At 62.7% G+C, this 55,917-nt stretch carries 63 protein-coding genes (1 of these 63 only partly in view); 48 read left to right on the forward strand and 15 right to left on the reverse strand.

Going from position 1 to position 55,917, the window contains the following annotated elements; all coding sequences use genetic code 11:
- On the forward strand, positions 1-300 hold a 300-nt coding region (locus tag CV103_RS00945; protein WP_146163353.1), incomplete at its 5' end, for a cation efflux transmembrane domain-containing protein.
- Between the two features lie 18 nt (positions 301-318).
- Positions 319-2,262 (forward strand): cytochrome c/FTR1 family iron permease, encoded by a 1,944-nt coding sequence (locus CV103_RS00950; protein ID WP_107393657.1) that lies wholly within the window; start codon positions 319-321, stop codon positions 2,260-2,262.
- A gap of 27 nt (positions 2,263-2,289) precedes the next feature.
- Here the strand turns inward: CV103_RS00950 and CV103_RS00955 are convergent, their stop codons facing one another.
- Positions 2,290-2,700 (reverse strand): MerR family transcriptional regulator, encoded by a 411-nt coding sequence (locus CV103_RS00955; protein ID WP_107393658.1) that lies wholly within the window; start codon positions 2,698-2,700, stop codon positions 2,290-2,292.
- Positions 2,701-2,782: 82 nt separating this feature from the next.
- Here CV103_RS00955 and CV103_RS00960 point away from each other — a divergent pair, with 82 nt between their 5' ends.
- Positions 2,783-3,154: a mercuric reductase gene (locus CV103_RS00960; protein ID WP_107393659.1), complete on the forward strand. Its 372-nt coding sequence runs from the start codon at positions 2,783-2,785 to the stop codon at positions 3,152-3,154.
- Positions 3,147-3,380, forward strand: coding sequence for a GDCCVxC domain-containing (seleno)protein (locus tag CV103_RS23030; RefSeq protein ID WP_107393660.1), 234 nt, complete (start codon positions 3,147-3,149; stop codon positions 3,378-3,380). The genes CV103_RS00960 and CV103_RS23030 overlap by 8 nt, the downstream gene beginning before the upstream one ends.
- 13 nt (positions 3,381-3,393) lie before the next feature.
- On the opposite strand, the gene CV103_RS00970 is transcribed toward CV103_RS23030, so the two are convergent.
- Positions 3,394-4,092, reverse strand: a complete 699-nt coding sequence (locus tag CV103_RS00970; RefSeq protein WP_245896594.1) for a cation efflux transmembrane domain-containing protein — start codon at positions 4,090-4,092, stop codon at positions 3,394-3,396.
- A gap of 89 nt (positions 4,093-4,181) precedes the next feature.
- Between CV103_RS00970 and CV103_RS00975 the strand changes: the two genes are divergently transcribed.
- The 14 genes from CV103_RS00975 (at position 4,182) to CV103_RS01035 (ending at position 21,161) form a co-directional block, all read left to right on the forward strand.
- Positions 4,182-4,631, forward strand: a complete 450-nt coding sequence (locus CV103_RS00975) for a MerR family transcriptional regulator (RefSeq protein ID WP_107393662.1) — start codon at positions 4,182-4,184, stop codon at positions 4,629-4,631.
- A 618-nt stretch (positions 4,632-5,249) separates the two neighbouring features.
- Positions 5,250-5,666: a hypothetical protein gene (locus tag CV103_RS00980; RefSeq protein WP_146163354.1), complete on the forward strand. Its 417-nt coding sequence runs from the start codon at positions 5,250-5,252 to the stop codon at positions 5,664-5,666.
- A 67-nt stretch (positions 5,667-5,733) separates the two neighbouring features.
- On the forward strand, positions 5,734-7,044 hold the full coding sequence (locus CV103_RS00985) for a TolC family protein (protein ID WP_107393664.1): 1,311 nt from the start codon (positions 5,734-5,736) through the stop codon (positions 7,042-7,044).
- Between the two features lie 226 nt (positions 7,045-7,270).
- Positions 7,271-8,434 (forward strand): efflux RND transporter periplasmic adaptor subunit, encoded by a 1,164-nt coding sequence (locus CV103_RS00990; protein WP_107393665.1) that lies wholly within the window; start codon positions 7,271-7,273, stop codon positions 8,432-8,434.
- Positions 8,435-8,437: 3 nt separating this feature from the next.
- A complete protein-coding gene (locus CV103_RS00995) occupies positions 8,438-11,683 on the forward strand; it encodes an efflux RND transporter permease subunit (RefSeq protein WP_146163355.1) in 3,246 nt (1,081 codons plus the stop codon).
- Between the two features lie 11 nt (positions 11,684-11,694).
- The gene (locus tag CV103_RS01000; protein WP_107393666.1) at positions 11,695-12,039 is read left to right on the forward strand and encodes a DUF190 domain-containing protein; all 345 of its coding nucleotides are present in this window, start codon (positions 11,695-11,697) and stop codon (positions 12,037-12,039) included.
- A gap of 129 nt (positions 12,040-12,168) precedes the next feature.
- The gene (locus tag CV103_RS01005) at positions 12,169-12,639 is read left to right on the forward strand and encodes an SRPBCC family protein (protein WP_107393667.1); all 471 of its coding nucleotides are present in this window, start codon (positions 12,169-12,171) and stop codon (positions 12,637-12,639) included.
- Between the two features lie 219 nt (positions 12,640-12,858).
- A complete protein-coding gene (locus CV103_RS01010; protein WP_107393668.1) occupies positions 12,859-15,363 on the forward strand; it encodes a heavy metal translocating P-type ATPase in 2,505 nt (834 codons plus the stop codon).
- Positions 15,363-16,859, forward strand: a complete 1,497-nt coding sequence (locus tag CV103_RS01015) for a TolC family outer membrane protein (protein ID WP_107393721.1) — start codon at positions 15,363-15,365, stop codon at positions 16,857-16,859. The genes CV103_RS01010 and CV103_RS01015 overlap by 1 nt, the downstream gene beginning before the upstream one ends.
- Positions 16,860-16,932: 73 nt before the next feature.
- On the forward strand, positions 16,933-17,871 hold the full coding sequence (locus CV103_RS01020) for a cation diffusion facilitator family transporter (protein WP_245896596.1): 939 nt from the start codon (positions 16,933-16,935) through the stop codon (positions 17,869-17,871).
- A 38-nt stretch (positions 17,872-17,909) separates the two neighbouring features.
- A complete protein-coding gene (locus tag CV103_RS01025; protein WP_424538714.1) occupies positions 17,910-18,209 on the forward strand; it encodes a TFIIB-type zinc ribbon-containing protein in 300 nt (99 codons plus the stop codon).
- 811 nt (positions 18,210-19,020) lie between these two features.
- Entirely contained in the window at positions 19,021-19,428 is a 408-nt protein-coding gene (locus CV103_RS22015; RefSeq protein WP_146163356.1) for a hypothetical protein, read from the forward strand.
- 52 nt (positions 19,429-19,480) lie between these two features.
- Positions 19,481-20,446 (forward strand): helix-turn-helix domain-containing protein, encoded by a 966-nt coding sequence (locus tag CV103_RS01030; protein ID WP_107393670.1) that lies wholly within the window; start codon positions 19,481-19,483, stop codon positions 20,444-20,446.
- A 64-nt stretch (positions 20,447-20,510) separates the two neighbouring features.
- A complete protein-coding gene (locus tag CV103_RS01035) occupies positions 20,511-21,161 on the forward strand; it encodes a hypothetical protein (RefSeq protein ID WP_146163357.1) in 651 nt (216 codons plus the stop codon).
- A gap of 346 nt (positions 21,162-21,507) precedes the next feature.
- On the opposite strand, the gene CV103_RS01040 is transcribed toward CV103_RS01035, so the two are convergent.
- Positions 21,508-21,858, reverse strand: coding sequence for a hypothetical protein (locus tag CV103_RS01040; protein ID WP_107393672.1), 351 nt, complete (start codon positions 21,856-21,858; stop codon positions 21,508-21,510).
- 55 nt (positions 21,859-21,913) lie between these two features.
- Between CV103_RS01040 and CV103_RS23035 the strand changes: the two genes are divergently transcribed.
- The gene (locus tag CV103_RS23035) at positions 21,914-22,234 is read left to right on the forward strand and encodes a DNA -binding domain-containing protein (RefSeq protein ID WP_107393673.1); all 321 of its coding nucleotides are present in this window, start codon (positions 21,914-21,916) and stop codon (positions 22,232-22,234) included.
- Between the two features lie 296 nt (positions 22,235-22,530).
- Here the strand turns inward: CV103_RS23035 and CV103_RS01050 are convergent, their stop codons facing one another.
- On the reverse strand, positions 22,531-22,944 hold the full coding sequence (locus CV103_RS01050; protein ID WP_107393674.1) for a MerR family transcriptional regulator: 414 nt from the start codon (positions 22,942-22,944) through the stop codon (positions 22,531-22,533).
- A gap of 82 nt (positions 22,945-23,026) precedes the next feature.
- Between CV103_RS01050 and CV103_RS01055 the strand changes: the two genes are divergently transcribed.
- The 11 genes from CV103_RS01055 to rlxS all read left to right on the forward strand — a co-directional run bounded on the left by CV103_RS01055 (position 23,027) and on the right by rlxS (position 32,821).
- On the forward strand, positions 23,027-23,386 hold the full coding sequence (locus CV103_RS01055) for a mercuric reductase (RefSeq protein WP_107393723.1): 360 nt from the start codon (positions 23,027-23,029) through the stop codon (positions 23,384-23,386).
- Positions 23,379-23,603: a GDCCVxC domain-containing (seleno)protein gene (locus tag CV103_RS23040; protein ID WP_107393675.1), complete on the forward strand. Its 225-nt coding sequence runs from the start codon at positions 23,379-23,381 to the stop codon at positions 23,601-23,603. Before CV103_RS01055 ends, CV103_RS23040 begins: the two co-directional genes overlap by 8 nt.
- 570 nt (positions 23,604-24,173) lie before the next feature.
- A complete protein-coding gene (locus CV103_RS01065; RefSeq protein ID WP_107393676.1) occupies positions 24,174-25,124 on the forward strand; it encodes an ArdC family protein in 951 nt (316 codons plus the stop codon).
- On the forward strand, positions 25,121-25,555 hold the full coding sequence (locus CV103_RS01070) for a DUF2958 domain-containing protein (RefSeq protein ID WP_107393677.1): 435 nt from the start codon (positions 25,121-25,123) through the stop codon (positions 25,553-25,555). Before CV103_RS01065 ends, CV103_RS01070 begins: the two co-directional genes overlap by 4 nt.
- A gap of 94 nt (positions 25,556-25,649) precedes the next feature.
- Positions 25,650-27,449, forward strand: coding sequence for a ParB/RepB/Spo0J family partition protein (locus CV103_RS01075; protein ID WP_107393678.1), 1,800 nt, complete (start codon positions 25,650-25,652; stop codon positions 27,447-27,449).
- Positions 27,450-28,109: 660 nt separating this feature from the next.
- The gene (locus tag CV103_RS01080; RefSeq protein WP_107393679.1) at positions 28,110-28,439 is read left to right on the forward strand and encodes a DUF736 family protein; all 330 of its coding nucleotides are present in this window, start codon (positions 28,110-28,112) and stop codon (positions 28,437-28,439) included.
- A 178-nt stretch (positions 28,440-28,617) separates the two neighbouring features.
- Entirely contained in the window at positions 28,618-28,857 is a 240-nt protein-coding gene (locus CV103_RS01085) for a helix-turn-helix domain-containing protein (protein ID WP_107393680.1), read from the forward strand.
- A complete protein-coding gene (locus CV103_RS01090; RefSeq protein ID WP_107393681.1) occupies positions 28,850-29,449 on the forward strand; it encodes a S26 family signal peptidase in 600 nt (199 codons plus the stop codon). The genes CV103_RS01085 and CV103_RS01090 overlap by 8 nt, the downstream gene beginning before the upstream one ends.
- Positions 29,437-30,126: a lytic transglycosylase domain-containing protein gene (locus CV103_RS01095; protein WP_107393682.1), complete on the forward strand. Its 690-nt coding sequence runs from the start codon at positions 29,437-29,439 to the stop codon at positions 30,124-30,126. Before CV103_RS01090 ends, CV103_RS01095 begins: the two co-directional genes overlap by 13 nt.
- A 256-nt stretch (positions 30,127-30,382) precedes the next feature.
- The gene (locus CV103_RS22295; protein ID WP_170112521.1) at positions 30,383-30,520 is read left to right on the forward strand and encodes a hypothetical protein; all 138 of its coding nucleotides are present in this window, start codon (positions 30,383-30,385) and stop codon (positions 30,518-30,520) included.
- A 321-nt stretch (positions 30,521-30,841) separates the two neighbouring features.
- Positions 30,842-32,821, forward strand: coding sequence for a relaxase/mobilization nuclease RlxS (rlxS, locus tag CV103_RS01100; RefSeq protein WP_107393683.1), 1,980 nt, complete (start codon positions 30,842-30,844; stop codon positions 32,819-32,821).
- Between the two features lie 20 nt (positions 32,822-32,841).
- Here the strand turns inward: rlxS and CV103_RS01105 are convergent, their stop codons facing one another.
- Positions 32,842-34,128 carry a competence protein CoiA family protein gene (locus tag CV103_RS01105; RefSeq protein ID WP_107393684.1) on the reverse strand — a complete coding sequence of 429 codons (1,287 nt, stop codon included), beginning with the start codon at positions 34,126-34,128 and terminating at the stop codon, positions 32,842-32,844.
- Between the two features lie 124 nt (positions 34,129-34,252).
- Here CV103_RS01105 and CV103_RS01110 point away from each other — a divergent pair, with 124 nt between their 5' ends.
- Genes CV103_RS01110 through CV103_RS01120 form a run of 3 tightly spaced genes read left to right on the forward strand, consistent with a single transcriptional unit; the run spans position 34,253 to position 35,522 of the window.
- Positions 34,253-34,546, forward strand: coding sequence for a CopG family ribbon-helix-helix protein (locus tag CV103_RS01110; RefSeq protein WP_107393724.1), 294 nt, complete (start codon positions 34,253-34,255; stop codon positions 34,544-34,546).
- Complete coding sequence (locus CV103_RS01115) at positions 34,543-34,836, forward strand: type II toxin-antitoxin system RelE/ParE family toxin (protein ID WP_107393685.1); 294 nt, start codon at positions 34,543-34,545, stop codon at positions 34,834-34,836. The genes CV103_RS01110 and CV103_RS01115 overlap by 4 nt, the downstream gene beginning before the upstream one ends.
- Positions 34,833-35,522, forward strand: coding sequence for a DUF4145 domain-containing protein (locus CV103_RS01120; protein ID WP_170112522.1), 690 nt, complete (start codon positions 34,833-34,835; stop codon positions 35,520-35,522). The genes CV103_RS01115 and CV103_RS01120 overlap by 4 nt, the downstream gene beginning before the upstream one ends.
- Positions 35,523-35,546: 24 nt before the next feature.
- On the opposite strand, the gene CV103_RS01125 is transcribed toward CV103_RS01120, so the two are convergent.
- Entirely contained in the window at positions 35,547-36,206 is a 660-nt protein-coding gene (locus CV103_RS01125; RefSeq protein WP_245896597.1) for a type IV toxin-antitoxin system AbiEi family antitoxin domain-containing protein, read from the reverse strand.
- Positions 36,207-36,574: 368 nt separating this feature from the next.
- Here CV103_RS01125 and CV103_RS01130 point away from each other — a divergent pair, with 368 nt between their 5' ends.
- The 15 genes from CV103_RS01130 (at position 36,575) to CV103_RS01200 (ending at position 49,701) form a co-directional block, all read left to right on the forward strand.
- Positions 36,575-37,006, forward strand: a complete 432-nt coding sequence (locus CV103_RS01130) for a hypothetical protein (protein ID WP_107393688.1) — start codon at positions 36,575-36,577, stop codon at positions 37,004-37,006.
- Positions 37,007-37,149: 143 nt separating this feature from the next.
- A complete protein-coding gene (locus CV103_RS01135) occupies positions 37,150-39,255 on the forward strand; it encodes a conjugal transfer protein TraG (RefSeq protein ID WP_107393689.1) in 2,106 nt (701 codons plus the stop codon).
- Positions 39,252-39,665 carry a CopG family transcriptional regulator gene (locus tag CV103_RS01140; protein WP_342749142.1) on the forward strand — a complete coding sequence of 138 codons (414 nt, stop codon included), beginning with the start codon at positions 39,252-39,254 and terminating at the stop codon, positions 39,663-39,665. The genes CV103_RS01135 and CV103_RS01140 overlap by 4 nt, the downstream gene beginning before the upstream one ends.
- Before the next feature lie 41 nt (positions 39,666-39,706).
- The gene (trbB, locus tag CV103_RS01145; protein ID WP_107393726.1) at positions 39,707-40,639 is read left to right on the forward strand and encodes a P-type conjugative transfer ATPase TrbB; all 933 of its coding nucleotides are present in this window, start codon (positions 39,707-39,709) and stop codon (positions 40,637-40,639) included.
- Between the two features lies 1 nt (position 40,640).
- A complete protein-coding gene (locus CV103_RS01150) occupies positions 40,641-40,976 on the forward strand; it encodes a TrbC/VirB2 family type IV secretion system protein (RefSeq protein WP_107393690.1) in 336 nt (111 codons plus the stop codon).
- Entirely contained in the window at positions 40,976-41,263 is a 288-nt protein-coding gene (locus tag CV103_RS01155) for a VirB3 family type IV secretion system protein (protein WP_107393691.1), read from the forward strand. The genes CV103_RS01150 and CV103_RS01155 overlap by 1 nt, the downstream gene beginning before the upstream one ends.
- A complete protein-coding gene (gene trbE / locus CV103_RS01160; RefSeq protein ID WP_107393692.1) occupies positions 41,257-43,725 on the forward strand; it encodes a conjugal transfer protein TrbE in 2,469 nt (822 codons plus the stop codon). Before CV103_RS01155 ends, trbE begins: the two co-directional genes overlap by 7 nt.
- The gene (gene trbJ / locus CV103_RS01165; protein WP_107393693.1) at positions 43,722-44,453 is read left to right on the forward strand and encodes a P-type conjugative transfer protein TrbJ; all 732 of its coding nucleotides are present in this window, start codon (positions 43,722-43,724) and stop codon (positions 44,451-44,453) included. Before trbE ends, trbJ begins: the two co-directional genes overlap by 4 nt.
- 27 nt (positions 44,454-44,480) lie before the next feature.
- A complete protein-coding gene (gene trbL / locus CV103_RS01170) occupies positions 44,481-45,818 on the forward strand; it encodes a P-type conjugative transfer protein TrbL (protein ID WP_107393694.1) in 1,338 nt (445 codons plus the stop codon).
- A 6-nt stretch (positions 45,819-45,824) separates the two neighbouring features.
- Positions 45,825-46,652: a conjugal transfer protein TrbF gene (gene trbF / locus CV103_RS01175; RefSeq protein WP_107393695.1), complete on the forward strand. Its 828-nt coding sequence runs from the start codon at positions 45,825-45,827 to the stop codon at positions 46,650-46,652.
- The gene (trbG, locus tag CV103_RS01180; protein ID WP_107393696.1) at positions 46,649-47,626 is read left to right on the forward strand and encodes a P-type conjugative transfer protein TrbG; all 978 of its coding nucleotides are present in this window, start codon (positions 46,649-46,651) and stop codon (positions 47,624-47,626) included. Before trbF ends, trbG begins: the two co-directional genes overlap by 4 nt.
- Entirely contained in the window at positions 47,623-48,897 is a 1,275-nt protein-coding gene (locus CV103_RS01185) for a TraB/TrbI/VirB10 family type IV secretion system protein (RefSeq protein WP_107393697.1), read from the forward strand. The genes trbG and CV103_RS01185 overlap by 4 nt, the downstream gene beginning before the upstream one ends.
- Positions 48,898-48,911: 14 nt before the next feature.
- Positions 48,912-49,133, forward strand: a complete 222-nt coding sequence (locus tag CV103_RS01190) for a DUF2274 domain-containing protein (protein ID WP_107393698.1) — start codon at positions 48,912-48,914, stop codon at positions 49,131-49,133.
- Positions 49,130-49,474, forward strand: a complete 345-nt coding sequence (locus CV103_RS01195) for a DUF736 domain-containing protein (RefSeq protein ID WP_107393699.1) — start codon at positions 49,130-49,132, stop codon at positions 49,472-49,474. Before CV103_RS01190 ends, CV103_RS01195 begins: the two co-directional genes overlap by 4 nt.
- 2 nt (positions 49,475-49,476) lie before the next feature.
- Positions 49,477-49,701, forward strand: coding sequence for a helix-turn-helix transcriptional regulator (locus CV103_RS01200; protein WP_107393700.1), 225 nt, complete (start codon positions 49,477-49,479; stop codon positions 49,699-49,701).
- Between the two features lie 14 nt (positions 49,702-49,715).
- On the opposite strand, the gene arsH is transcribed toward CV103_RS01200, so the two are convergent.
- The 9 genes from arsH to CV103_RS01245 form a co-directional block, all read right to left on the reverse strand.
- Positions 49,716-50,462 (reverse strand): arsenical resistance protein ArsH, encoded by a 747-nt coding sequence (gene arsH, locus CV103_RS01205; RefSeq protein ID WP_107393701.1) that lies wholly within the window; start codon positions 50,460-50,462, stop codon positions 49,716-49,718.
- Complete coding sequence (arsB, locus tag CV103_RS01210; RefSeq protein ID WP_107393702.1) at positions 50,459-51,535, reverse strand: ACR3 family arsenite efflux transporter; 1,077 nt, start codon at positions 51,533-51,535, stop codon at positions 50,459-50,461. The genes arsH and arsB overlap by 4 nt, the downstream gene beginning before the upstream one ends.
- Before the next feature lie 7 nt (positions 51,536-51,542).
- The gene (arsC, locus tag CV103_RS01215; RefSeq protein ID WP_107393703.1) at positions 51,543-51,971 is read right to left on the reverse strand and encodes an arsenate reductase (glutaredoxin); all 429 of its coding nucleotides are present in this window, start codon (positions 51,969-51,971) and stop codon (positions 51,543-51,545) included.
- Positions 51,961-52,488: an arsenate reductase ArsC gene (locus CV103_RS01220; RefSeq protein ID WP_107393704.1), complete on the reverse strand. Its 528-nt coding sequence runs from the start codon at positions 52,486-52,488 to the stop codon at positions 51,961-51,963. The genes arsC and CV103_RS01220 overlap by 11 nt, the downstream gene beginning before the upstream one ends.
- The gene (locus CV103_RS01225; RefSeq protein WP_107393705.1) at positions 52,485-52,838 is read right to left on the reverse strand and encodes an ArsR/SmtB family transcription factor; all 354 of its coding nucleotides are present in this window, start codon (positions 52,836-52,838) and stop codon (positions 52,485-52,487) included. Before CV103_RS01225 ends, CV103_RS01220 begins: the two co-directional genes overlap by 4 nt.
- Positions 52,839-53,359: 521 nt before the next feature.
- Positions 53,360-53,683 (reverse strand): hypothetical protein, encoded by a 324-nt coding sequence (locus CV103_RS01230; protein WP_107393706.1) that lies wholly within the window; start codon positions 53,681-53,683, stop codon positions 53,360-53,362.
- A gap of 190 nt (positions 53,684-53,873) precedes the next feature.
- Entirely contained in the window at positions 53,874-54,701 is an 828-nt protein-coding gene (locus CV103_RS01235; RefSeq protein ID WP_107393707.1) for a hypothetical protein, read from the reverse strand.
- A 3-nt stretch (positions 54,702-54,704) separates the two neighbouring features.
- Positions 54,705-55,589 (reverse strand): CBASS oligonucleotide cyclase, encoded by an 885-nt coding sequence (locus CV103_RS01240; protein WP_107393708.1) that lies wholly within the window; start codon positions 55,587-55,589, stop codon positions 54,705-54,707.
- A protein-coding gene (locus CV103_RS01245; protein ID WP_107393709.1) for a hypothetical protein crosses the window boundary here: on the reverse strand, positions 55,586-55,917 show its 3' portion. It continues 172 nt past the right edge of the window; the window shows 332 of its 504 coding nt (coding positions 173-504); its start codon lies beyond the right edge, outside the window; its stop codon occupies positions 55,586-55,588. Before CV103_RS01245 ends, CV103_RS01240 begins: the two co-directional genes overlap by 4 nt.

The raw sequence follows: 55,917 nt of genomic DNA on the forward strand, positions 1-55,917 counted from the left end.
CTACGATCAGACCAGACAACCGATCCTACCGGCCATCATAGTCGCCGCTCAACCGGCCATCGTAGTTGTCGCCGCGCACGCGAGGGCGATGCCAACGTGCGGGCGGTCTGGCTGTTCAGCCGCAACGACGCCGTCGCCAATGTCGCGGTGATCGGGGCTGCTGGGCTAGTCGCCTGGACGGGCAGCGCTTGGCCCGATCTGGCAGTGGCGGCCGTTATCGCGCTCCTCTTCCTCCATTCCGCCTACGAGATCCTTCGTGGAGCACGCGCCGAGTTGCGCGAGCATTCACTGGCGGCCTGATTTTTGGAGTTTCCCTGCGTGGCCAGCCTTTTCCGTCTTCCTTTCCTCCTGATTCTATTCGTCGCCCTCAGCGGCTCCATTCCGTATCCCGCGTCTGCGCGCGCGGATACCGGAGAGGTCCAGACCGTTTGGCGGCTTCTCGACTATGTAGCTGTCGACTATGCCGGTGCAGTTTCGAATGGCCGGGTGACCAGCGCCGCGGAATATGCCGAGATGACCGAGTTCTCGGCTACGGTCCAGAGCAGCATCGCGGCCCTGCCGGCAAAGCCCGAGCGTGCCCGGCTGGTTGCCGAGGCGAAGGAACTCCAGGCGGCTATCGCATCCAAGGCAGCACCTGAAGCAGTGGCCCAGAAAGCGCGTGGACTCGCAGGCGACCTGCTCGCCGCTTATCCCGTGCCGCTCGCACCCGCGAAAGCCCCCGATCCGGTGCGCGGCGCCGCGCTCTATGCGGAAAATTGCGCGAGCTGCCACGGGATGAAGGGCGATGGTCACGGCCCTCAGGCAACGAGACTGAACCCGCCGCCGATCGCCTTCACTGATGTCGAGCGCGCGCGCAAGCGCAGCCTGTTCGCGCTCTATCAGGTGATCGGTCAGGGGCTAGATGGCACGGCGATGCAAAGCTTCGCTCAACTGCCTTCCGATGACCGCTGGGCGCTGGCGGCACATGTCGGCGGCTTCGCTTTCAAGGACGTTTCGGCCGGTGAGTGGATCTGGAAGGATGATCCGGCGCTACGTCAGCGCGTCCCTGACCTTCAGGCATTCACCAGCATGACACCCGAGACCCTCGGCCGTGCAATCGGGCAGGACAAGGCGGATGCCGTCTTCGCCTATCTACGTGCGAACCCGCAAGCGCTCGGCGCACCAAGGCCTGCGTCGCTGTCGGTCGCCCGCGAGAAGCTCGTGCAAAGTCTCGCGGCCTATCGCGCGGGAGACCAGCGTAACGCCGAACGGCTTGCGCTCTCGGCCTATCTCGACGGGTTCGAACCGTTAGAGCCGATCCTGACCGCCCGCGACGCGACGCTCATGGCGCGCATCGAGGGCGCGATGGGCGAATTCCGGACCGCCATCGGGCGCGGGGTGTCCGTGGAGGCGCTCGCCCAGAAGGCGGCCGTACTCGAAAGCCTGTTCTCAGATGCCGAAACGGCGCTCTCGCCCGATGCGGCAAGCGACGCCTCGACCTTCATCGGCGCGCTCACCATCCTGCTGCGCGAAGGACTTGAGGCATTGCTTATTGTCGTTGCGATGATCGCGTTTCTGCGCAAGGCGGACCGCCCCGAGGTTCTGCCTTATGTCCATGGCGGGTGGATCGCGGCGCTCATCGCTGGCGGCGCGACCTGGGCTGTCGCGACCTATGCAATCTCGATCAGCGGTGCCAGCCGCGAGCTGACCGAAGGGTTCGGTTCGCTTTTCGCCGCCGTGGTGCTGGTCTCGGTCGGCATCTGGATGCATGGCAAGTCGCATGCCGAAAGCTGGCAGCGCTATATCCGCGAAGCGCTGGGCAAGGCGTTGTCGCGCCGGTCAGCCTGGTTCCTATTCGGCCTCGCGTTTCTCGTCGTCTATCGGGAGGCGTTCGAAACGATCCTCTTCTTCGCCGCGCTCGCGGCACAAGGGAGCGGCAGCATCATCGCAGCAGGCGCCGGGACCGCGGTGGTACTGCTCGGGGTGATTGCCTGGACGATGCTGCGCTACAGCCGCTCGCTGCCGATCGGCAAATTCTTCGCCTATAGCTCAGTGCTCATCGCTGTTCTCGCGGTGGTGCTCGCCGGGAAAGGGACGGCAGCGCTTCAGGAAGCCGGTCTCATCGACATCACGCCGGTCGCGCATATACCAAGGCTTTCGATGCTGGGCATCTTCCCGTCGCTACAGCCTCTACTGCTCCAAATTCTTGCGCTGGCGGTCCTCTGGATCGGGTTCCGTTACAATGATCGGAAGCATGCGTCGAATACGGCTGCCGCCGAGTAAAGCGCGCTGCTATGGCAATCCCGAGGTTCAGCTACCATTTGCTGAAAGCGTCTCGATCAGGGGGCAGCCGGAGCTATCGCCCCCGTCACATGCCCGCACGGTTTCGTCGAGAACCCGCTCCATGCGCTGCAGATCGGCGAGGCGCGCACGGACGCTCTCCAGATGCGCAGCGGCAATCTCACGGGCTTCCGCACAGGACACTTGGCCTTCGGCGGCAATCCCGAGCAGCGCACGGATTTCGTCGAGCGTAAAGCCGAGTTCACGGGCACGACGAACGAAGCGAAGACGGTGGACATCCGTCACGCCGTAACAGCGATAGCAGCCGCGGCGGCCTGCCTTGGGCGTAAGGCCGATCCGCTCATAATAGCGGATCGTCTCGATGTTGCAGCCTGTCTGCCGTGACAGGTCGCCAATCGTGATCACCCCACTGGCCGTCATGCGTCACTCCACAAAAAAGAGCTTGAGTCTGTAGTTGCTACAGACGGTAAGACCGGGACATGACCGGTTCAAGGAGTCGCTGATGTCGATCGATCCGCGTGATGCTGCGCGTCTCGTGCGCGCGCGTGGCGCCGCTGCATTGACGCTGGGCGGTATCGCCGCCGCCTTCAGCGTGGCGTCTTGCTGTGCGTTGCCAGTCGTGCTCATGACGGCGGGTCTCAGCGCTGCATGGCTCGGCGGGATCGCGATGGTGGCCGCGCCATACCGGGTTCTTCTGTTGTGGTTAAGTACGCTCAGCCTCGCTGGCGGCGCGCTGTTGCTCTGGCGGACGCAGCGCTCGGCCATTGCCCGCGCCTCCGACAGAGTCTGCACACCTGGATGGCTGCGTCTCGTCTTGCTGATCGGGCTGATCTCAGGGGCGATCCTGCTGTGGCTGGGCTATTCCTATGTCTGAGCGCCCTCCTCAACTCCAATCGACGCTCACTTGCCCGCGTTGCGGGTTCGTGAAGACCGAAACCATGCCGACCGATGCGTGCCAATATTTCTACGACTGCACTGGCTGCGGCGCGATCCTGCGACCCAGGCGCGGTGATTGCTGCGTCTTCTGTTCCTATGGCAGCTTGCCGTGCCCGCCAATTCAGATCGAGGGCGAAGATGCGGGTTGCTGCGGCGACGGCTAGGCCAGCGTGCTTGTCAAACGTCCCTGGCGATCCCCGGGCGCTTGGGTGATGCCGACTGATGCCACACTGGCCAGGCGCTGCGCAGGACCTTGACGGCCGAGCGTAGGAAAATGGCGGCAATAGCCGCGCCCACGATGACGTCCGGCCAGGGCGACGCAAATAGGCCGACCAGCGCGGCGGCGACCAGTACTCCGACATTCGACGCGACGTCGTTGCGCGAGCATTCGAAAGTGCTGCTCATGTTCACATTGGCTGTGCGGAAACGCCATAGAAGCGCCAGACAGCTGAGATTCGCGACGAGTGCGACCGATCCCACCTCCAGCATCAGACTGCTCGAAGGCGGCACGCCATGGATGATCTTTATCGCCAGCTCGGCCAATACGGCGATCCCAAACCCGAGGATGATGAAGCCCTTCGCCAAGGCTGCTCCAGCCTCCCAGCGCGGCCCCCGCGAAAGCGCGAACAGGCTCAGCGCATAGACGAAGGCGTCGCCAAGCATATCGACGGAGTCCGCCATCAGCGCCGACGAGCCGGCAATGAGTCCGCCCCCAAACTCGAAAAGGAACATCATGGCGTTGATGATGAGAACGATGATGAGCACGCGCCGCTGATCGCGCCTGGCCGCAAGCCTCGCGAGTTCACTTCCCTTCTTTGAGCAGCAATCGTCCACTTGATGCGTCCTCGACTCGATCAGTGGATTGGGATTATCCACCCTGTATCCACTAGAGGGTCAAGCGGTCGTTGCTTCTCGGCGCGTATGTAACGTGTCGCGTCAACGGCCATAGTAGAGGCGGTTCGGTCATGTTGCTGATCGGTGAACTAGCCCGACGGACGGGAACGAAGGTGGAGACGGTTCGCTTTTACGAGCGTGAGGGGTTGCTGCCGCCCCCCAAGCGTACCGCTGGAAACTATCGGGCTTATTCCAATCGGCATCTCAACCGGCTTTCGTTCATCCGCCGTGCGCGCGATCTCGGTTTTACGCTGGACCAGGTGCGCGAGCTTCTTGACCTCGCCGATGATGCGAACCGATCTTGCGCGGCCGTGGATGCGATCGCGAGCACGCATGTGGCGGAAATCGACCGCAAGATTGCGGATCTGAATGCTCTTCGCGAGGAACTGGTTCGTCTGCTCGATCAATGCGAGCAGGGCACGATCGCCCACTGCCTTATCCTCGATGCGCTCGCGCCGGCTGGGCTTGAGGGGACAGCGCACCGACGCGACGTCTCAGCACCGGACCCCGGACGAGAGTAAATGACGATTCAATTGGACAAGGTTGGATGCACCGGCCCGGGGCTCCAATGCGCTGCTCTTAGCGACGCTTTTCGGCGCGAGGACTTCGCTTGCCAAGCTATTGCTCAGCGATGGCATCAAGCCTTGGATACTAAGCGGCTTGCTTTACCTTGAATCCGGCTTTGGTTTTTCAGCCATCATCTGATCCGGCGCTTCTTGCCGAGCGAATCGAAGCGCCGCTTCATCGCGGCGATTTGCCCTGGCTCATGCTCCCGACCCAGTTCGTCGTACATTTTTGCCCCTTTCTGGTCATGTTTGGACGTGCATCATCGACACGCTCACGCAGAAGCATCGATCCGGAAGGCAACCTCAAGGAGTACATTGTCTGTGCTGCCTCGGCATCACGCTCGATGATAAGAGTTCACAATTTTGAGACCCTTGCCATTTCTCTATAAATAACCAAGTTTTTGGTAGTTAATGATAGATGGCGATCTGCATGAGTAAAGAGATTACGAGAGTTCAAAGATAACTGCATGCATATTTACACATTTGTTTTGAAATATTCGGAGTGTTTTCGCCAAAATCGATCAATGATACACCATTACATCTATGATGCAAGATGACATACGGCGTCGCGGATTGATCGATATCGCAATTTTCTCTTTCCTTCCGGTAACAATGGCGATAGGGCCTGGAAATATGAAGGGGCTGTTCGCGCTCATTATAGGTCTTTTTGTCGCCACCGGCATGGTGGCGGGATCGATGGCGCATGCGGCGGAAATGGGTGGAGGCCGCGCTGCTATCGCTTCGGTGAGCAGCTGCTTCAATTCGCCCAACGAAGCCAAGGATGGCGCCGAGCAGGGTAAAAGCTCCCCATCGGAAGACGGCAAATCTCTGGTGAAATTCCATGCTTGCCATGGTCATCATATCAGTGTGCCGGTCGAGCCTGCGGGCGACGAGGTGATGTTGACGAAAGTCGAAATTCTGCCTGCGGAACCAAGCTCGGGCCTTGCGCCGCCAACATTCATCGGCACCTTCCGCCCTCCAATCGCCTGACAGCCCAATTGGCTGCGCCTGACTGCAAACAGGTGCGCACCTTTGGATTGTCAGGAGTTCCTTCTTCATGCATCGCAAAACTGCCGCCGCCACGGCCGCGGCGCTCGTGGCCGCATTTGCAGCCGCGCCCGCTGCCGCGCAGGCGACAACGTCCGAAATGGCCGGGCCGCCTGCGCCATCGATGGCACCATCGGTCCGAACGGGACCGCTTCCTGCAAAGCTGACGCTTAGCAAGGCACTGGAGGAGGCAGAAGCGCGCTCCCCTGCGCTTGCCGCCGCAAGAGCTGAGGTTGATGCCGCGCGCGGCCGGCTGCGCCAGGCGAAATTTCGCTTCAATCCGGTCCTGAACGTCGAGGTCGAGAACTTCGCCGGCACGGGTCCTTATTCGGGCTTTAACGGAACCGAGACGACGGTCTCAGTCAATCAGCGGCTCGATATCGGTGGGCGGCGCAAGGCGCGCATGACGCTTGCCGAAGCCGAACTCGCAGCCCAGGAATACCGCTTCGCGATCGCCCGCGCTGATCTCGGACAGCAGGTCCGTAATCTGTTTGCGTTGGGTGTATCGGCGCGTGACAATCTGGCGCTTGCGAGGGAAAATGAGGCACGGGCGCGTGAGTTGACGCGCATCGCACGCGAACTCGTCGATGCGGGAAAGGAGCCGCCACTTCGGGGGCTCAGAGCAGAGGCGGCACTGGCCCAGGCGACCGCGGCTCTGCGCACGGCCGAAGCCGATGAGGTCACCGCCCGGCGTTCGCTCGCGGCGATTTTCGGTGTCGATATTCCGCCGACAGAACTGGTTGGCGGTGACATGCTGCCGCCGCCCAGATCAGTTGATGCCATGGCCACGCTCGATGTGCGGCTTGCCGAAGCCGAACGCGTAATTGCTGAGGCACAATTGCGCCAGGCACGCGCCGAGGGCCGCCTTGATCCTTCGGTTGGAGTGGGCGTACGCCAGCTGCGCGAGACTGGTGATCGGGCACTGATCGCAAGTTTATCCGTCCCTCTCCCAGTGTTCGATCGCAACCAGGGCAATGTGGCGGCGGCACGGTCAGGTACGCAGGCGGCGGAAGCACGCCGAAACAACGTTCTCGCCAACACCCAAGCCCAAATCGCCAACGCCCGTTCCGTGCTTGCCGCTGCCGAAGCTCGTGTAACGGCCCTCGAAGGCAGCGGCATTGGCCAGGCACGCGAGGCGTTGCGGCTTGCCCAACTCTCCTATCGGGCCGGCAAGTCATCGTTGCTCGAGCTGCTCGACGCTCAGCAGGCCTATGCCTCGACACAAGCCGAACTCATCGCGGCACGACGTGCTCGCGCAGAAGCCCAGGCAACTCTGGAGCGTCAGGCAGCGACCGCCAACGATGTGGAGACCAGTCAATGAGCGAACTTGTCTCGATAGATACCAGCCCCTTGGTGTCACCTTTGGCCGTCGCTCGTGCAGCTGAGTCCATCGAAGGATTTGGTGCTGCATCCGATCGCAATAACGCAAAGCCCGTTGTGACCCTTGCGACGTATTCCGCAGCGCGCTCTTGCAATGTCCTTCCCTTACGGCTCGCGGCAACGCGCGACCCAGCGCAGCCGGCCCAGATGAAATTCGGAGATGCTAAATGATCACTCAGAATAGACGCCTCCTCGGCGGGGTGGGTGGCGCCGTCCTGCTTGCGGCCGTCGGCGGCTTCACGGTTGCTCGCTGCACCGCAGACCCGGCCGCAGAAGCGCAGAAGTCCAGTATCGGTGAGGACAGTGCGGAAGCCCCGCCGAGCAGCCTCGCGATGACGGACGAGGCGATCCGCGCCGCCGACATCGCCGTTGAGGCGGTCCGTTCGGGCGGCCTTGGCTCTGAAATTCCCGCCCAAGCTACCGTCACGGCCGCGCCAAACGGCGAGGCGATCGTCACGGCGCGCGCGGGCGGCGCGGTCACTCGCGTGTTCAAGCGGCTCGGCGATCCTGTAAAGGCCGGCGAGGGGCTCGCGGTCGTGCAGAGCCGGGATGCTGCCCAGATCGCGGCCGATCGGACGGCGGCAGACGCGCGTGCAGTCCTTGCCCAGCGCAATCTTGCCCGGGAACGCCAACTCTACGAGCAGAAGGTATCAGCTCGCGTCGATTATGAGCGGGCGCAGGCGGAAGCTGCGGCTGCCTCGGCCGAAGCCCGGCGCGCCCAGGTCGCAGCAAGCGCCGCGAACGTCACCCGCGACGGCAGCGGCGTGATTGTCGCCAGCCCGATCTCCGGCCGCGTCACGGCGGCAAGCATCAGCGTGGGAGCGTTCGTGCAACCCGAAACCGAGCTGTTCAGGGTGGCCGACCCGCGGCAAATCCAGGTTGAGGCGGCCGTTGGCCCGCTCGATGCGCAGCGCCTCGCTGCCGGCGACACGGCAATCGTCGAGCTTCCCGACGGCCGGACGATCGATGCGCGCGTGCGATCGATTACGCCCACGCTGAGTGGCGAGACTCGCGCCGCCACGGCGGTGCTCGATGTGCGTGACTCCGCCCTCGTGCCGGGCCTTGCGGTCCGGGTGCGGCTGAGGCCGAGCCGCGGCGATGTTTCCGGCGCGATCGTTGTGCCCGAGGAAGGTCTTCAGTCGCTGGAAGGCCGCGACGTGGTGTTCGTGCGAACCAAGCAGGGGTTTCGTGCACAGTCCGTCACGATCGGGCAGCGCAGCGCCGGCAGGGTTGAAGTCACGTCGGGCCTGAAGCCCGGCCAGATGATCGCAACCAGGAACGCATTCCTGCTCAAGGCCGAGCTCGGCAAGGGCGCGGGCGAGGAGGAATAAGCCGTGATTGCAAGTCTCATTGCGCTTGCCGTTCGCCAACGCTGGGCGGTTCTGTTTTTCTTCCTCATCGTCGCCGGGCTCGGCGTCTGGCAGTTGACCAAGCTGCCGATTGATGCGGTGCCCGACATCACCAATAAACAGGTGCAGATCAACACCGTCGATCCGCGACTTTCGCCGGTCGAGATCGAGAAGCTCGTAACCTATCCCGTCGAGATCTCGCTCGCCGGTATTCCCGGGCTCGAAACGACACGCTCGATTTCGCGTAACGGGTTCAGTCAGGTCACGGCGATCTTCACCGACTCGACCGACCTCTATTTTGCCCGTCAACAGGTTGGCGAGCGTTTGCGCCAGGCAACCGAGAATCTTCCCGACGGTGTTCAGCCGCAGATTGGCCCCGTGACGACCGGACTTGGCGAAGTCGTCATGTATACCGTCGGTTACAAAAATCCCGATGGCAAGGGCGCCAAGAAAGTCGCCGGACAGCCTGGCTGGCAGCCGGACGGTAGCTACCTCACAGCCGAAGGCGACCTGCTTACCGACGAGATCGCCAAAGCCGGCTATCTGCGCACCGTGCAGGACTGGATCATCAGCCCGCAATTGAAGGCCGTGTCCGGCGTCGCGGGCGTGGACTCGATCGGCGGCTACGCAAAAACTTTCGTGGTCGAGCCCGATCCAACCAAGCTCACGAGCTTCGGTATCTCCTATAGCGAGCTTGGCGAAGCGCTGGAGAAGGCCAACCTCGCGGTCGGAGCAAATTACTATAATCGCGCAGGCGAGGCCTATCTCGTCCGCGTCGACGCCCGAGTGCGCTCGGTCGACGAAATCAGGAATGCCGTCGTGGCAACGCGCGGCGGTGTTCCAATCACCGTCGGGCAGATCGCCAATGTCAGGATTGGCGGCGACCTACGCACAGGCGCCGGCAGTATGAACGGTGAAGAAGCCGTGATCGGCACCGTGCTCATGCTCATCGGCGAGAACAGCCGAACCGTCGCGCAGGACGTCTCGGCCAAGCTGAACGAGGTATCGAAGACACTGCCCCCCGGCGTTGAGGTGAAGATCGTTCTCGACCGCGCCAGTTTGGTCAACGCGACGGTGGGAACGGTCGAGCGCAACCTGACCGAAGGCGCGTTGCTTGTTGCGGCTTCGCTGTTCCTGCTGCTCGGCAACTGGCGCGCGGCGATCATCGCCGCCCTCGTCATTCCTTTCTCCTTCCTGATGATGGCGATGGGGATGAATGTCTTTCGAGTGCCTGGGAACCTGATGAGTCTTGGCGCCCTGGACTTCGGCCTGATCGTCGATGGCGCGGTGATCATCATCGAGAACTGTCTGGCGCGCCTCGCGCACCGACAGGAGCATGAAGGGCGGCTGATGACACTTCGGGAGCGGCTCGAGGAAACGATGCATGCCGCGCAGGAGATGATCAAGCCGACCGTGTTCGGGCAGGCGATCATCCTTCTCGCCTTCTCGCCGCTGCTGATGTTCACGGGCGTCGAGGGCAAGACCTTCTCGCCGATGGCGATCACGATCATGCTGGCGCTGGTCGCCGCGTTCATCCTGACGCTTACGCTGGTGCCGGCACTCGTGGCGTTGCTCATCCGTGGACGGGTTGCCGAAAAGGAAGTGTGGCTGATCCGCAAGACCAAGGATCGCTATTTGCCGCTCCTCGACAAGGCGATCGCGCGTCCTTGGCCGTTCATCGTTGGCGGGCTGGCCTTCTTTCTCGCGGCGGTTCCGGCTTTCGGGCTGCTCGGCTCGGAGTTCATCCCGCAGCTCGATGAGAAGAATATGGCGCTTGCCTCCACGCGAGTTCCATCTGTCAGCCTTGAGCAGTCGCTGGTGATGCAGCGCAAAGTCGAAGAGGCGGTCAAGAAGCTGCCTGAGGTCGAGTTGATGTTCTCCAAGACCGGCACCGCCGAGGTCGCGACCGACCCGATGCCGCCCAATATTTCCGATGGCTTCGTCATCCTGAAGCCGCAGGATCAATGGCCGGCGGGCGTCGAGACGAAGGCCGACGTGATTGAGCGCGTCGAGAAGGCGGCAGGCGGCCAACTCGGCCAACTCTACGAAGTCAGTCAGCCGATCGAACTGCGCTTCAATGAACTGATCGCTGGCGTGCGCGGCGACGTGGCCGTCATGCTCTATGGTGACGATCTCGACAAGATGTCGCAGGTGGCCAACGAGATGGTCCGCGTGCTGCAATCGATCCCAGGTGCGGCCAGCGTGAAGGCGGACCAGGTCGGCGGTGCGCCAATGCTCGACGTGAAGCTCGATCGCGCGATGATCGCGCGCTATGGGCTGACCGTACAGGAGGTCGCCGATACTGTTGCGGCGGCGCTCGGCGGGCGAGAATCGGGACTGCTCTACGAAGGCGACCGGCGCTTCGACATCACGGTCCGCGTACCGGACGCGACGCGGGTCAATCTCGATGACATCCGTTCTCTTCCGGTACTGCTGCCGCAGGACGGCGCAGATGCGCGGAAGCAGGTGCCGCTCGCGCAGGTCGCGCGGATTCAACTCACCGAAGGTCTGAACGAAGTCAGACGGGAGAACGGCAAACGGAGGATTGCGGTGCAGGTCAACCTCGAAGGTCGTGATGCGGGATCGTTTGTCCAGGAGGCGCAAGCCAAGATCGCGCAGGTGAAGCTGCCCGCCGGTTACTACCTCACGTGGGGCGGCCAGTTCGAGAGCCTCCAAGCAGCGTCTCAGCGACTGTCGATTGTAGTGCCTCTGTGTTTCGCCGTGATCTTCGTGCTGCTCTACATGGCCTTGGGCGGTATCGGCCGGGCACTGGCGGTCTATCTGGCGATACCGCTCGGGCTTGCCGGCGGCGTGTTCACGCTCGCAATGACAGGCATCAACTTCTCAGTCTCGGCAGCCGTTGGCTTCATCGTCTTGGCCGGTGTGGCAGTGTTGAACGGCCTGGTTGTGATGACCGCGATCCGCGAACGGCTCGAAAGCGGTCGGCCGCTGGCGGAAGCAATCCGCGAGGGTATGGCCGAGAAGATGCGAGCGGTGGTGATGACCGGGTTCGTGCCGGCGATCGGCTTCGTGCCAATGGCGCTCGCGCACGGCACCGGCGCCGAAGTCCAAAAGCCCCTGGCGACGACCGTCATTGGCGGACTCATCGCCGCGACCGTCCTGACGCTGCTCGTGCTCCCAGCGATCACCAAGGTGGTGCTGGGCATCAAGTGGAACTGGCGCCGCAAGGACCGCCAGCCCGAAGGCCTTGACGTCCCAGCAACGGAATGAAGGAGAGGAATATGGGCAAGTCGATCAAATTGCTGCGAATATACACCGACGAAGCCGCCTATATGGGGGATCGCAACGTCTACGAGTATATCGCCTCGCTGGCGCGCGAAAAGCAGCTGGCAGGGGTGACCGTGCTCGAGGCACTGATCGGCTTTGGCCATTCGCCTCGCCTTCATCGAGGCCATGTTCTGGAAAGCCGCCGGGCCATCGTCATCGAGATCGTCGACGAGGAAGCCAAGCTGAGAGACTTCGTCGCGGCGCTCGATGACGTTCCTGACGTCGGGCTCATGACGCTCGAAAAGGTCGAAATTTTGGGCGGGAAGGCCGAACAGGCCATCCCGAAAACAGACGAATGACCTACGCCGGGTCCCGAGGCGAAGCGCTTGGTTCGCCAAGGGCAGTTTGGGCGCGACATGCTTGCAGGCCGCCCCAAGCCTCCTCCCGACGGGCGCGAACACCCGGCGAGACGCTTGGGATAACGACACATGTTTACGGTCGAAAACTCGATTTTGTTACCCACACCCCTGGCGCGGGTCTGGCGGCTGATTGTCGATGTGGACCGCTATTGCGATTGGCATCCTTTCATAACGCTCCAGAGCGACCCGGTGGATCCCAGGAAGGTCACCTGTACCTATTGGAAGCCAGGCAACGCAGCCCCGCTTTTTTCGGCCACTGGAACAATTGTTCACCTCGACCGGCCGTCCGATTTTGCCTGGCGAACGGGGATCCGAGGCGTGATCGAGGTCGAGGAGGGCTATCATTTGGAAAAGTTAGCTCAGGGCACCCAACTCACCCATCGTCTGTCCTGTTCGGGACTGGGTTCGTGGCTCGGACTTGTGATCTTGAAGCGGGGCTTCCGACGCTCCCTCGTGAGGGCCGACGAATTGCTGACGACCCATCTGCGGCGGGGGACCACGATCTCCCGCTATTCGCATCGGGTCGGTCGACATCATTAAGACGCTGCTCCGCGAACAGCCGCCAGGTTACCGCAGGAGGCAAGTGCAGGCGTCCACCTTACTCCACAAGCTCTCCGGCTTGGCGACATCGGCATCGCCGATGCCGTCATCATGAGGTGCGGGCGTTCGATCTCGCCCGCACCTCACCAATGAACATGGGCTGAGCGGTCGTGGGGCGAGCACGCAACGAATGGCGCCAGCGGGCTTAGGGAAGGAAGCATGAAAGATCATCTGCGTCTCGATATTCCGCTCCTCCTTCCGGATGTTCCGGACGAGGCTGATCAGTGTCTTGACCGGCTTACCTCCGACCTAAAAGGCCGGCAGGGGATCGATGAAGCGCACATCATTGCCGCTAACGCCGACAACCCCGCGCAACTCTGCATCCATTATGATCCGGACGTGCTGCCGCTGGAACGCGTGCGACAGGTCGCAAGATCTGCCGGAGCCTCGCTGACGGAGCAGTACCAGCACCTGCTTTGGTCGGTCGATGGCCTGGGCCATCCCCGGCGCGCGCGCACCGTAAGCGATCGCCTTCGGCAGCTACCCGGCGTCGTCGAATCCGAAGCCAGTGCCGCAGGGACAATCCGCGTCGAACTCAGCCGCGCCGAAATCACCGCCAATGATATCAGTAGTGCGCTCGCCGAAATGGGCGTCCGCCGGCGGACGGGCGCGTCCGCCGAGCGCGCACTGCCACGGGAACCGCACGATCATGCCGGCCATGATCATGGCAATCATGCGGCTGCGGAAAGTAACAGCGACGACCATGAGCATATCCATGGCGGCATCTTCGGCCCCAATACCGAACTGATCTTCGCACTTCTCTGCGGCGCTATCCTTGCTACCGGATTTGCGATCGAGAAACTGACGACCTTTCCCGCTTGGATTTCTCTCGTCTGTTACCTCGCTGCCTATGTGTTAGGCGGTTGGTTCACCCTGCGGGAAGCGATCGAGAACCTACGGCTTAAGCGGTTTGAGATCGACACACTGATGCTTGTCGCCGCGGCTGGAGCGGGTGCGCTCGGCGCCTGGGCAGAGGGCGCGCTTCTGCTCTTCCTGTTCAGTCTAGGCCATGCGCTTGAGCATTATGCCATGGGGCGGGCCAAGCGCGCCATTGAGGCGCTCGCCGAGCTGGCGCCACAAACCGCCATGGTGCGCCGTGACGGCAGCGTCAGCGAGGTGCCGGTAGAGGATCTGGTCGTCGGCGATACCGTGGTGGTAAAACCGAACGAGCGTTTGCCTGCGGACGGGTTCGTTGTTGTCGGCCGCTCCAGTGTCGATCAGTCACCCGTGACCGGCGAAAGCGTGCCGGTCGACAAGGAGCCTGTCCCGGACCGATCGCAAGCAGCTGCGCGACCGGACAAATTGCCCGCGCAGCACCGGGTGTTCGCCGGGACAATCAATGGGCCGGGCGCGATTGAGATCGCCGTGACTCGCCTTTCCACCGACACTACGCTTGCCAAAGTAGTGAAGATGGTGAGCGAGGCGGAAACGCAAAAATCGCCCACGCAACGCTTCACCGACCGGTTCGAGCGCGTGTTCGTACCGTCCGTTCTCGGCGGCGTCGTGGTTCTCCTGTTCGCCTGGGTGGTCATTGATGAACCAGTCCGGGACAGCTTCTATCGCGCAATGGCGGTGCTGGTGGCGGCGAGTCCCTGTGCGCTTGCCATCGCCACGCCGAGCGCGGTGTTGTCCGGCGTGGCGCGCGCTGCACGCGGCGGAGTTCTGATCAAAGGCGGCGGACCACTTGAAAGCCTTGGTTCGCTCACCGCGCTCGCGTTCGACAAAACGGGAACGCTCACCGAAGGCCGGCCGCGCATCACCGACATTGTTTCGGCCAAAGGCGTCGAGGATGACGAGCTCATGACGGTTGCCGTGGCGGTCGAGAATCTGAGCGACCATCCGCTCGCCGCTGCTATCGTACGCGACGGGCGCCAGTTTCTCGACGAGGAACCCATTCCTGCCGCCCATGATCTTAACAGTCTTACCGGCCGTGGCGTTCGGGCACGGGTCAATGGCGAAGCCGTCCTCATCGGCAAGGCTGAAATGTTCGGGAGCGACGGGATCGCTCCGCTCTCCAGCGAGATGGCGAAGGCAATCGAACGCCTGCGTGAGCAGGGACGAACCACGATGGTGGTGCGAATGGGCGACCGCGACCTGGGTGTGATCGGGCTGATGGATACGCCGCGGGTTGCGGCCAAAGCCGCCATCGATCGGCTGAAGTCTTTGGGGATCAGTCGAATGATTATGATCTCGGGCGACAACCAGCGCGTTGCCGCCGCTATCGCTGCAGATGTCGGGGTCAACGAGGCTTGGGGCGACCTGATGCCCGAGGACAAGGTCGATGCGATCGAAAAGCTTCGGAAGGAAATGCCCGTCGCGATGGTTGGAGATGGCGTTAACGACGCGCCTGCCATAGCCAATGCGACCGTCGGCATCGCCATGGGCGCCGCGGGCTCGGATGTCGCGCTGGAGACGGCAGATGTGGCGTTGATGGCGGACGATCTGGCGCATCTGCCGTTCGCAGTGGGACTGAGCCGCCAGACTCGCTGGATCATTCGGCAAAATCTCGTCGTCAGCTTGGGTGTGGTTGCGCTGCTAGTTCCGGCAACCATCCTCGGATTGGGCATTGGACCCGCGGTCATGGTTCACGAGGGATCGACGCTCCTGGTGGTCTTCAACGCGCTGCGTCTCCTCGCCTACCGCGACAACGCGGAGGCGGCATGATGGCTGGGCAAGCTCTTCGATTGACGATCGCGGCACTACCGCTGTTGTTCGCGACGGCGGCATCTGCTGAAACCCTCCGCCAGGCACTGATCACGGCCTATCGAACCAATCCCAGCCTGACCGGCGCGCGCGCCGGTCTTCGGGCAACCGATGAAGGTGTGCCGATCGCAAAGGCGGCCGGTCGGCCTAATCTCAGTGCCACCGCCGATTATCAGGAGTTCGTCGTTCGGTCTGCGAACAGCTTCTCTGCGCCCTTGCGAGCGGCGAATGCCAGCGCGAACCTGTCCTTTCCTCTCTACCAGGGCGGCCGTGTCAAGAATTCGATCCGCGCGGCCGATGCACGTGTCGAATCCGGCCGCGCGGGTCTGCGCGCGACGGAGGCGGACGTCTTCACCGCAGTCGTCTCGGTTTACATGGACGTTATGCGCGACAGTGCGATTGTGAAGCTGAACGCGCGCAATGTCGACGTGCTCGAGACCAATCTGCAAGCCTCGCGCGACCGCTTTGAGGTTGGCGACCTCACGAGGACTGATGTCGCCCAGTCGGAAGCGCGGCTGTCCGTCGCTCGGGGACAGTTGGAGCTGGCGCAAGCGCAGCTCGATGCAAGCCTCGAAAACTATCTTCGCTTTGTCGGCGTGCCGGCGCGGGACCTGGAACAACCACCCGTCCTGCCCGGCCTTCCCGCAACATCGAAGAGCGCAGTTAACATTGCCATCAAGAACAACCCCCAGCTCCTGGCCGCGAAGGCTGACGCCAGTGCGGCTCGCTATGACGTTCGCGTCGCGGCCTCTTCGCGGCTTCCCAGCCTATCTGTGGTGGCCAGCACCGGTTACAACAATTACCTCGGGTCATTGACCAGCACGTCGCCGGGTCGGGTCTTCCGGCAAGCGCAGACCACGGCGATGGTCGGCCTCTCCGCGACGATCCCGCTCTACCAGGGCGGCCTGCCTGCGGCCGAAGTCCGACGGGCAAACGCCCTTTCAGGTCAGGCACTCGAGCAGATCGTTTTCGTTGAGCGCCGCGTCGTCGCGGACACCCGCGCCGCCTTTTCGCGTTATCGGGCAACGCTGGTGGTGATCGAAGCCTCGAAATCCGCTGTCACCGCCAACGAGCTCGCTCTCGAAGGCGTTCGTGCGGAAAACACCGTGGGCACGCGCAATGTGCTCGACGTACTGAACGCCGAGCAGGAACTCCTAAACAGCCGCGTCCAACTCGTCACCGCAGAACGCGACGCCTACGTGGCCGGATTCACGCTTCTGGCTGCCATGGGGCGCGCCGAAGCCCGTGATCTCAATCTCTTCGGAGGAACATTGTTCGAACCTGGTTTCAGTCGCCCGGCGCTGCCGGGTCCGTTTGCTCCGTCCGGGTCAACGGGCTCCAGCGAAATACCGGGCACGCCTTTCGGAGAGACACCAGAAGGGGCCAGCCCCGGTTCGGTCAATCGCCCTATCGTTTCCGAGGCTCGTGTACTTGCGGTTCGGCAGGATCGGCCATGATGCACAGATCGGTGGTTCCTGGGCGTCGCAGCCTCGATCAGGACAATTCTGATCCGCGGGAAAGGAGCAAACCGTGCCGAAGCCCATGACTGAACAGGCGAACGTCAAACCGAATGTTGCCGCCAATCCCTCGCACGATCATGCCACGACCGCCAACAGCAGGATATTGCTGATCGCGCTTCTTCTAACCGGCACATTCTTGATTGCCGAAGTCGTCGGCTCCTTCGTCTTCAACAGCCTCGCTCTGCTGTCCGACGCCGGCCATATGCTGACGGACGTTGCAGCGTTGACCATTGCACTGCTGGCGATCCGGATTGGAGCCCGGCCCGCAGATGACCAGCGAACCTTCGGCTATCGCCGGTTCGAGATCCTCGCAGCTGCCTTCAATGCCCTCCTGTTGTTCGCCGTCGCCATCTATGTCCTGTTCGAAGCGGTAAACCGCTTCCGCGATCCTGAGCCCGTCCAGTCGACGGGGATGCTGGTCGTCGCCGTCATCGGCCTAGTCATAAACCTTGTGTCGATGCGCCTGCTCATGTCGGGCAAGGACCGGAGCCTCAACCTTAAAGGCGCCTATCTCGAAGTCTGGGCGGACATGCTCGGCTCCATCGGCGTGATCGCTGGTGCGCTCGTCATTCGCTTCACCGGCATCAGCTGGATCGATCCGATTGTGGCCGTAGGCATCGGCCTCTGGGTTCTGCCGAGAACCTGGATCCTGCTTCGCGACACCGCGAATGTCCTGCTCGAAGGCGTGCCGCGGGGCCTTTCGCTGGCTGACGTGCGGGCTACGATTCTTAGGGTGGATGGGGTTCGCGGCGCTCATGACCTCCATGTCTGGTCGATCACAAGCGACAGCATGAGCTGCTCGGTTCACATTATGGTGGATGGTGACGCAAACGCCGAGGCCATCAGAGGCCAGGTGGCGGCCAAGCTCGCGCAGGCGTTCGCCATCGAGCACGCCACGATCCAGACCGAAACCAGCCCCTGTTCCGAGGTCGAGCCTCTCCATCTCTAGCAGTGAAGCAAAATAACCAGCTGAAAAGGAGAATGATGATGAATGTCCCGACGTCTTCAACACCAAGCATGCTATGCCCAGTTTGTCGTGTGGCCCTTTCCATGTCCGAGCGACAGGGCGTTGAGATCGATTTCTGTCCGCAATGCCGCGGCGTGTGGCTCGACCGCGGCGAACTCGACAAGATCATAGAGCGATCGGAAAGCGCAGCACCCTCGCGATCCGATGTTGGTCCCAGGCCACGACATGAACAACCGGATTACGACTATGGCGGCCATGGGCGCTCGGGTCATCATGGCCACAAGCGCCGGCGCGGTTTCCTCTCCGACTTGTTCGACTAAGCCAGCTTAGGGGAGAGGCGCGTGTTCGAGCTAAGTAACGAAACGATACTCCTTGCGTCGCCACCAAGGGTCTGGACGGTGCTAACCAGATTTGAGGACTACAGATTCTGGCATCCCTATACGCGCCCGGCTGGGATGGCGGCAGCAGATAGCGTCATCCAATATTCGTTTAGAATAAATCCCCGAAAGGACCGATTTTGGGCCCTTGAGGCGCGGCTGACGGGCTGCACTGAAAATGTTCATCTGGCGTTCCAGGTTGAGCTCGGTTGGCTGTTGACGCTCGAGGAGCGCTTCATGATTGCCCATGAACCTGTCGGTTCGAAATTGATCCACAGCTACCGGTGTTCCGGACTCTTATCAGTTCTACGACCCAAGGGCTTGCGGCGAAATTTCGAGGGGATGCTTAAGGCTACAGACCGCCTCATACAAAGGCGGCTGACTCGCACGCAATCCAAGCCACCCGGACGGCCACGGGTTCGCAAGGGATTTCGTCCGGATCAATCATGAAACGTATCGCAATAATGGAGTGCCCGACTTTTACACGTCGAATGACTGGAGGTTGGCGGTCAAAAACCGGATCGGTTCCATCATTCCATTCCGAAATACCCGTCAGATTTATTTGGGGCTCGGTCCCCAAGACTCGACAGAGCCGAAATCCGGTTTGGTTCCGCGCAAGCATCCCCCCCTGGAGGAGAACCTCCCTCAAGATGAGGTTACTCCGCTTGCGACGGGACCACGCCGTGGGTGCGTGGGTTCACGCGCCCACGGCGGAACGGGGACAACCAAGCAGATTATCAAGAGGGTGGTTTATATGATCAGCTATTATGTCGGCGGGCAGGCCCGTTCGGGCAGACTGTCGATAAGGCATATCGTGCTTCCGTTGGCATTTGTCGGTCTTCTCCTCGGTTGCTCAGAAGAAAAGCCTAAAGATCGAAGCATGACGGGAAATATGTCTTCCTCAACCGTCGCGCCGCCGCCTGCAATTGTTGCAAGCCATTCCTATCGATGCAGCGATGATCAGGTGATCTACATCGATTTCTTGGCAAATGATTTGTCGATTATCATTCGCAAATCGCCGACTGGTCCGATGCTCCGGCTTTCCGCATACGCGCAGGGAGTTTCGTATGTTGGAGATGACGGGACGAACCTGACCCTCGATGGGAAAGACATAAAACTGGACGAGCCCACGCGAGAGCCCGTCACGTGCAAGCGCCTATGAGCGGCCATAGTCTCACAGGCGTTCATTCGAGGGGGCAATATGCTGCTCGTCTTTGGAGTTCGGTGTCGTTGACCGATTTCAGTTTTCACTCTTCCAACACATGGCCTCGGTGAATGTATTGCCAGAAGGGAAGGACAAGTCGCCTCCGACGCTCATAGATTTCGCGCACCCGGTCCACACGAACGAGTTTCGGTTGGATGCTCGCCTCAGCCACGGCGGCGTCCATTTGGTGCAGGGAACCTTGGCTCCACATGAAAGCGGGCTGATCGGCTCACCACGACTTACCATCGTCGTTCACAACGATAAGCCCTTCGATATGGAATGGAGATTGCCGGGAAGCGATCGTCTCCAGTCCGCCCGGATCGAATATGGTGCCGTTCATATCGATCCTGGAGATAATCCCTTTTTCCAGCGATGGATCGTATGCCCCAACATTGTCGGCATCGCACTCGACCGTAAGCTGGTCGATCGCGTTGGGCATGAGACGTTCGGGCGAGATGGAGCCAGTTTGCGTCCCGGTGTCGCGGTAACGGACAACTTCCTCGCGGACGCTGCAAAGATGCTGTCCCTTGAATTGCGCGAACAAAGCGCTGGCGGAAAGCTTTTTGCAGAGCATTTCGGTATCCTTATCGCAGTCCATATGTTTCGTCATTACAGCGATGGCGCATGGCATCCAGCGCCCGCCAGAGGCGGACTCGGAACACAGCGGCTCCGGCTGGTGATCGACTATATCGAGGCCAATCTCGGCGATGACTTGAGCATCGCCATGCTTGCCCGGATCGCGGATCGAAGCCTGCACCATTTCAGCGAGGCCTTCCGGCAGTCCACTGGCACGCCGCCGCACCGCTACATCATAATTCGTCGAATCGAGCGGGCGAAGATACTGCTGCTCTCGACAGATTTGCCTATCGCCCAAATCGCCTTGGCAGTTGGTTTCGCCAGCCAAAGCCATTTCGGCGCCACGTTTCGCGCAATGACCGGCGTGACGCCGCTTCGTTTTCGCCTCGATCGGCTCTGATAAACGGAGTGATATGCCTATCCTGACGCCACTGGTGGCGCAGTGACAAAAAAGGAGCGAGAGGATGACCGATTTACAGGTAACGCAGCACCGGGCTGCACGGATCAAGATCGCGCTTGCCGCCATAAGCGGCTTGTCGTTGACACTGATGGGATGCAGCGATCCCAAGGCGGCGAGCAAGGCGAATTTTCGCACGGCTTTACAGGGTTGGTTCGACGCGCATCCCGAGTGCGTCAATATCGGACAGATGCCCGCCACGGTCCGCGCCGACGGATCTCCGGCCGATCGGCGCGGTTATGAAGCGCTGACCGCCGCCGGGCTCTTGTCAGTCCAGAAGCGCCGTGAGAACCGGCCGCCCGTCATGGGGCAGGACATGAGTTATGACGCGCTGGTCTATCAACCTACCGATGCGGGCGCGAAGGTCATCCGAAAATCCGACAATACGCTGCTGGGCGGGTCCGACCTTTGCTTCGCCCGCCGCGTCGTCGGCGAGGTCACGTCCTTTACCGAACCGGCCGACGTAATGGGCGTGCGCGTATCGCAGGTTCGCTACACCTATAGACTGGAGGATATGGAACCTTGGGCCGGGGACACGGCCGTGCGCGCTGCACTGCCTTCGCTCGCCAAGGCAGCAGGCACCGAACAGGGCGAGGACAAGGCGGCGCTGGTTCTCACCAGCGAGGGATGGCAGCATGAACGCAGCCTTAGCCGATAGCGCCACATCGTAAATTCACCCCTGATTTCCATTATTTGTCGGTATTTTCCGACATACGGCCGGTTCTTATTCCGGCATTCCTCAAACTGCGCCGGTTCCGCCTCATTCCCAAGCGCCTCCGGCAGCGGGCGTCCTGAACGCCTGGCAGGCTGCGCCTGGTCGCTTTGCGACCCCCGTGCGCCAACAGGGAGAGGATCACATGGCAAGAGCCATCCGGGCGGATACTGCATCCGCATGGCGCGATCGCGCGCGCTACGATCGTCTGCTGGGATTCGACCGGGCGACTTGGGCATGGGAATGTCTGCGTCGCGCGATCGGCCACAATCTACGAATGCCGTGTCGGGCATCATGGACCCTGTTGCGCGCGCGGCCGCCACTCTGCGTCCTGACCATCCGCCGCTGCAATTTCGTCTGCAATCGCGTCCTGCCGCTTGCGGCGCTCGGCAGCCTGGACGATTTTACCGGGCATGTATTTTGGTGTGCCGAACGACAAGCCCCTACGTTGACCGTCGATGCGCGCTCCGCTTTGCCGGGCGAGGTCGATCTGTTTGATCTCCACGCACTTGACCATCCCATCGTCGTCCTGCGCCATCCCGTCGACGGTGAGCATGTGCTGATCGCCGATGGGCCGCGCTGTATCCGTATCGCGGTGCGATCGGGCACATTGCTCGCTGGCCCCGTCCATCTCGATTTTCATGTGACGGGCGACGCTGTAGCGCGACGATTACGGAGTCCGGTCGGCGTCAATTTTGATGGCCGATAGGTGGCCGCGCCGGTTGGTGAATTCTGGCTACCATTTGCTGTTGCGAGGAGCAACCGTCGAGCGACAATTACGACGCTGGGTAANGTTCCCACCCGAACGGCGGGCACGGCGTTGGGCCCTGGCATTGCAGGCATGGGATGGCCGGCAGGCCGGGGCCAGCCACCGCGAAATCGCCCGCGTCATTCATGGTGACGCAACCGTGCGCGATGAATGGCTCGGCACGTCCGACTATCTGCGGACCCATATCAAGCGTTTGCTCAGGACTGCCGATACGTTGATCGGCGGCGGATGGCGGCATCTGCTGCGGTAGAAGGCCCGGATGATTAAGTGGGCATTGGGGCGTCTCGCCCGCCCCGGCGGGCGACCGCGCTCTACTGTGCTAGGCGCCTTCGGCGCCAGGCTTCGCTGGGCCACCTGCGGCGTCCCGGCCGTTCCGGTCAGGATCGCATGACGCGGGGGGGCATCGCCGATCCCCTGGCCCTCCCAACCAAGAGGGGCCCTCGCCATGAGGAAGGACACGACCGCGCGACGGGCGCGCGACGATTGAATGCGAATATCTTTCGCAATGCTGGCTGACCTTCAAAGAGGCATACGCGCCGATGGTGATCATGCGATCCGCTTCTCCGCCGCCAACGTATCGAGCAGCGGACAGCCTGGGTTCTGTCCGGCATCGCAGGCCCGCACTGAGTCCGAGAGCACCCGTTCCATTCGCTTGAGGTCCGTGATCCGTGCACGCACGTCCTTAAGATGCGATGCCGCCAGCTCGCGCGCTTCGGCGCACGACGTCGGTCCTCCAGCCGCGAGCCTCACCAGGGCGCGCACCTCGTCGAGGGTAAACCCAAGCTCCCGCGCACGGCGCACGAAGCTTAGCCGTGCCACGTCCTCTGTCCCATAGCTACGATAGCGACCTTGCCGCGGCGGCGTGGGTAGCAGCCCGATCCGCTCGTAATAGCGAATCGTTTCGATGTTGCAGCCGGTGCGGCGCGAGAGTTCGCCGATCTGGATCGTCTTGGCAGCCATGGGCGCAGCTTTCGATTGGGGCTTGAGTCTGTAGTAGCTACAGATGCTAAGGCGGTTGCATGACTGCCACAAGGAATCGTTCGTGACCGAAACGCCACACTCGCCCAAGGGCATCGGCACCGTCACGCTTACGCTGACGGGTATTGCCGCCGCATTCGGCGTCGCCGCCTGTTGCGCATTGCCGATCCTGCTCGCCTCCGCCGGGATTGGCGCGACTTGGCTCGGCGGTGTGGCCTTCGTCGCCGCGCCCTATCGCACGCCGCTCCTACTGATCGGTGCCCTGTGCCTTGTCACCGGTGCCGCGCTGTTGCTGCGCCAGCAGGTGGTCGCTGCGCGCTGCGGGCCCAACGGCGTGTGCACGCCGCGCTGGATGCGCCTGCTAACGCTCGTCGGACTGCTGTTGGGCGTCGCCTTGCTCTGGGCAGGGTATCGTTATGTCTGAGGAGGTTCTCAAACTGCGCTCAACGCTGACCTGTCCACACTGCGGCCACCGGGCGACCGAGACGATGCCAACCAACGCCTGCCAATTCTTCTACGACTGCAAGGACTGCGGTGCCGTCCTCAGGCCTAAGTCGGGCGACTGCTGCGTTTACTGCTCCTATGGCGACGTGCCCTGTCCCCCGATCCAGCAAGATGGCGGCAAGGCCCGCTGCGGCTGATTCCCGTGGCCACCGCATCCACGCCAGCGTCATTCACGGCGACGCAACGGTGCGCGATGACTGTCTCGACACATCCGATTATCTGCGGACCCATATCAAACGTCTGCTCAGGACCGTTAATACGCTGATCGGCGGCGGATGGCGGCATCTGCTGCGGTAGAAAGCAAGGCATAAGGGCGTCTCGCCCGCCCCGGCGGGCGACCGCGCTCTACTGCGCCAGGCGCCTTCGGCGCCAGGCTTCGCGGGGCCACCTGCGGCGTCCCGGCCGTTCCGGTCACGATCGCATGACGCTGGCCGGGGGCTTCGCCCCCGGTTGGTTGCCCGGCGCTCCTCCCGTCGCGCCGGCGTCTGTTTGTTGGCAACCCCTTGGGCGCGGAGGGTGGTCGGCGCGCCCTGCTAGGCCCGCCGCGCCGGGCGGCAAGCCTCCGCTTCGCTCCGGCTGCTTCATTGCATTGCGCCCCTGCGGGTGCCGCCCGCCGCTCTTGCGGGCCTCTCCGGTCGCCCCTGCCGCCCACCCCCCACGCCCGGCGGGTTTGCGGTCGGTTTTTTGGTTGTGACAGGAGGCTAGGCATGGGCTTTTCCCGCAAGCGTCGCGCGTCGGGGCAAGGTCGCGAGGCAGGGGCGCAGCCCCGCGCGAATCTGTATGACGAGGTAACGCGCAAGATCATCAGCGAACTGGAAGCGGGCCGCTTCCCTTGGGTGCAACCTTGGGATGCCAGCGCGGCAAGCGGCCCCGGCCTGCCGCGCAACGCGCTGACCGGGCGGCGCTATTCCGGCGTCAATGTGCTCTTGCTTTGGGGCGCGGCGATCGAGGGCGGCCATGCCTCGCAGCATTGGCTAACCTTTCGGCAGGCGCTGGAAGCGGGCGGCAATGTCCGCAAGGGCGAGAAGGGCACCACCGTCGTCTATGCCGACCGCTTCATTCCCGAAGCGGAAAAGGCCCGTGCCGTCGAAAGCGGCGAGGATGCCCGCGCCATTCCGTTCCTCAAGAAATTCACCGTCTTCAATGTCGCGCAATGCGAAGGTTTGCGGCCCGGTCTCGCCACCGATCCCGCGCCGCTGCCCGAACGCGAGATCATCCCCCACGCCGAAGCCCTGATAGAAGCCACCGGCGCAGATATTCGCATCGGTGGCGATAAGGCGTTCTATGCGCCGTCCGGCGATTATATTCAGGTGCCGCCGCAACCGGCGTTCCGCGACCAGATCAATTATTATCGGACGGTTTTTCACGAACTGTCCCATCATTCGGGGGCAAGGCACCGGTTGAACCGCGACCTGTCCGGGCGGTTCGGCTCCAAGCCTTACGCCCGCGAGGAACTGTGCGCGGAAATTAGCGCCGCGTTCATTTGCGCCGCGCTAGGCATCGTCCCGACCGTGCGCCATGCCGATTATGTCGGCTCATGGCTGGAGGTGTTGCGCGAGGATAATCGCGCGATCTTCCGCGCCGCCAGTCAGGCGAGCAAGGCGGCGGATTATATTCTCGCCTTTGGCGAGGGCGACGAAGGGAGGATTGCGGCATGACGCTCCTCACCCCCGAATTGTGCGCCGCCTTGCGCGCCAACGCCATCGCCCATCGCGCCGCGCAGGAGGAAGGCCGACGCGAACCCGACCCGCTTCCCATCCTCAAATTGTTCAATCCGATGGGCGCGGCGACATGGCTGGCGACCGAACTGGACGAGGATGGCGACACCCTGTTCGGCTTGGCCGACCTTGGTTTCGGATGCCCCGAACTCGGCTCTTTCAGCCTGTCGGAGATCGCATCCGTCCGCTTGCCGGGCGGACTCAGCATCGAGCGCGACCTGTATTTCACGGGCCGCTTTCCGCTGTCTGCCTATGCCGACGCGGCCCGGATCGCGGGCCGCATCACCGAAGCCGAGGCGCTGTTAGCCACCGCCGCGCGGGCGCGCGAGCTTGCCCGCCGTTCCGAGATTCCGCCCACACCGGACGGATGAGCCGCGCCGCTATTTCGGCGCTAACCCGGCCCGTCCGTCCATCTTGGCAGATCACACGAACGGGCCGGTCCACCCCAAGCAGGAGTGAACCACCATGCAACTCGCAAATATCGACGCTGGCAAGCTGTTTGTCAGCAAGACCAATATGCGCCACGGGGAGAAGAACCCGGATGTGTCCGATATTCTTCCGTCCATCCGCGCGCGCGGCGTCATCGTGCCGCTCGTCGTGCGCCCCGGCGAGCTTGAGGACAGGCCGGAGATGTTCGGTATCGTCGCCGGACGCCGCCGCCATCATGCCAATGGCATCGCCCTGTCCGAAGGGATCGACCACGGCCCCGTGCCGTGCGCGATCATGGAGGATGGCGACGACGCCGCCGCGCTGGAAGCCTCGTTGATCGAGAATATCCAGCGGCTCGACCCCGATGAAGTCACCCAATGGGAAACCTTCACCCGGCTTATCCAGAAGGAAAAGCGCAGCGTGGAGCAGATCGGCCAGACCTTCGGCCTGACCGAACTCTATATCCGCCGCATCCTCGCGCTCGGCAATCTGTCGCCGCGCATCCGGGGGCTCTACCGCAAGGGCGAGATCGACACGCGGACCATCCGTCATCTGACGCTCGCCAGCAAGGCGCAGCAAAAGGACTGGCTGGCGCTGCTTGATGACCCGGACCAATATGCGCCGACCGGCGACCGGCTGAAAGCATGGCTGCTGGGCGGCGAGTCCATTTCGGTCAAGGCCGCGATCTTCCCGCTGGGCGATTATGGCGGCAGGATCGTCGGCGACCTGTTCGAGCAGGACGGCTTTTTCGCGGACGCCGAACAATTCTGGATCGCGCAGAACGAGGCTATCGCCGCGAAGCGCGACGCCCTCATTGAAGCCGGATGGGCCGAAGTCGAGATCATGGAACCGGGCAGCTATTTCTATAGCTACGAGCATGAAAAGATGCCCAAGGCCAAGGGCGGCAAGGTCTATATTTCCATCCGCCACAATGGCGAGGTGGAAGTGCATGAGGGCTGGCTGTCGGGCAAGGACGCCCGGAAAGCGCGGGCAGCGGAGGCGAAGGCGGGAACCACCGAAGCCGACCGGCAGGCCGCGCGCAATGCCCGCGCCGAAACCACCAGCGCCTTGCAGACCTATATCGACCTCCACCGTCACGCCGCAACGCGCGCCGTGCTGGCCGATTATCCCGCCGTCGCGCTGCGCCTGATGCTGGCCCATGCCATCACCAGCCCGGCGCATTGGACTGTCCGCGTCGAGCCGCAGACCGCCCGCAACGACGCCATCACGGAGAGCGTCGAGACGAGCACCGCCGAAACCCGGTTCGACGAAAAACGGCGGACGGCGCTCGCGCTTCTCGGCTTTGATGCCGACGAGCCGACCGTGACCGGCGGCTATGGCGACAAGGACGGAGCCGCGACCATCTTCGCCCGCCTGCTCACCTTGTCCGACGCCGATGTCATGGCGATCATCGCTATCGTCATGGGCGAGACGATGGAGGCAGGCAGCGCCGTGGTCGAGGCCGTGGGCAGCTATCTCGCCGTCGATATGGCGAGCCTGTGGACGGCGGACGATGCGTTTTTCGATCTTGTCCGCGACCGCCAGATGGTCAACGCCATGCTCCGCGATGTCGGCGGCAAGAAAGTCGCGGACGGCAATATCACCGAGAAGGTCAAGACGCAGAAAGCCATCATCCGCGATCACCTGACCGGCGAGAACCAGCGCCCCAAGGTCGACGGATGGGTGCCGAAATGGCTGCGTTTCCCTGCCGCCAGCTATTCGGCGCGGCCCTTTGTCACGCTCTCCCGGTGGAAATCGGTCGAGCGGTCTTTCAGGAATGTGCCGCAGCCGTTCGAGATCGAGCAGCCCGATCCTTATGCCATCGCGGCGGAATGACGATGGGAGTGGCGGCGTTGCCGCCCCTCCATTTTCCTTCGCAAGCCCCCGCGCCGGAGTGGACGCGGGGGCTTTTTCGTGGCGCCGATGACGGCGTTTGAGGATCGCGGCGCACGGGCGCGGCGGTCCCGTTCCGGTGGTTTGCCGCATCGGCGGAATGAGCCACGCCGATCATCGGACAGGCGGGCGGGCAAGACAGCGTGGCCGTCGCGGTCGCACCTGATCCAGCCCGCGCCGAGGCCGCTGGTCGCTGTCCGATGGCGGGCAAGGCGGCTCCCTTTCCCGCTTGTCGCGGCGCAGGATCGACGCGCGGGGATGCGCCCGATCCATCCTCTGCACCCTCGCATCGCCGGTTCCGGGAGCGATCCGTCAGGCCGTGACACAGGCAATCGGCATCCTGTCCGTATCGCCAGACGCGCGACCCTGGCTGTTGCTGCTGGACCTATGGGCGGCCCTGAACGCCCGCAACCGGGATTGCTGCCGCTATTTTCCCCGCCTTCGCTGCGCTTCGGCTCCTCGCGGTCGCTTCGCTTCAAAATAGCCGCGCATCCCGGTCCTCCGCTGCCGCTCCGGCCCTTCGGGTGCGGGCGTCCCGGTCAGCCCATCACGGTCCGCGCATCGCCGGGGATCGGCTCTGGCGAGCAACGAAAGGAATGCATCATGTCCACTCTCGGTATCGTCTCGCGCAACCCGGAAACCAACGAAATGCGCGGGCAGATCGGCCTTCTCGGTCGCCGCAATCCGCTCGGCATCGAGATCACGCCCAACACCGAAAAGCGCGGCGAGAAGCAGCCCGATTTCCGCATCTGGAGCGGTCCCAACGACATCGGCGCGGGCTGGATCAAGCCCAATCGCGAGACCGGCAAGCCCTATGTCTCGCTCCGCATCTTCCATCCGCAGATCGCGCCGTGGCCGATTTACGCCAATCTCGGCCGCGCCGCCGGACAGGACGATGACGACGTGCTGGCGCTGATCGTCAACGCCGCCTGACCGGCCCGGCAAGCCCCCGCGTCCACTCCGGCGCGGGGGCTTTTGCCGTTTCGGGCCAGTCGGGTCGAAAACCGGCAGCCGCGTTTTCGACCCTGCCGCGCCGTCTCCCCGTCCCGCACGGTCCCTGCCTGTCGCGGATGGTCCTTCGCCGTCCGCACTCATCAGGAGGATCACGCAGATGGATGACGACGATCATATCCGGGCCAGTCAGGCGCGGAAAGGAAGCCCGTTTCTGACCGCCAAGCAGGCCGCTTTTTTCCTCGGCTTGCAGGTCAAGACGCTGACCAACATGCGCTGGAAAGGCAAGGGTCCGGCCTATCGGCGGCACGGCGGGCAGGTCCGCTACCATATCGCCGATCTTGAGCAATGGTCCCGCGACAACGGGCGCGGCCCGCGCAGGGGGAAGCGCGATGCGTAAGCCGCTCTCCCGCAATCCGGCCAGACCCAGGCCCGCGCCGCTGCTCGAATGGCACCCGCCGCTGGCCCGCCAGCTTCGCGCCCGCCGCCGTCCGCTCCTTATCGCGGGCGGCATCGGCCTCGCCTTGCTCGCCGCTGCCGCCACGCTCGATGTCATGGGGCCGCCCGCGCCGCGCATCATCTGGAACGCCTCGGCCAGCGCGCCGATCGGTCTTTGGCGCATCCATCCCGGCGCACCCGTCCGCACCGGCGACATGGTGCTGGCCCGCACGCCGGAGAGCGTTCGCCAGCTCGCCGCGCGTCGCCATTATCTGCCCGCCAACGTGCCGCTGCTCAAACGGATCGCGGCGCGCGATGGCGACAAGGTTTGCGCGCTGGGATATGCAATTTTCGTCAATGGGCGCAGGATCGCCGAGCGCCGCGCGACCGACCGGCAAGACCGCCCGCTGCCGTGGTGGAGCGGCTGCGAGCATCTGCGCGACGGTCGCGTATTCCTGATGATGGACGCCGCCGAGTCGTTCGACGGGCGCTATTTCGGGCCGATCAGCGAAACCGCGATCATCGGGAAAGCGACGCCGTTATGGCTACGCTGACCTCCATCGCCGCGCCCGTGGCATGGGCGTCGCTGGCGCTCGCCGTGCCGGTGGCCGTGCCTGCGAGCGATGCGCCATCGGCATCGCCACCGGCGTTCCGCACATCACCAGCGGTCGAACGATGGCGACCCTATATCGCCGAAGCCGCGCAGCGCTTCGCCATTCCGCAGGCATGGATTGCTGCCGTCATGCAGGCCGAAAGCGCCGGATTGACCCACTTGAACGGGCGTCCGATCACCAGTCCCGCAGGTGCAATGGGCCTCATGCAACTCATGCCCGGCACATGGGCGGCAATGCGGCGGCGGCACGGTCTCGGCGCCGATCCGTACGACCCGCACGACAATATCATGGCGGGCGCGGCCTATCTGCGCGCCATGTATGATCGCTTCGGTTATCCCGGCCTGTTCGCCGCCTATAACGCCGGTCCGGCCCGCTACGGTGAGCATTTGCGAACCGGAAGGCCGCTACCGGGCGAGACGCGCTCCTATATCGCGCAGCTTGCCCGCACGCCTGCAACGCCGTCCATGCCGCCCGCCATGCTGTCGGGAACGCGCTTGTTTTTCTCGCTGGGCAACACGACGGAACCGGCATCCGGTCATGCGGATTCCACGCCTGAACGACCCGCATCCGGCACGCTGTTCATCCCCCTGAACGACCCGCCCGGAGGCCAGCCATGACGGGCGTTGCGCGTGGCGAGAGGGAAATATCCGCTCAACATTGCCCAGTATCCGGCATGGATCGAGCCGCCTCAAGGACGACGCCGGACACGATTTTTTTCGGCCTGGCGAGGCCGGTTCTTCACCCCCTGACATGGCGCGCGGCCGAAAAAAATCGCGCCCGGCATCGCCGCTGGCGCGGCCGCTTCGCGGTCCTTGACCCGGCTCGATCCATACCGGGCGCAGCCTCCTGTCTTTCGAAGATCAGGAGGAAATCATGTCTGTCGAACAGCATATCGAAGAACTGCGCGCCGAGCTTCGCAGCCTCACGGACGAGAACGAATTGCGGCAGGTCGAAGCCGAACTGGAAGCAGCGCTGGCGGAACGGGATCGGCTCTGGCGGGAGGACGGCTGACAGGCCGCATGGACAGCAGGAGCGCGGCGGCAGGCGCGGCGCTCCTGCTTCTCTGCCGTTCGCGATGGCGGGTTTCGGCGGCTTGGGGGCGGTTGAAGCGGGTAGGACTCGAAGGGCAAGATTAAAGGTCGATCCCGCAAGCGGGATCAACATATTGTCTGCACATCATTATTTCACGAGACAGGTTATAGGGATCGAGAGACAGGAAACCCATAAGTCATTGATAATAATATCCCACCCGCGAGACTCGTTGATTGTCCCGGTTACTTTGGATCAACCTCATCAATCCTCAAGAAGTTCGCAAGGTGATGGGACGCTGCCATGAGCGATGACGACGATTTTACGCCCGACCTTGGCAAGCCGCGCGCAGGCGGAAGCCGGATGCGCCGCAGCTATCTTCAGCGCGTGCTTCAGGCGCGGACGCTTGCCGGTGGCGTGCGACGCACAGGCCGCGCCTTTACCGGCAGCAGGATCGGGCGTGGTCGCGTCGCGGGGCGACAGCTTGCCAGCCGGGACCGTCTGGCGGGCTATCGCCAGCGCCGCGTCATGGTCAAATACCGGATCGCCAAATTCAACAAGGCGAACAGCCTTGGGGCGGCGCGCGCGCATCTGCGCTATATCCAGCGCGACGGCGTGACCCGCGATGGCGAGCCGGGGCGGCTTTATTCGGCCGGGCAGGAGCAGGCCGACGGCAAGGCGTTTCTCGAACGGGCCGACGGCGACCGGCACCAGTTCCGCTTCATCGTCTCGCCGGAGGATGGAGATCATTATGATGATCTCCGCTCGCTGACCCGCCGCCTGATGGTGCAGATGGAACGGGATTTGGGGACGAAGCTCGACTGGGTGGCGGTCGATCATTTCAACACCGGCCATCCGCACACCCATATCGTCGTGCGCGGCGTCGATGATCGCGGGCAGGATCTGGTGATCGGCGGCGAATATCTGACGCACGGTATTCGCGAGCGCGCAGCCGAGCTGGTGTCGCTCGACCTGGGACCGCGCACGGACATCGAGATCGAGGACCGGCTGACCCGCGAGATCGAGCAGGAACGGCTGACCAGCATCGACCGGCGCTTGTTGCGCGACATGGATCATCGGCGGATCGTCGAAGCCACCGACCGCGATCCCTTCTATCAATCACTCCGCGCGGGGCGCTTGCAAAAGCTCGGCCACTTGGGGCTGGCCACCGAGATCGAACCGGGACGCTGGCAACTGGCCGACGGCATCGATGACACGCTGAAGCGCATGGGCGAGCGCGGTGACATCATCCGCACCATGCAGCGCGCCTTTACTGAGCATGGAATGGAGCGCGCCGCAGGAGACTATGCCATCGCCGATCCGGCGAGCATGAAGCCGATCGTCGGCCGCGTCGTCGAGCGTGGTCTGTCGGACGAGGCGAACGATCGCCATTATCTGATCGTAGATGGCACCGATGGGCGCAGCCACTATGTCGATATCGGCCGGGGTGATGCGACGGCCTACATCCCCGAAGGCGCGGTGGTGCGGATCGCGCCCAAGCCGGTCGAGGCCCGCGCCGTCGATCGCACCGTGGCCGAGATCGCCGCCGCCCATGACGGGCGCTATTCGATCGATATTCATTTGCGTCACGATTCCACCGCGCGCGAATCTTTTGCCGAAACCCATGTGCGTCGGCTTGAGGCGATACGCCGGGTGATGACCAAGGGCGGTAGCATAATCGAGCGCGAGGCGGACGGAACATGGCTCATCGCCCCCGATCATGTCGATGTCGCCGCCGCCTATGAAGCACAACGCGCCAAAGCCGCGCCGGTCATCGTGGATACGCTCTCTACGCTTCCCTTGGACCGACAAACCGGGGTGGATGGCGCGACCTGGCTAGACCGGGAATTGATTGCGGCCGATCCCGAGCCGTTGCGCGATGCCGGGTTCGGCCGGGAAACCCGCGCAGCGCTCGTCCAGCGGCGGCAATGGCTGATCGCCGAAGGGCTGGCACAAGAAGAACAGGGCCGCATCATCTATCGCGAAAACCTGCTGGCCATGCTGCGACGGCGCGAATTGAACCGGGTCGCGGGCCAGCTCTCCGACGAACTGGGTATCGTCTATGCCGAAGCCAAACCCGGCGAGCGGATCGATGGCATCTATCGCCGTCCGGTGGAACTGGCGTCAGGCCGTTATGCGCTGATCGAAAAGAGCCGCGAATTTACCCTGGTGCCGTGGCGCCCGGTGCTCGATCGCCATCTGGAGAAGCAGGTGTCCGGCATCATGCGCGGCGACACGATCAACTGGACGATCGGTCGTCAGCGCGGCCCGTCGATTTCGTGAAGGCGCGCAATGCTCAGAAATTACTCGGAGGTCGGATTTGCCCAATCCGGCAGTGCATCCAGATAGGCAAGCTCCTCCCGCAACACCGGGTCGAGGGCTTCCGGCAACAGCTTTCGTAACAGAATCCATTCAGGGGATTCGTTCGTGGCCTGTATCGCGTCTCGATAGCGGCGGAGGTGATCGTGAACGGATGCCTTGATTATGCTGCTGCTTCGCGTGTTCTCGATAATCTGCTTCAGTAGGTCCGAGTAGGGCGAAAGAACTTTGGTGCTCAGATAGGTATTGAGCATCGCAGAAATGTTTGAATGTTCACTCGCATAATTTCGCCCCTTCCCGTTCGTGGCGGCAACGATCGAGAAGGCAGCCGCGAGAAGCAGACTTTGCGGACGCGCCAGATCGCGAAGGGGTTTGTAGCGATCCTCCCATTGAGCAAGCGCGTTGAACCAAGGCCGACGCACTTTTTCGATCTCTGCTAGTCGCGAGCCAACGATTCTGTCTTCGTGATAGGGAATCTTTGAGCGCGGAACCGTAAGCGCGTCGAACCGAACCAGCTTGGGCGCGTCCAGTCGTCCATCGGGCTTGCGAAGGTAACAGGACAGCACAAGGGTTTTCTGCTCCCGCGATGCGGCTACCGCTGCTTGATCGAGAACGAAGGCGTTGCCGCGGTGACGGCGGATAACATCGATGAAGCTCTGCGGAAGCGCGGTGGCGGTATCAAGCCCGAACAGAATCCATAGCAGAGGTATGCCTTCACGTTCGTAGTGCTTGCAGCGCGCCGAGATTTCCGTCTGGAACGTGCCGGACATCTGGAACTCAACGACGAACGGGCCGAAGTCGTCCCACTCGACATAGGTATCGGGATAGCGACCATGCTCATTCTCAGTTGGGGAACGATACTGGCCGACGGTATGCTTGATGTAACGAGAATCGAGTGCGGCAAGCTCTCCCACCAACTCGCACATCAGACGATGAAAGTTTGATTCCTGCTTCCCCTGATATTGTGCGGCCCGAGCGGCATCGGGTTTGATATTCCGTCCCTGAAACCAGGGGCAGTCCGGATCGCTCCCGTTATAATGCTGAAACAGAGGGCGAGCGATGCCGCGCGTCTTGGACGTGCGGATATACACTTCGCATTCACACGCTAGGCATCGGGCGACGAGACCGTCTTTTCCGTTGCGACGATCCGTAATCTGATCGCGGATCAAGCCCCAGCTATCGTCCGACATCGCCATCAGATCTTGCGCCGTCACCGGACCGATCCGTTCGATGATAGCTGCTTCGACAATCCGTTGTAGTTTCCGCCCCATGAGCCGACTGTATCCTCGATTGGGAACGGATCAAGAACCTTGCTCCCCGAGGCACGCTGGCCAGGCATTGCCAGGTAATGAGAGTGTATATATCTTGTCAGTATGAACTTGAATGGAGTCGTCCATGTCCAAGGATGCCGTTTTCACGATGAAACTGGAACCCGATTTGCGGGATGCGTTCATGGCCGAAGCCGAGGCTACCCATCGCCCGGCCTCCCAGATCGTGCGGGATTTCATGCGCGAATATGTCCAGCGACAGCGCGAAGCGCGGGATTATGACGAGTTCCTGCGCCGAAAGGTCGAAGCTGCCCGTGTGTCGGTTCGTGCTGGTCGTGGCCGCCCAAACGAGGACGTCGAAGCCGACTTTGCGGCCCGTCGGGCAGAATTGCGCCGCAGGGCCGATGAGGCAGAGGCGTGAGCGTCAAGTGGACGCCGGAAGCTGAACAGGACCGTATCGAGATCATCGCATACATCGCTGGCGATAATCCGCGTGCTGCGTTGCGGATGGATGAACTTTTCGGAGATGCGGCGGCGCGTCTGGCCGATTTTCCACACATGGGCCGGACAGGCAAGATCGCGGGAACGCGCGAGTTGATTCCCCATGAGAATTATCGGCTGGTGTATCAGATCGAAGATGGGACGGTCTGGATTCTCACGCTGGTCCACACGTCGAGGCAATGGCCGCCATTGGTTTCGGAGGAAGGATGAACGACAGGACAGACATGGTCGAGCGGGAGCATTGCAACAAATGCTTGCAATGGAACAACCATGCGATCGTTCATACGGAAAAGACTTCGTGGCAGGAAGAGTTGGACGATCAGCGGGGTATCTATATCGAGGGTGGAGACAGTTGGGCGCTGATGCGCTGTCTCGGTTGCGATTCCGTCAGGCTACGCCATAGGCACTGGTTCTCCGAAGACTCGGACGAACACGGGCAGCCGGCGATTTACACCGAGTTCTTTCCGCCGTCGATCACGCGCCAGAAACCGCAATGGCGCCGCCAAGCCTTCCCGTTCAATGCCTATCTTCAATCCTATAACGGCCTTTGCGACGAGATATATGGGGCCATGGCGATAGGGGCGCACCGGCTCGCCACGATGGGAATCAGGGCGCTGGTGGAGCGCTTGATGATCGACCAAGTGGGAGATCAGGGAAGGTTCGAGAAGAACATCGAAAAGTTCTTCGACGCAGGACACGTCGCCCCCAACCAGCAGGCCATGTTCAAGGATACGCTGATCGAAGCTGGCCATGCCGCCATGCACCGGGATTTCGAACCTAGCGCTGATACGGTGAACACTCTGCTCGATACAGTCGAGGGTATCCTTCACGCTATTTACTACGCGCCGATGTTGGCGGACAAAGTGCGAAAAACTATCCCGCCACGCGTTCGCTGACTGTGAGCATATGATGTTGCCTCTCTACGACAGGCTTTCCAAATAAGGCCGCATGACATTGTGCATCCGGCAGATGGCGCCATAGCGCCGAAGGTCGGCACGGGTTACCTTCCGCTGGCGCAGCCCGTCGCGCAGGGCTTCAATCGCTACATCGAGGCCGACCCGGCTGCGATATTTGAAACAATCGACAATGGTTTTGGCGGGGTCGTAGATCGATACAGCAACCCCTTCGATTTCAACCGTCATGCGCCCGGCCGTGAAGGCGTCGCCTGATGCACGCACCGCCTCGACACGGAAAGGCAGCGTGCGCGGAATCCGCGCCTTGTGGTGGAAGCAAATCCATACCGCATGGGGAAGCTGCGAGGTCAGCCCATGATATTGCAGGGCGGACAGGAGCACGATGACACCATGCGGTGCGAGCCGTGCGGCTTCGGCGAGGCTATGGGCTGCGTCGATGTCATCAGCATCGGCGAGTTGATACAGTCCTCGCGCAAGCCGCACGAGTTGTCCCTGCTCGCAAAGCCGCGCGATGATTGCCGGGGGTATGCCTGCCTCGCGAAAGTCCCGCGCGCGCGCGATCCCACGCCAACGCGCAAAGGCAATGGCCTGATCCGATAGGGTTCCAGCGAGTTCCATATAGCTTGATGTTATCAAATGTCGGTATTTGTCAATAAGTGCCGACATTTTGAATGGATCATGCAGAGCGATGGAGCCTGTCCGGTAGCAACGCGCCTTCCCCAGCAGTCCAAGCGCTTTGCCGCTCTTGTTACCTTGGCGGCATCCGGCCCGCCTGCTAAGCAGTCAACCGCGCTGCGAAGTGGCAGCGCCGGGCTTCACAACCCGACGAAACGAAAACGTCTCGGAAACTTCGGTTTCCGGGGTGCCGTCGTATATGTCCAAGTCCTCGGACTAAAAACGGCGGCGCATGTCGTTTCGTCATGTTGTGAAGCCCCGGCGGCTCCCGCGTCCAGTGCGCGGGAGTTCGGTGCTGATGACAGTATAGATCGTCCCGACTGAACCTATCGACTGCAACTATTCGATCGGGACGCGCTGTGAACGAGCAATCGGATTTTTCGAACGATATTTACGACCCTATCGCCATGATGGCGCGTGTCGGGCATCTTCCGGTTCAGGCGCAGCAGGAAATTGAGCAAATCAGCCGGATTGTCCGCGCCGCTTTTGGCTATGGAGAGGGCGGAATGCCCGAACAAGGCCGGATCGTCCTTATCGCATTGACCAACCCGTATGCCATCTGCCCATCCAGCGGTGACATCGCAGGCTATGATTTTCATATTACGGTCAACCTGTCGGAATGTGTTGATGACGCGCATTGGTGCCTCGTGCGCCGATTGATTGCCGCCGAAATCCCGCATCGCACGGTCACGCTGACCGTGACCGTAGAGGACTGCCCGTCCGGTATCGTCCTCTATGATGCGGAGGCAGATTTGCCGCTTAACATGCGGGAGCTGTCTGTGCGACCTTAGCCTTCACTTCCCTGCTCCCAAGACAGCGGGGACGCCCAAGGACATTCCGGGACCACTGGGGGTATCACGCTGCCTTCCTGACCTGACGCAGCTTGAGTTCCGTTCGCGCCGCACTCCGCGGCCGGCGAGTCGGAACCAGGAACATGACCCCCACAAAGCTGCTTCTCGGACAGATTTTCGTTGTCTTCGCTATCGTCATCCTCGGCCTTTGGGCAGCGACCCAATGGGCCGCATCAATGCTCGGCTATCAGGCGCAGCTTGGCGCGCCGTGGGCTACCCCGTTCGGCGTGCCGGTCTATCGGCCGTGGCAGCTTTTCGGCTGGTGGTATCATTATGATGCCTATGCCCCGCAAGTCTTCGACAAGGCGGGGATGCTGGCGGGCGCGAGCGGATTCCTCGGCTGCGCTTCCGCCATTATCGGCTCGCTCTGGCGCGCCAGGCAGAACCGGAACGTCACCACCTATGGTTCCTCCCGCTGGGCGGAACGCGGCGAGATCGCGAAGGCCGGGCTGTTCGACAATGCCGGCGTGTTTCTTGGCCGCTATCGCGGTAATTATCTGCGCCATGACGGTCCCGAGCATGTCATGGCCTTCGCGCCGACCCGTTCGGGTAAGGGCGTCGGCCTCGTCGTGCCGTCGCTATTGTCCTGGACCGGCAGCGTGGTGGTCCATGACATCAAAGGGGAGAACTGGACCCTGACTGCCGGCTGGCGGTCGCGCTTTTCGCATTGCCTGCTGTTCAACCCGACCGATCCCCGTTCGGCGCGTTACAATCCGCTGCTGGAGGTCCGCAAAGGGCCGGATGAGGTCCGCGACGTTCAGAACATCGCGGATATTCTTGTTGACCCCGAAGGCGCGCTGGAACGCCGCTCGCATTGGGAAAAGACTTCGCACTCGCTGCTAGTCGGCGCGATCCTGCACGTCCTCTATGCGGAGGAAGAAAAGACCCTCGCGCGCGTCGCGACCTTCCTCTCCGATCCGCAGCGGTCGTTCGCCCACACGCTGCGGCGGATGATGGCGACCAACCATCTCGGCACCAAGGAGCATCCGCAGGTCCACCCCGTCGTCGCATCGGCCGCGCGCGAGGTGTTGAACAAGAGCGAGAACGAACGCAGCGGCGTCTTGTCGACCGCCATGTCGTTTCTTGGCCTCTATCGCGACCCGATTATCGCGCGGAACACGGCGGCGTGCGACTGGCGCATCGCCGATCTTGTCGACGCCAAATCGCCGGTGTCGCTCTATCTGGTCATTCCGCCCAGCGACATTTCCCGCACGAAACCGCTGGTTCGTCTGGTGCTGAACCAGATCGGCCGCCGGCTTACCGAACGGCTCGAAGGCGACCCCAAAAAGAGCCGCAAGCATCAACTGCTGATGATGCTGGACGAGTTTCCGGCGCTGGGACGGCTCGACTTCTTTGAGACCGCGCTCGCCTTCATGGCCGGCTACGGCATCCGCGCCTATCTGATCGCGCAATCCCTCAACCAGATCAGCAAAGCCTATGGCGAGAACAATGCCATATTGGACAATTGCCACGTCCGCATCGCGTTTTCGTCCAACGACGAGCGCACTGCCAAGCGGATCAGCGACGCGCTCGGCACCGCGACGGAATTGCGTGCCCAGCGCAACTATGCCGGCCATCGCCTCGCGCCCTGGCTCAGCCATGTCATGGTGTCGCGGCAGGAGACCGCCCGTCCGCTGCTGACGCCCGGCGAGGTGATGCAGCTTCCGCCTGCCGACGAACTTGTGCTGGTATCCGGCCTGCCACCGATCCGGGCGAAGAAGCTTCGCTATTATCAGGACCGCAATTTCACATCGCGGGTGCTGCCGCCGCCCGATCTTGATGGCGGCGGCAGTGGGGGAGCCGGCAGCGGCGATGGGAATGATGGTGGGAATGGCGGCGTCGGCGGTGCGGCATATCACGACCGGCCCGCTCCGCGCCCCGATGACTGGGGTGGTGAGGTGCGCGGCCTCCATGACGGGTTGATCCCCGCCGCCGAGGACGAAGGCGCCGCGCTCGATGAAGATTCCGAAGGCGGCTTGCAGCAGCAGCGGCATCCCGGCCTCGAAGAACAGGCGGAGACGCCGTCCGAGCGCGAACCAGAGCTGACGCCGGGAGATGACGATGATGGCGATCCCGTCGCCGACCAACGCGCAATGACCGGCCTTGGCACTGTCGCTCGTGCCGTCGCCATCAATGAAGGGAAGTCGCGCGGCGACGATCTTCTCCCCGGCTTCGACGGGGACGAATGATGCGGAACCGAGACAAGGTGCGTTATCAGCTTTTCCTCGAACCGCGCCTCGCGGAGCGGCTGGAGGAGATCGCCGCCAAGCCCGGCGTGGCGCGCTCCGACATATTGGTGGCTGCTCTCGATGCCTGGCTGACCCGGCAAGGCAGTCACGAACTGGACGATCGCTTTGGCGGCCGGCTCGACCGGATGAGCCTTCAGATCGGCCGCGTCGGGCGTGACGTTCAGGTGCTTCTGGAAAGCCTCTCGCTTTTCATCCACCAGCAATATTGCCTCAATGCCCAGCTTCCCGAACCCGATGCCGCTGCCCGCGCCATCGGCCGGGACCGCTTCGACCGCTTCATCGCGCAAGTCGGCCGCCAGATGGCGACCGGTGCGAAACCACTCGCACCTGCAAGCGAGGCGGCACGGTGACTGCTTCCGCCAATATGACGGCGCAGGGCCGCCGCCGCGCCATGCTCCGCACGGCGATGGGGCCGGCGATTTCCGCGGCGCTCGGCGATCCTCGTGTGATCGAGATCATGGTCAACCCCGATGGCACGCTCCGGCTCGACCTGCTCGGCGAAGGCCGCGTGGATACCGAACTGCGGGTCGAGCCTGCCGAAGCCGAACGCATCATTCGCTTGGTCGCCTCGCATATTCGGGCGGAGGTTCATGCCGGCGCGCCGATCGTCAGCGCCGAGCTGCCTGAAGGTGGCGAACGCTTCGAGGGGCTGTTGCCTCCGGTCTCGGCCGCGCCCTGCTTCTCGATCCGCAAGCCCGCCGCCCGCATCCATCGGCTGATGGACTATGTTGCCGACGGCATCATGCGCGCAGAGGTCGCGCTGGCGCTGTCGATGGCCGTGGTCGAGCGCAAGAATATCCTGGTTGCCGGCGGCACCTCATCGGGTAAGACGACGCTGGCGAATGCGCTTCTCAACGAAATGGCGACGCTCGACGAGCGGGTCATCATCATCGAAGACACGCGCGAACTGCAATGTGCCGCGCCCGATACCGTGGCGCTGCGCACCAAGGCCGGCACCGTGTCGATGGCCGATCTGGTGCGCTCGACGCTGCGCTTGCGCCCGGACCGGATCATCGTCGGCGAAGTCCGGGGCGGCGAAGCCCTCGACATGCTCAAGGCGTGGAATACCGGCCACCCCGGCGGCATCGCCACCGTCCACGCCAATAGCGCTCGCTCCGCGCTCTACCGGATCGAGCAGCTTGTCGCCGAGAGCGTCATCACCGTTCCGCGCCGCCTGATCGCTGACGCGATCGACCTTGTGGTGTTCATCTCCGGCCGGGGCACCGGCCGCAGAATCGAGACCGTTACCGAGGTCAGCGGTCTCGACGCCGACGGCGATTACGCCGTCACCGACCTTGCCATCCCCCATTGCTCTGGAGATTGAAATGCATATCACACCTCTGCCCGCATTCGCGCGCCTGCCGCACCGGCTTACGCTTGCCGCGAGTGCCGTCCTCATCCTCCCCGCCGCCGCGATGGCGGCCGGATCGGGAATGCCCTGGGAAGAACCGCTTCAGCAAGTGCTGGAATCGGTCCAGGGTCCGGTCGCCAAGATCGTCGCCGTTATCATAATCATCACCACCGGGCTGGCACTGGCCTTCGGCGAAACCAGCGGCGGCTTTCGCAAGCTGATCCAGATCGTATTTGGCCTGTCGATCGCCTTCGCCGCCAGTTCCTTCTTCTTGTCCTTCTTCAGTTTCGGCGGCGGGGCGCTGGTCTGATGGTGGTGGCCGCTTCCATCGCGCCCGCCACCTCCATCGAGGGCTTCGAGGTGCCGCTGCATCGCGCACTTACCGAACCGATCCTGCTCGGTGGTGCTCCCCGAGGGATCGCGATCCTCAACGGCACACTGGCGGCCGCGATGGGACTTGGCCTCCAGCAATGGATCGGGGGCCTGCTGCTCTGGCTGGTCGGGCACAGCCTCGCCGTCTTCGCGGCCAAGCGCGACCCCGATTTTGCGCCCGTCCTTGCCCGCCACCTCCGGCAAAAGGCGTATCTCTCATGCTGAACCTGAAGGAATATCGTGGACTATCCGACCGACTGGCCGATCATTTGCCGTGGGCTGCGTTGGTGGCGCCTGGCGTGGTGCTCAACAAGGATGGGAGCTTCCAGCGGACGTTCCGTTTTCGCGGTCCCGATCTGGAATCCGCTACCGAAGCCGAACTGGTCTCGGTCTGCGCGCGGGCGAACAACGCGCTGCGCCGGCTGGGGTCGGGCTGGGCCTTGTTCTTCGACGCCGAGCGCGCGCCCGCATTGGGTTATCCCGACAGCCAGTTTCCTGATGCGGCCTCCTGGCTGGTCGACGAGGAACGGCGTGGACATTTTGACGGCCGCAAGGGCGAGCATTTCGAGAGCCGCTATCACCTGACCCTCTGCTACCTGCCGCCCGCCGATCAGATCAGCCGGGCCGAACGGGCATTGCTGGAGCGCGAGCAGCCGCAACAGGATCGCGACTGGCGCACCGAACTGCGCGCCTTCATCGCCGAGAGTGATCGGCTATCCGACCTCCTGACCGGCATCATGCCGGAGGTTCGCGCGCTGGACGACAGCGAGACGCTGACCTTCCTGCACGGCTGCATTTCACCCAAAAGGCATCCCGTCGCGGCCCCTGAGACGCCGATGTATCTCGACGGGCTGCTGGTCGATACGCCGCTGTCCGGCGGCATCGAGCCGATGCTGGGGAACGGACACCTTCGCACGGTGACGGTGCTGGGATTTCCGAACGTAACTCGACCCGGCATCCTCGACGCACTCAATCGTCAGGGGTTCGCTTATCGCTGGGCGACACGCTTCATTGCGCTCGACAAGACGCAGGCCAACAAGGCGCTGACCCGCATCCGGCGGCAATGGTTCAATAAACGCAAGTCGATCGCGCAGATCATGCGCGAGGTAATGATGAACGAGCCGGTGCCGCTGACCGACAGCGATGCCGATAATAAGGTGGTCGATGCCGATCTCGCCTTGCAGGCGCTGGGCGGCGATCATGTCGCGTTCGGTTATTACACGGCGACGATCACCGTGTCCGATGAGGATAGCGCGGCGGCTGACGAAAAGCTCCGCATCGTCGAGCGGATCGTCAATGGCATCGGTTTCACCTGCATCCGGGAAACGGTGAACGCCGTGGAAGCCTGGCTCGGCAGTCTGCCCGGCCACGTTTATGCGAATGTCCGCCAACCGCTGGTCCACACGCTGAACCTCGCGCATCTGATGCCGCTGTCGTCAGTATGGGCAGGGCCGTCGCGCAACGATCATCTGGATGGGCCGCCGCTGCTCTATGCGGAGACCTGGGGTTCGACGCCGTTCCGCCTTTCCACCCATGTCGGCGACGTTGGCCATATGCTGGTTGTCGGCCCGACCGGAGCGGGCAAATCGGTGCTGCTGGCACTGCTCGCCTTGCAGTTCCGGCGCTATCCCGGCGCTCAGGTCTATATCTTCGACAAGGGGCTGTCTGCGCGCGCCACCGTGCTGGCGATGGGCGGCGAACATCATGCTCTGGGCGAGAGCGACGCACTGGCATTCCAGCCCTTGCGCAACATTCACGATGACGGCGAGCGGGCATGGGCGGCCGACTGGATCGCGGCCTTGCTCGCCCATGAGCGGGTCGATGTGACGCCGGAGGTCAAGGAAGCGCTTTGGTCGGCGCTCACCAGCCTTGCCAGCGCGCCGCCCGAACAGCGCACGCTCACCGGCCTTGCGGTTCTACTCCAGTCCAACGCGCTCAAGGCCGCGCTCATGCCCTATACGCTCGAAGGGCCATTCGGGCGGCTGCTCGATGCGGCGGAAAACGCCCTGGACCTGTCGGATGTTCAGTGCTTCGAGACCGAAGCGCTGATGAACTCAGGCAGCGTCGTGCTGCCGGTGCTAACCTATTTGTTCCACCGGCTCGAAGAACGCTTCGACGGGCGGCCGACGCTGCTCATTCTCGATGAAGCCTGGGTATTTCTCGACAATCCACTGTTCGCCCAGCGCATCCGCGAATGGCTGAAGGTTCTGCGCAAGAAGAATGTCAGCGTCATCTTCGCCACGCAGAGCCTCGCGGACATTGCCGACAGCAGCATCGCGCCCGCGATCATCGAAAGCTGCCCGCAACGCATCCTGCTTCCCAATGACCGGGCGATCGAGCCGCAGGCCCGCACCACCTATGAGCGGTTCGGCCTCAACGACACGCAGATCGAACTGATCGCCCGCGCCACGCCGAAGCGGCATTATTATCTGCAATCCCGGCGCGGCAATCGCCTGTTCGAGCTGACGCTGGGGCCGATCGCCGTGGCGCTGTGCGGCGCCTCCGATCCCGACACGCAAAGCCTGATCGATCGTCTGCTCGCGGAACAGGGCGAGGTCGGGTTCGCCGCTGCCTTTCTTGAAGCGCGCCGCCTCGGCTGGGCGGCCGGTCTTCTCCGAGACTTCCCCGGCGCGAACAGCGCCGGGGGAGACCCCTTCATCCCCCAGCAGAAGGAGCTACCCTCATGAAAACCAATATCCTTGCCGCGTGCTGTGCTGCGACCGCCATGATCGGCACCGCCATCGTGCCGACCGCACCCGCGCACGCGCAATTTGGCGGCGTGGTGTTCGATCCGTCGAACTACGCACAGAATGTCCTGACCGCGGCGCGCACCCTCCAGCAGATCAACAATCAGATCCGGGCGCTCCAGAACCAGGCGACGATGCTCACCAATATGGCGAAGCACCTCCAACGCCTCGACTTCTCATCGTTGGCGCAGATCACCCACTCAATGCAGCGCATCGACACGCTGATGATGCAGGCGGAGGGCATCGCGTTCGATCTCGGATCGACCGATAACGCGCTGCGGACACAATTTCCCGCCGACTTCGATCAAACGCTGTCGACCAGCGACATCATCGCCCAGGCGCGCGCGCGGTTGCAGGCGTCGATGAAAGCCTACCGGCAGACCATGCGCGTTCAGGCGCAGGTCGTGGAGAATGTCCAGGGCGACGCCGCACTGCTCTCGGAACTGGTATCGCAAAGCCAATCAGCGACTGGCGACTTGCAGGCGCAACAGGCGACCAACCAGCTCATTGCGCTGTCCACCAAGCAGCAGCTCCAAATCCAGAACATGATGGCGGCCCAGTATCGTGCCGATGCGATCGAGCGCGCCCGCCAGCAACAGGCGCTCGAAGCCGCGCGTGAGACCACGCGGCGCTTCATCGGCGAACGCGACATCTACACGCGCAACTGACGGCGACCGGAAAGGCGGCACACGGCCATGAACCCCGATCTCAACATCATCGACAACTTCCTGGCCGTCTTCACGACCTACATCGACAGCGGCTTTGGCCTCCTGTCCGGGGATGTCGCCTTTCTTACCACCGTCCTGATCGGCATCGACGTGACTCTGGCCGCGCTCTGGTGGGCGATGGACAATGATTCTGACGTGCTTGGCCGCCTTATCAAGAAGACACTCTATGTCGGTGCCTTCGCCTTCATTATCGGCAATTTCAACACGCTTGCCGACATCATCTTTCGCAGCTTTTCCGGGCTTGGCATCACCGCGTCGGGAGGCGGTATGTCGGCCGCCGACCTGCTCCGTCCGGGCGCGATCGGGGGCACGGGGTTCAAAGCAGCGTGGCCGCTTCTGGTTAAGGTCGGGACGCTTTCCGGCTTTCCCGAGTTCTTCGGCAACTTCCTCACCATCGCCGTTCTGCTCGTGTGCTGGTTTCTGGTGGTGCTGGCCTTCCTGGGCATGGCCGTGCAGGTCTTCATCACCATCATTGAGTTCAAGCTGACGACGCTCGCCGGGTTCGTGCTGGTGCCGTTCGCACTGTGGAATAAGACCAGCTTCCTCGCCGAGCGGGTGCTGGGCGGTGTCATATCGTCAGGCATCAAGATCATGGTGCTGGCGGTCATTATCGGCATCGGCACCAACTTCTTCGCGCAGCTCAACAGCCTGGTCGGAGCCGATCCCGGTATCGCGGAAGCCTTGAGCCTGTTGATGGGCGCGCTGACGCTGGTCGGCCTCGCCATCTTCGGTCCCTCAATTGCCTCCGGTCTCGTTACGGGCGCACCGCAACTCGGCGCGGGTGCGGCCGTCGGCACGGTGGCGGGCGCAGCGCTGGCCACTGGCGGCGCGGCGATGCTCGGCACTCGCGCTGCGATGGCTGGCGCCTCTGGCGGCATGGCTGCGATCCGGGCCGGAACCGCGATGGGCTCCGCCGGCGCCACCGCTTATCGGCTCGGGCAGGAAACTTCCGGCAGCAGCACGATGCGCGCCGGTATGGGTGGCATCGGCACCGCAATCGGTGGCGCGACATCGCAAGGATTGAAGGCAGCGGCCGCGCGCGTCACGGCACCATTCAGGGACGCTGCCGGTCGCGGGCAGCAGGCTGCATGGCATGCCGGCCGCACGTCTTCGCCGTCTAGCGCATCGCCCGGCGCTTCGGTTGCGGGCGCGGCCGCCGGAGCAGCCGGTGGCGCTCCGGCCTGGGCGCGCAATCTGCGCTCCGAACAGGCTGCACGTCATCGCCGCCACATGGCGATGCAGACGGTCAAGGACGGCGATCGTCCCGGTGGCTCGGCCAATCCCGACCTTAGCGACAAGGAGTGATTTTTCATGATCTTCAAGCGATCCATCCAGCGTTACGGGCGCACGCCCGAACCGGAAACCCCATATCAGCGTGCCGGCCAGCTCTGGGACGAGCGCATCGGCTCGGCGCGCGTGCAGGCGAAGAACTGGCGGCTCGTCGCCTTCGGATGTCTTGGTCTGACCGGCATCCTGATCGGCTCGAACGTCTGGCAATCGATGCAGAGCCGCGTCGCCCCCTACGTCGTTGAGGTGGATCGGCTCGGTGAAGCCCGCAGTGTAGCGCCGGCGATCCAGAACTATCAGCCCACCGACGGGCAGATCGCCTGGTTCCTGAGCCGGTTCATATCGAACGTGCGGTCGGTCTCCACCGACCCGGTATTGGTCAAGCGCAACTGGCTTGATGCATACGACTTCGCTACCGACCGCGCGGCGATTTTCCTCAACGAATATGCCCGTAGCAACGATCCGTTCGCGGGTATCGGCCAGCGCAGCGTATCGGTGCAGGTGACGAGTGTGGTCCGCGCCTCCGACACCAGCTTTCAGGTTAAGTGGACCGAAAGCATCTACGAGCGTGGCAGCTTGGCCAGAACCGAACGCTGGACCGCCATGCTGACGGTGAAGATGCAGCCGCCCAAAACTGCCGATGCGCTCCGCAAGAATCCACTCGGCCTGTTCGTCAACGCTATCGACTGGGCACGGGAACTCGAAGGCCCGCCGGCGACGGCGGACCAGCAGCCTCCGCAGCAGCCCATCGTTCCGGCTCCAACAACGCCGACCGCAATGCCCGTGCAGGATAGCGCGCCGGTTCAGGCCGCGTCGGCCAGTCCCGCCAATGAAGGAGATTCCGCCCCATGACCCGGATCATTGTCCTGTCCGTCTCGGCACTGGCGTTGTCCGCCTGTGCCGGCAAGACGACACCGCCGGCGATCAGCTATGACACCGCTGACTTCCAGCCCGCGCACCAAGAAGCCGAACCGCCCAGGCCGGTCGAGATCGTCGAACAGCCAGTGCCGCTTCCCTTGCCGGGGCAGCTATTGCCGCCGCCATCGGTGAAGGCCGACAACAGCCCTCCCACCGCACGGGTGGAAGCCGCGAACCGCGCCGCCACGCGCGAGCCGTCGAGAGCGGGTTATATTAATGCCGTGCAGGTCTATCCCTGGACCGAAGGAGCACTTTACCGGCTCTATGCCGCACCCGAACGGGTGAGCGACATCGCGTTGCAGCCTGGCGAGAAGCTGGTGGCGGTTTCGGCCGGTGACACGGTGCGTTGGGTTATCGGTGACACTGCAAGCGGCGCTGGAGATCAGGCCCGCGTGCATGTGCTGGTCAAGCCGTTTGCGCCGGGGTTGGCGACCAACATGGTCATCACCACCGATCGCCGCGCCTATCATCTGGCGCTCGAAAGCACCGACAGGACGGCGATGGCCGCTATAAGCTGGACCTATCCGCAAGACCGGCTTGTGGCGCTTCAGCGCCAGAACCAACAGGCCGAGCAGGCGCAGCCGGTGGCCGATGGCATATCGCTCACCAACCTGCGCTTCCGCTACGAGATCACGGGTGACAGCCCGCCGTGGCGGCCGGTTCGCGCCTGGGATGACGGGAATAAGGTCTATATCGAGTTTCCCGCGCGACTCGATCAGGGGGAAGCGCCGCCGTTGTTCGTGGTCGGCCCGCTCGGTGACAGCCAGCTCGTCAACTACCGCGTCAGCGGCAACCATTACATCGTCGACCGCCTGTTCGCGGCGGCTGAATTGCGTCTCGGCGAAAACCCGCAAGCCGTCGTGCGGATCAGCCGAACTGACGGTCAGGCCGGGAGGACGCGGAAATGAGCGAGCCGCCCGTTGATCCGATCGCGCCGGAGCCGGAAGCGCAAGCCGCGTCGCCCGCGCCGCCCTCAAAAGCCGCGCCCGACACCTTGGTTCTGCGCGCCAGCCCCCGCCGTGTGGTGCGCTTCCGGCGGGGCGTCATCATCGGCGGCGCGGCCGTCGGTTCGCTCGCCATTGCCGGCGTCGCCTGGATGGCGCTGGGGCCGAAGACGCTCCAGATCGTCGCGGCCGGCGAGGACAAGGCCATCACCGACCGGCATACTCCCGCCGATCAGGTGATGAACCTGCCGGGCAGCTATGGCGAGGTCGCGCGCGGCGTCCCGGTGCTGGGAGCGCCGCTCCCCGGAGACCTGGGTAAGCCGATCCTTGATCGCCAGCGCCAGCTTGCAGGCGATGACCCCACACCGGCGATGACCCCTGAGGAACAGGCCGCAGAAGCCGAACGCCAGCGTCTCGCTGGGCAAGCCGCGCAGGCCCGCGAGGCCGGCGTCATGGTGCAGTCGTCGGGCCGTTCGACGGGCACTGCCATGGCCTTCAGCCAGAGCGCCGCTGACGTCCCTATCGCTCCGGAGCCACCGGCCGCGAGCGATCGCCTCGCGCTCGACCCGGAGCACGATCAGAACAACCAGCAGCGCAAGCTGGATTTTGTCGGGCGGCAGGCGTCGGGCGGGATCTATAACGCCCATGTGCTGGAGACACCGGCATCGCCCTATCAGGTGATGGCGGGGAGCGTCATCGCCGCCAGTCTGCTCACCGGGCTTAATTCCGACCTGCCGGGCATGGTCATCGCGCAGGTGACGGAGAATGTATTCGACACCGTGACGGGGCGGACCCTGCTCATTCCCCAGGGCGCCCGTCTGATCGGTAGCTATGATAGCGTCGTGGCGTTTGGACAGAGCCGTGCGCTGCTCGTCTGGCAGCGGATCATACTGCCCGATGGCTCCTCCATCCAGATCGACAATCTGCCTGCTACCGATGCGGCGGGCTATGCCGGCCTTGAGGACAAGGTGGATTTCCACACCTGGCGCCTGCTCAAAGGTGTGGCGCTCTCGACGCTGCTCGGCGTCGGCACCGAAGTGTCGATCGGCGACGATGAAAGCGATCTTGTCCGCGCCGTCCGTCAGTCGACCCAGCAGTCCGCCAATCAGGCAGGGCAGCAGATCGTCACCAGGAATCTCAACATCCAGCCCACGATAACCGTCCGCCCCGGATGGCCGCTCCGCGTGATCGTTCACAAGGATTTGCAATTGCGGCCCTGGGGTGGCGCTCGCTGACAGGAGAACGCCCCATGCTCAAACTCGCCAAACTTCCAGACCGCACGCCGGTCAAGATCGCGATCACGGTGACACCGGACCTAGCGCACACCCTTGCCGACTACGCCGCGATCTACAATCGGGCCTATGCCGACAAGGCGGCGGTGGCCGACCTGATACCGGCGATGCTCGAAACCTTCCTCGCCAGCGACCGCGCATTTGCGAAAGCGCGCCGTGATGTGGAGAGCGGGACGTGAGGCGCCGCAGAGTCATCGGCCGTTTCAAGCGGTCGAAGCAAGGCGGTTGGGAGGGCGAAATCACCACGCTCACCATCCAGCGAAAAATCCGTCTCGTCCCCAACGACAATCGGGTCAGCGACAACGCGCCCGCGTTTCGTGTGATGCTGGGGTGGCAGACGGTTGGCGATGCCTGGGAGAAGGAATCGCGGAGCGATCCACCGCGCGATTATCTACGCGTCGAAATTGACGACCCATTTTATCCGCTCAAAGTCATGCTGTTCCCGGACGCGGAAGGCATGACCGCGCAGATGGTGTTGCCCTTTGCCCATGCATCCGCCGTTCCCCCGAATATGGGTTAGATATGACGGAGTTTTCCGAGCCTCCCGAACGCCTCCTGAAACTGGAAGAAGTCACGCGGCGCGTTGGTCTTGGAAAGTCGATGATCTACCGGCTTATCACCCAGGGACGTTTCCCCGCCCCCTACAAAATATCGCCTTATGCTTCCCGTTGGAGCGAGCATGAGATTGTCGCATGGATCGACAAGGTGAAAGATGGCTTTGAAGGGAAACGCCGCAAGTTCTGGTAGGGGCGTCGATCATGCTACCGCTTGCAAACCGCGATGCTTGAGATGTCGCGCGCCGGGTCAATGACAATATCGGCGGATTTGCGTTCGGAATAGCGATCTACGAGTTGATCGGCATGCGGCCGTAACAGGATAGTGAACCGTATCAATTCCTCCATCACATCCACGATGCGATCATAATAGCCTGACGGTTTCATTCGACCCGTTTCGTCAAACTCCTGAAACGCCTTGGCTACGCTCGACTGATTGGGGATCGTGAACATCCGCATCCAGCGGCCGAGCAGGCGCAGCGTATTGACCGCATTGAATGACTGCGAGCCGCCGGACACTTGCATCACCGCGAGAGTGCGTCCTTGCGTGGGGCGCATACCTTTCATTTCGAGCGGTAGATGGTCGATTTGCGCTTTCATGATGCTGCTTATCTGGCCGTGACGCTCCGGGCTGCACCACACCATGCCTTCCGACCACATGGCATGGTCGCGCAATTCGTGAACGGCGGGATGATCGTCCCCCTTCACCTGATCGGGCAATGGCAGATCAGCCGGATCGAAAATCCGCGTTTCCGCGCCGAACAATTGGAGCAGCCTTGCGGCTTCCTCGACAGCGTGGCGCGAGAAGGACCGTTCGCGCAAGCTACCATACAGGAGCAGGATGCGCGGCGGCGGATCGCCCGCACCAAGACCAACGGCGGGCCGCTCACGGATATAGCGGAGATCGAGGGCGGGCAGATGACGCGGATCGGAAAGCGCGCGGAGACGGGTCAAGCGATGGCTCCTTTCTCATACCAGCCGCGAGTCCGCTTCACGATGGCGACCACGGAGAGCATGACCGGAACCTCGACCAGCACCCCGACCACGGTTGCGAGCGCCGCCCCCGACTTGAGGCCGAACAGGCTGATTGCGGCGGCCACGGCCAGCTCGAAGAAATTGGATGCGCCGATGAGCGCGGAGGGCGCGGCGACGCACCACGCGACGCCAAAGCGGCGGCTTAGCCAATAGGCCAGCCCGGCGTTGAAATAGACTTGGATCAGAATGGGGACGGCCAGCAGGCCGATGACCAATGGCTGTTCAATGATCGCCTCGCCCTGAAAGCCGAACAGCAACACCAGCGTTGCCAGCAAGGCGACCAGCGACACAGGCCCAAGGCGAGCCAGCAGGCCGTCTAGGGCGGATTGCCCGCCTGCCGCCAACACAGCGCGCCGGACGAGCTGCGCGACGACCACCGGCACCACGATATAGAGGCCGACCGAAAGCAACAGCGTATCCCACGGCACCGTCACCGAAGCCACGCCGAGCAACAGCCCGACCAGCGGCGCGAACGCAAAGACCATGATGAGGTCATTCAAGGCGACCTGACTCAATGTGTAAGTCGGCTCACCGTCACACAGGTTGGACCAGACGAACACCATTGCCGTGCAGGGTGCGGCGGCAAGCAGGATCAGCCCGGCAATATATGACGATGCTTCGCCCGCTGGCAGTAGCGGCGCGAACAGCCAGCCGATGAACAGAGTGCCGAGCAGTGCCATCGAGAAGGGCTTGACCGCCCAGTTGATGAACAGGGTGACACCGACACCCTTCCAATGCTGCCTGACGCTTCCAAGCGCCCCAAAGTCGATTTTGAGCAGCATTGGCACGATCATCAGCCAGATCAGCACCGCGACCACGAGATTAACGCGGGCGACTTCGGCCGCTGCGATCACGCTGAACAGACCGGGTAGCGCATGGCCGAGCGCAATGCCCGCCACGATGCACAGCGCCACCCACAGGCTTAGATACCGCTCGAAAAAGGAAATGCCGGGACGAGACGGCACCGTGGCCGCAAGGGGAGCCGTTGACATATTCGCCTCAGATGACCCGTTGGCCTTGTTCATCCACGACCCGTTCGCCATCTTCCTTGGCGAACGCGCCCTGTTGCGGCACAGGCAACAGGTCCAGCACCGCTTCCGAAGGGCGGCACAATTTCACACCGAGCGGCGAGACGACCAGCGGCCGGTTGATAAGGATTGGATGCACCATCATCGCGTCTAACAAGGCGTCGTCGGTTAGGCTTTCGTCGCCCAAGCCAAGTTCAGCGTATGGTGTGCCTTTCTCGCGCAAGAGGTCGCGCGGCGCGATTCCCGCGCGTTCGATAAGCTGGACGAGCAAGGCGCGCGCAGGCGGCGTTTTCAGATACTCGATAATGTGCGGCTCGATCCCGGCATTGCGGATCAGGCCCAACACGTTCCGCGAGGTGCCGCACTCCGGGTTGTGATACACGATAATGTCAATCGGCATTGTTGCTTGCTTTCGGATGGGTAGTGCCTTCGGCTTGGCCGATTTCGCGGAGCTTGGCGGCGAGCGTCATGCGGTCGATGCTGTCATGGGGCAGCGCGAGGAACAGCGTGATACGATTCAGCATGTAGCGAAGGGCGCGGACAAAGGCTTCCCGCTGGCCTTCCCCTTCGACCTTGGCAGGATCTTCGATCCCCCAATGGGCCGTGATCGGCCGCCCCGGCCAAACCGGGCAGGTTTCGCCCGCAGCGTCGTCGCAGACAGTGATAATGAGGTCGATCTTCGGCGCACCCGAAGCCGCAAACTCATCCCAACTTTTGGAACGCAGCCCATCGGTCGGATAGCCGAGCGAGGCCAGCACGTTCAATGTCATCGGATGCACGTCGCCTTTCGGGAAGCTGCCCGCCGAGAAGGCCCGGAAGCGGCCTTCTCCCAGCTTGTTGAGCGCGCTTTCCGCCAAGATCGAACGGGCCGAATTGCCGGTGCAAAGGAACAGGACGTTGTAAACCTGATTGCTCATGCACAACCCTCCTGTCCGCACCGGCTGTCCAGCGCGACCTTGACGAGAGGCGCGCAGATTTCAGGATGCCCGGCGCAGCAATCCTGCATCAGATATTCGAGCAACGCGGTCATGTTCTCATATCGTGCGGTGTAGATAATCGACCGCCCATCCCGCCGACTTTCGATAAGGCCCGCGTGGGACAAGATGCTCAGGTTTGACGAAAGCGTGTTCGGCGGCACGTCGAGGCGACGGGCTATTTCGCCCGCCGCCATGCCTTCGTGGCCCGCTTGAACCAACATGCGGAAAGCAGCGAGACGCCCTTCATGGGCGAGAGCGGCGAGCGCGGAGAGGGCGTTCTTAAGTTCCATATTTCGACTATATAGGAAATTTCGATTCGAGCAACCTTCGGATGGCGTCGTAAATTGGCGCAAGTCCCGCTACCGAATATCAAATGCCCTGCGGCACCTCCGAGAATGTCTGCTCACATTGCGCCGTCGCAGGAGTTGCAGCCCAATTCAGGGACGCAGAACAAGCGATCGGTTAGTTGCTCAAAGGAGCCGGATTCATTATAGAAAGGGAGCCGATGATTTGATCGCCATGCGTTCGGATCAAGTGGAAGAACGGCAAAACTGCCCTGCGTGGTTTCCAGCGTGGCTTTCTGGATTTGGCGAGTAAATTAGGGTTCGTAAAACAGCAACATATCGCCTGAGTTCGAATCCCTCCCGCTCCGCCAAAAACCATTGATTTCGCTAGGAAAATTTCGGATATCTGATTGGCAACCCGGTTTGCAACCCGGTTTCATCGCTGGAATATTGCGTTCAACCGTGGCCCACGGCGGACGAAACGAAGCCGATTGATTTGCTTATCGAAAGCGATGCCGACCGTTGCGCTATGCCCTCCAGGAGATTGTCTCTCCTTTGAAAGGCACGGGCAGATCGTTTCCAACCAGCTGATCCGGGCCGAGTTGGTTGATCGGCGGATTGCCCACGATTCGACCTACGACTTGGCCATAGATTTCCAGATGGCCTTCGTTGCGAATATTCCTGGATACCTGTCCGTGAATGATCGCGCTGCCGCCCGGCTCGATAATCAGGCCGCCGGCAAGCTGACCATGCGCGATCAGCCTTCCACCGGACCGCACGTAGGTTGTTCCGGTCACTTGGCCACGCGTCTCGCGACGGCCGTTCACCACAAGGTCACCCAGATGCTGCACGATCGATCCTCTTGGAATGTTGCCTAGGACTTCTTTTTCCCCACGCGCTGCGTCAGTGCGGAGCCAACGGCGCTCTTGGCGGCCTTGCTCGCCTTGGGATCACGCAGAACCTTAGCTGCATTTGAGGCCGCCTTCTTGCCCGTAACCTCACCCTTTCCCTTAGCCATTGCTCATCCTTTCACCACGTTGTTCATCCTGTGCGTTCCGACCAGAGCTGGTTCAGACGATCGCGCTCATTCTCATAGAGGCCAGGCCAAAACATCGGGGCGCCCTCCACGGCCGAATTATAGTCCGACAAGATCATCAAGAGATCGACGGTACGGTTGCCCGATGCCCGAACGGCTTCAATCCTCGGTAAGATCGTTGAGAGCGCCTGAGACGCATCGCCATAGGCCAAAGCCGCGCCTACGACCTCTGTGGACACCAAGAAGGTCAGCAGCACGCAGAACAGGCGCGCCGCTGACTGGAGCCGATCGCCATCGAAAACTAGGACAGAGAGCAGAAAGAGTAGCAGTCCGGTCACTACGAAACCGATGAATGCGAACCAGGATCGCCGGGCGCTGCCTTTCAGTAGATGGCAAGACCAGAAGCACGTCTCTTCGAGCATCTCTACAAGGCGGGGCAAGCCCGGCGCGGCCTGAGCTGCATAGTAGTTGGCGTCCTCGCAAGCCCGGCCCTGCTCAGTCGTAACCGAAAAATCGAGCTTGAGCTTGCGCAGTTCCCCATCGGAGATCGTCTCGTCCAAGCCCTGCATCAGCAGCGTTGCCCGTCTCGCGCGTTCAGCCTGTCCCCGGCTCGCCCGGTATTGCCATCCTATGAGCGCCCAGATCCCGGCGAACCCGAGCGCGACAGTCGCTACACCATAGCTTACCAGCGGCGCCTCGAAGAACACGCTAACGGCGGCCAGCGCTGCGATCACGCACTGAATATGGAGGATACGCTGCTGCAGACGTGCTGCCTTCGCGAACTCTGCCCGCTGCAATCCTACCAACTGCGTAATCGAGATCGTCGTCGCCATGGGCTAGGTGCTCGGGAAATATCGGCCGAAGATCTGCTTCCAGAGCGCGAGTGCTTCGCCCCGGCGGCCCTGCTGTTCGGCGCGATAGGCCCGGGTAGCAAGCACCTCGGCACTGCCGAGCGCGCTCCTTGCCGTACCTGCGAGCGCTGGTGTCATCTCGTCCGAAACCGCTGGCCCGAGACCGGCCGGGTCAGGCCAATCATCGCCGATGGTCGCCGCCGCCGCTGAAAAAAAGCGCCGGCTTTCATCCGGAAAGGTGTTGAACGGGCCGTCGACCAGTTCGAGCGCCATGACCTCGACCAGAAAGGACGGGCGGATCGGCTTGCCCGCATGGCGGTTCCAGCTCTTGAGCATCTTGACGAGCGGCACCCAGTTGCCGCCCAGCTCCTTGTTCTTGGCCGTCGCCTTCTCCCCATGAACCGAGGGGTTCGTGGCGATCCAGGTTCCCAACGTGTCGTCGGGAATCTCATAATCGTCGCCATTCTCGAAGGCAGGCACGACATCGAGGCTGAGCACCTTGCCGTCTTCATCTTGGGTCTGGTTACGCTTCTCGAACCACACGGTCACGCAGCGCCGATCACGCTCGACCTGGTCTCTGCCATATTTGTCGACCAGACATTTCTCTAGGTCGTCCAGTATGAACTTTGGGTGCTCTTTGCGACGATGCTCTTCGTCCGCACCCAGCACCACGAAGATGTCGACATCCTTGAGAGGCTTGGTCTTGGTGTGGCGCCCGTAGGAGCCGGTAAGGAAATCATACTCGACATCGAACGATGCTTGCACGGTCGCGCGCACGTCCTTCTGGCGGCGGCTCGCGTCATCCTGCTCAGTCTGGGTGATCTCGAGCCGGCTCTTATACGTAGCAAATGCTTCTTTGACGCTGATCACGCTGCCCTCCAGTAACGGATCCCCGCCATGATATCTTGGGTGGCAATGGCAGTGCCCGACGACCGGCTGATAAGGCCATCTGTGGACTTGAACTCCGTGCTCGACATTCCGGGAAAGTTGGGCCGTCCAGGCAGGCAAGTCAGGATCACGCGATAGATGCACCCGGCCGGCGGCTTGCCGGCCTTGGCGATGGTGCGCTGTATATGATCGCGGTCGACCCACATGTCGTCGTCGACGCCGCTGCCGGCGTAGGAAATATCGAAATCCCAGCGATGCTGGGCCCGGCTGGCGCCCGGGTAGAAGAATTCGATCGTCACGCCGGTGAGGT

This window comes from Edaphosphingomonas fennica (genome assembly GCF_003034225.1).
In the GTDB taxonomy this organism is placed as follows: domain Bacteria; phylum Pseudomonadota; class Alphaproteobacteria; order Sphingomonadales; family Sphingomonadaceae; genus Sphingomonas_E; species Sphingomonas_E fennica.

Coding starts and splice junctions, on each gene's coding strand:
- CV103_RS01070 (WP_107393677.1), top strand. CDS start 25,121: ATGACGCTCCTCACCCCCGAATTGTGCGCCGCCTTGCGCGCCAACGCC.
- CV103_RS01090 (WP_107393681.1), top strand. CDS start 28,850: ATGCGTAAGCCGCTCTCCCGCAATCCGGCCAGACCCAGGCCCGCGCCG.
- CV103_RS23030 (WP_107393660.1), top strand. CDS start 3,147: ATGTCTGAGCGCCCTCCTCAACTCCAATCGACGCTCACTTGCCCGCGT.
- arsC (WP_107393703.1), bottom strand. CDS start 51,971: ATGCCGATTGACATTATCGTGTATCACAACCCGGAGTGCGGCACCTCG.
- CV103_RS00990 (WP_107393665.1), top strand. CDS start 7,271: ATGATCACTCAGAATAGACGCCTCCTCGGCGGGGTGGGTGGCGCCGTC.
- CV103_RS01125 (WP_245896597.1), bottom strand. CDS start 36,206: ATGTCGGCACTTATTGACAAATACCGACATTTGATAACATCAAGCTAT.
- CV103_RS00955 (WP_107393658.1), bottom strand. CDS start 2,700: ATGACGGCCAGTGGGGTGATCACGATTGGCGACCTGTCACGGCAGACA.
- CV103_RS01225 (WP_107393705.1), bottom strand. CDS start 52,838: ATGGAACTTAAGAACGCCCTCTCCGCGCTCGCCGCTCTCGCCCATGAA.
- CV103_RS00960 (WP_107393659.1), top strand. CDS start 2,783: ATGTCGATCGATCCGCGTGATGCTGCGCGTCTCGTGCGCGCGCGTGGC.
- CV103_RS01190 (WP_107393698.1), top strand. CDS start 48,912: ATGCTCAAACTCGCCAAACTTCCAGACCGCACGCCGGTCAAGATCGCG.
- CV103_RS01140 (WP_342749142.1), top strand. CDS start 39,252: ATGATGCGGAACCGAGACAAGGTGCGTTATCAGCTTTTCCTCGAACCG.
- CV103_RS01200 (WP_107393700.1), top strand. CDS start 49,477: ATGACGGAGTTTTCCGAGCCTCCCGAACGCCTCCTGAAACTGGAAGAA.
- arsB (WP_107393702.1), bottom strand. CDS start 51,535: ATGTCAACGGCTCCCCTTGCGGCCACGGTGCCGTCTCGTCCCGGCATT.
- CV103_RS01135 (WP_107393689.1), top strand. CDS start 37,150: ATGACCCCCACAAAGCTGCTTCTCGGACAGATTTTCGTTGTCTTCGCT.
- CV103_RS01025 (WP_424538714.1), top strand. CDS start 17,910: ATGAATGTCCCGACGTCTTCAACACCAAGCATGCTATGCCCAGTTTGT.
- CV103_RS22295 (WP_170112521.1), top strand. CDS start 30,383: ATGTCTGTCGAACAGCATATCGAAGAACTGCGCGCCGAGCTTCGCAGC.
- CV103_RS01155 (WP_107393691.1), top strand. CDS start 40,976: ATGGTGGTGGCCGCTTCCATCGCGCCCGCCACCTCCATCGAGGGCTTC.
- CV103_RS01150 (WP_107393690.1), top strand. CDS start 40,641: ATGCATATCACACCTCTGCCCGCATTCGCGCGCCTGCCGCACCGGCTT.
- CV103_RS01235 (WP_107393707.1), bottom strand. CDS start 54,701: ATGGCGACGACGATCTCGATTACGCAGTTGGTAGGATTGCAGCGGGCA.
- CV103_RS01040 (WP_107393672.1), bottom strand. CDS start 21,858: ATGAAAATCGAGATGGACGGGGCCAGCGAGCAATGTGCCCGATCGCAC.
- CV103_RS01120 (WP_170112522.1), top strand. CDS start 34,833: ATGAACGACAGGACAGACATGGTCGAGCGGGAGCATTGCAACAAATGC.
- CV103_RS01095 (WP_107393682.1), top strand. CDS start 29,437: ATGGCTACGCTGACCTCCATCGCCGCGCCCGTGGCATGGGCGTCGCTG.
- CV103_RS00975 (WP_107393662.1), top strand. CDS start 4,182: ATGTTGCTGATCGGTGAACTAGCCCGACGGACGGGAACGAAGGTGGAG.
- CV103_RS01065 (WP_107393676.1), top strand. CDS start 24,174: ATGGGCTTTTCCCGCAAGCGTCGCGCGTCGGGGCAAGGTCGCGAGGCA.
- CV103_RS01075 (WP_107393678.1), top strand. CDS start 25,650: ATGCAACTCGCAAATATCGACGCTGGCAAGCTGTTTGTCAGCAAGACC.
- trbL (WP_107393694.1), top strand. CDS start 44,481: ATGAACCCCGATCTCAACATCATCGACAACTTCCTGGCCGTCTTCACG.
- CV103_RS01015 (WP_107393721.1), top strand. CDS start 15,363: ATGGCTGGGCAAGCTCTTCGATTGACGATCGCGGCACTACCGCTGTTG.
- CV103_RS01080 (WP_107393679.1), top strand. CDS start 28,110: ATGTCCACTCTCGGTATCGTCTCGCGCAACCCGGAAACCAACGAAATG.
- CV103_RS01050 (WP_107393674.1), bottom strand. CDS start 22,944: ATGGCTGCCAAGACGATCCAGATCGGCGAACTCTCGCGCCGCACCGGC.
- CV103_RS00985 (WP_107393664.1), top strand. CDS start 5,734: ATGCATCGCAAAACTGCCGCCGCCACGGCCGCGGCGCTCGTGGCCGCA.
- CV103_RS22015 (WP_146163356.1), top strand. CDS start 19,021: ATGATCAGCTATTATGTCGGCGGGCAGGCCCGTTCGGGCAGACTGTCG.
- CV103_RS01220 (WP_107393704.1), bottom strand. CDS start 52,488: ATGAGCAATCAGGTTTACAACGTCCTGTTCCTTTGCACCGGCAATTCG.
- trbF (WP_107393695.1), top strand. CDS start 45,825: ATGATCTTCAAGCGATCCATCCAGCGTTACGGGCGCACGCCCGAACCG.
- CV103_RS23040 (WP_107393675.1), top strand. CDS start 23,379: ATGTCTGAGGAGGTTCTCAAACTGCGCTCAACGCTGACCTGTCCACAC.
- CV103_RS01085 (WP_107393680.1), top strand. CDS start 28,618: ATGGATGACGACGATCATATCCGGGCCAGTCAGGCGCGGAAAGGAAGC.
- CV103_RS01005 (WP_107393667.1), top strand. CDS start 12,169: ATGTTTACGGTCGAAAACTCGATTTTGTTACCCACACCCCTGGCGCGG.
- CV103_RS01035 (WP_146163357.1), top strand. CDS start 20,511: ATGACCGATTTACAGGTAACGCAGCACCGGGCTGCACGGATCAAGATC.
- CV103_RS01185 (WP_107393697.1), top strand. CDS start 47,623: ATGAGCGAGCCGCCCGTTGATCCGATCGCGCCGGAGCCGGAAGCGCAA.
- rlxS (WP_107393683.1), top strand. CDS start 30,842: ATGAGCGATGACGACGATTTTACGCCCGACCTTGGCAAGCCGCGCGCA.
- trbB (WP_107393726.1), top strand. CDS start 39,707: ATGCTCCGCACGGCGATGGGGCCGGCGATTTCCGCGGCGCTCGGCGAT.
- CV103_RS01010 (WP_107393668.1), top strand. CDS start 12,859: ATGAAAGATCATCTGCGTCTCGATATTCCGCTCCTCCTTCCGGATGTT.
- trbJ (WP_107393693.1), top strand. CDS start 43,722: ATGAAAACCAATATCCTTGCCGCGTGCTGTGCTGCGACCGCCATGATC.
- CV103_RS01000 (WP_107393666.1), top strand. CDS start 11,695: ATGGGCAAGTCGATCAAATTGCTGCGAATATACACCGACGAAGCCGCC.
- CV103_RS01110 (WP_107393724.1), top strand. CDS start 34,253: ATGTCCAAGGATGCCGTTTTCACGATGAAACTGGAACCCGATTTGCGG.
- trbE (WP_107393692.1), top strand. CDS start 41,257: ATGCTGAACCTGAAGGAATATCGTGGACTATCCGACCGACTGGCCGAT.
- trbG (WP_107393696.1), top strand. CDS start 46,649: ATGACCCGGATCATTGTCCTGTCCGTCTCGGCACTGGCGTTGTCCGCC.
- CV103_RS01105 (WP_107393684.1), bottom strand. CDS start 34,128: ATGGGGCGGAAACTACAACGGATTGTCGAAGCAGCTATCATCGAACGG.